Annotated in this window: 59 protein-coding genes, 2 tRNA genes and 1 other RNA gene (2 of these 62 running past the window's edge); 27 read left to right on the plus strand and 35 right to left on the minus strand. The window is 65.9% G+C overall.

Annotated features, from left to right (window positions below; all coding sequences use genetic code 11):
- Window positions 1–1914, minus strand: the 5' portion of a protein-coding gene (locus V6M45_RS08930) for an ATP-dependent helicase (protein ID WP_332655612.1). 426 nt of this gene lie to the left of the window's left edge; only the first 1914 of its 2340 coding nucleotides appear in the window; the start codon lies at window positions 1912–1914; the stop codon falls past the left edge of the window.
- Between the two features lie 121 nt (window positions 1915–2035).
- On the opposite strand from V6M45_RS08930, the gene V6M45_RS08935 reads away from it, so the two are divergent.
- Both V6M45_RS08935 and V6M45_RS08940 read left to right on the plus strand, forming a co-directional pair.
- Window positions 2036–2236: a hypothetical protein gene (locus V6M45_RS08935; protein ID WP_332655614.1), complete on the plus strand. Its 201-nt coding sequence runs from the start codon at window positions 2036–2038 to the stop codon at window positions 2234–2236.
- A 3-nt stretch (window positions 2237–2239) separates the two neighbouring features.
- Window positions 2240–2563 carry a hypothetical protein gene (locus tag V6M45_RS08940; RefSeq protein ID WP_332655616.1) on the plus strand — a complete coding sequence of 108 codons (324 nt, stop codon included), beginning with the start codon at window positions 2240–2242 and terminating at the stop codon, window positions 2561–2563.
- A 4-nt stretch (window positions 2564–2567) separates the two neighbouring features.
- Here the strand turns inward: V6M45_RS08940 and V6M45_RS08945 are convergent, their stop codons facing one another.
- Window positions 2568–3284, minus strand: coding sequence for an SIMPL domain-containing protein (locus V6M45_RS08945; RefSeq protein ID WP_332655618.1), 717 nt, complete (start codon window positions 3282–3284; stop codon window positions 2568–2570).
- A 43-nt stretch (window positions 3285–3327) separates the two neighbouring features.
- Window positions 3328–3564: a ribbon-helix-helix domain-containing protein gene (locus V6M45_RS08950; protein ID WP_332655619.1), complete on the minus strand. Its 237-nt coding sequence runs from the start codon at window positions 3562–3564 to the stop codon at window positions 3328–3330.
- A gap of 113 nt (window positions 3565–3677) precedes the next feature.
- On the opposite strand from V6M45_RS08950, the gene V6M45_RS08955 reads away from it, so the two are divergent.
- Together V6M45_RS08955 and V6M45_RS08960 are read left to right on the plus strand one after the other, a co-directional pair.
- Window positions 3678–4433, plus strand: coding sequence for a Coq4 family protein (locus V6M45_RS08955; RefSeq protein ID WP_332655621.1), 756 nt, complete (start codon window positions 3678–3680; stop codon window positions 4431–4433).
- Between the two features lie 90 nt (window positions 4434–4523).
- The gene (locus V6M45_RS08960; protein ID WP_332655623.1) at window positions 4524–5465 is read left to right on the plus strand and encodes a DMT family transporter; all 942 of its coding nucleotides are present in this window, start codon (window positions 4524–4526) and stop codon (window positions 5463–5465) included.
- Here the strand turns inward: V6M45_RS08960 and V6M45_RS08965 are convergent.
- Both V6M45_RS08965 and V6M45_RS08970 read right to left on the minus strand, forming a co-directional pair.
- The gene (locus tag V6M45_RS08965; protein ID WP_332655625.1) at window positions 5462–5617 is read right to left on the minus strand and encodes a hypothetical protein; all 156 of its coding nucleotides are present in this window, start codon (window positions 5615–5617) and stop codon (window positions 5462–5464) included. The genes V6M45_RS08960 and V6M45_RS08965 overlap by 4 nt on opposite strands.
- 1 nt (window position 5618) lies before the next feature.
- Window positions 5619–5795 (minus strand): DUF4169 family protein, encoded by a 177-nt coding sequence (locus tag V6M45_RS08970; protein ID WP_332655627.1) that lies wholly within the window; start codon window positions 5793–5795, stop codon window positions 5619–5621.
- Window positions 5796–5865: 70 nt separating this feature from the next.
- Between V6M45_RS08970 and V6M45_RS08975 the strand changes: the two genes are divergently transcribed.
- Window positions 5866–6099: a DUF2171 domain-containing protein gene (locus V6M45_RS08975; protein WP_332655629.1), complete on the plus strand. Its 234-nt coding sequence runs from the start codon at window positions 5866–5868 to the stop codon at window positions 6097–6099.
- Between the two features lie 64 nt (window positions 6100–6163).
- Here the strand turns inward: V6M45_RS08975 and fumC are convergent, their stop codons facing one another.
- Entirely contained in the window at window positions 6164–7555 is a 1392-nt protein-coding gene (gene fumC / locus V6M45_RS08980; RefSeq protein ID WP_332655631.1) for a class II fumarate hydratase, read from the minus strand.
- Between the two features lie 84 nt (window positions 7556–7639).
- Between fumC and V6M45_RS08985 the strand changes: the two genes are divergently transcribed.
- The 3 genes from V6M45_RS08985 to V6M45_RS08995 all read left to right on the plus strand — a co-directional run bounded on the left by V6M45_RS08985 (window position 7640) and on the right by V6M45_RS08995 (window position 9752).
- The gene (locus V6M45_RS08985; RefSeq protein ID WP_332655633.1) at window positions 7640–8248 is read left to right on the plus strand and encodes a peptidylprolyl isomerase; all 609 of its coding nucleotides are present in this window, start codon (window positions 7640–7642) and stop codon (window positions 8246–8248) included.
- Complete coding sequence (locus tag V6M45_RS08990) at window positions 8245–8598, plus strand: RusA family crossover junction endodeoxyribonuclease (RefSeq protein WP_332655730.1); 354 nt, start codon at window positions 8245–8247, stop codon at window positions 8596–8598. Before V6M45_RS08985 ends, V6M45_RS08990 begins: the two co-directional genes overlap by 4 nt.
- Before the next feature lie 836 nt (window positions 8599–9434).
- Entirely contained in the window at window positions 9435–9752 is a 318-nt protein-coding gene (locus V6M45_RS08995; RefSeq protein WP_332655635.1) for a hypothetical protein, read from the plus strand.
- A gap of 146 nt (window positions 9753–9898) precedes the next feature.
- Here V6M45_RS08995 and V6M45_RS09000 read toward each other — a convergent pair whose 3' ends face one another.
- From V6M45_RS09000 to miaA, 7 genes are all read right to left on the minus strand, one after another.
- On the minus strand, window positions 9899–10126 hold the full coding sequence (locus V6M45_RS09000) for a hypothetical protein (protein ID WP_332655637.1): 228 nt from the start codon (window positions 10124–10126) through the stop codon (window positions 9899–9901).
- Window positions 10127–10262: 136 nt separating this feature from the next.
- Window positions 10263–10745, minus strand: coding sequence for a GFA family protein (locus V6M45_RS09005; RefSeq protein ID WP_442880572.1), 483 nt, complete (start codon window positions 10743–10745; stop codon window positions 10263–10265).
- Window positions 10742–11500: a C13 family peptidase gene (locus V6M45_RS09010; protein WP_332655641.1), complete on the minus strand. Its 759-nt coding sequence runs from the start codon at window positions 11498–11500 to the stop codon at window positions 10742–10744. The genes V6M45_RS09005 and V6M45_RS09010 overlap by 4 nt, the downstream gene beginning before the upstream one ends.
- Before the next feature lie 60 nt (window positions 11501–11560).
- Complete coding sequence (locus V6M45_RS09015) at window positions 11561–12049, minus strand: SspB family protein (RefSeq protein ID WP_332655643.1); 489 nt, start codon at window positions 12047–12049, stop codon at window positions 11561–11563.
- Window positions 12050–12131: 82 nt separating this feature from the next.
- Window positions 12132–12494, minus strand: a transfer-messenger RNA (tmRNA) gene (gene ssrA, locus V6M45_RS09020).
- Window positions 12495–12514: 20 nt separating this feature from the next.
- Window positions 12515–13051, minus strand: coding sequence for a hypothetical protein (locus tag V6M45_RS09025; RefSeq protein WP_332655645.1), 537 nt, complete (start codon window positions 13049–13051; stop codon window positions 12515–12517).
- Window positions 13048–13932: a tRNA (adenosine(37)-N6)-dimethylallyltransferase MiaA gene (miaA, locus tag V6M45_RS09030; RefSeq protein ID WP_332655647.1), complete on the minus strand. Its 885-nt coding sequence runs from the start codon at window positions 13930–13932 to the stop codon at window positions 13048–13050. Before miaA ends, V6M45_RS09025 begins: the two co-directional genes overlap by 4 nt.
- Before the next feature lie 85 nt (window positions 13933–14017).
- On the opposite strand from miaA, the gene V6M45_RS09035 reads away from it, so the two are divergent.
- From V6M45_RS09035 to V6M45_RS09045, 3 genes are all read left to right on the plus strand, one after another.
- Window positions 14018–15100, plus strand: a complete 1083-nt coding sequence (locus V6M45_RS09035) for an Mrp/NBP35 family ATP-binding protein (protein WP_332655649.1) — start codon at window positions 14018–14020, stop codon at window positions 15098–15100.
- A gap of 106 nt (window positions 15101–15206) precedes the next feature.
- On the plus strand, window positions 15207–16304 hold the full coding sequence (locus tag V6M45_RS09040) for an NADH:flavin oxidoreductase (RefSeq protein ID WP_332655651.1): 1098 nt from the start codon (window positions 15207–15209) through the stop codon (window positions 16302–16304).
- A gap of 77 nt (window positions 16305–16381) precedes the next feature.
- Window positions 16382–17443: a hypothetical protein gene (locus V6M45_RS09045; protein ID WP_332655653.1), complete on the plus strand. Its 1062-nt coding sequence runs from the start codon at window positions 16382–16384 to the stop codon at window positions 17441–17443.
- On the opposite strand, the gene V6M45_RS09050 is transcribed toward V6M45_RS09045, so the two are convergent.
- The 6 genes from V6M45_RS09050 to V6M45_RS09075 all read right to left on the minus strand — a co-directional run bounded on the left by V6M45_RS09050 (window position 17440) and on the right by V6M45_RS09075 (window position 20890).
- On the minus strand, window positions 17440–17760 hold the full coding sequence (locus V6M45_RS09050) for a YbjQ family protein (RefSeq protein ID WP_332655655.1): 321 nt from the start codon (window positions 17758–17760) through the stop codon (window positions 17440–17442). The genes V6M45_RS09045 and V6M45_RS09050 overlap by 4 nt on opposite strands.
- Window positions 17761–17762: 2 nt before the next feature.
- Window positions 17763–18278, minus strand: a complete 516-nt coding sequence (locus tag V6M45_RS09055) for a dihydrofolate reductase (protein WP_332655657.1) — start codon at window positions 18276–18278, stop codon at window positions 17763–17765.
- 4 nt (window positions 18279–18282) lie between these two features.
- Window positions 18283–18687, minus strand: a complete 405-nt coding sequence (locus V6M45_RS09060) for a hypothetical protein (RefSeq protein WP_332655659.1) — start codon at window positions 18685–18687, stop codon at window positions 18283–18285.
- Window positions 18684–18983 (minus strand): phosphoribosyl-ATP pyrophosphohydrolase, encoded by a 300-nt coding sequence (locus V6M45_RS09065; RefSeq protein WP_332655661.1) that lies wholly within the window; start codon window positions 18981–18983, stop codon window positions 18684–18686. The genes V6M45_RS09060 and V6M45_RS09065 overlap by 4 nt, the downstream gene beginning before the upstream one ends.
- Window positions 18984–19025: 42 nt before the next feature.
- Window positions 19026–19883 (minus strand): thymidylate synthase, encoded by an 858-nt coding sequence (locus V6M45_RS09070; RefSeq protein ID WP_332655664.1) that lies wholly within the window; start codon window positions 19881–19883, stop codon window positions 19026–19028.
- 458 nt (window positions 19884–20341) lie between these two features.
- On the minus strand, window positions 20342–20890 hold the full coding sequence (locus V6M45_RS09075; RefSeq protein ID WP_332655666.1) for a DUF924 family protein: 549 nt from the start codon (window positions 20888–20890) through the stop codon (window positions 20342–20344).
- On the opposite strand from V6M45_RS09075, the gene ilvC reads away from it, so the two are divergent.
- A complete protein-coding gene (gene ilvC / locus V6M45_RS09080; RefSeq protein WP_332655668.1) occupies window positions 20889–21905 on the plus strand; it encodes a ketol-acid reductoisomerase in 1017 nt (338 codons plus the stop codon). The two genes, V6M45_RS09075 and ilvC, sit on opposite strands and share 2 nt — an antisense overlap.
- 68 nt (window positions 21906–21973) lie before the next feature.
- Here ilvC and V6M45_RS09085 read toward each other — a convergent pair.
- Window positions 21974–22050, minus strand: a tRNA-Pro gene (locus V6M45_RS09085).
- A gap of 156 nt (window positions 22051–22206) precedes the next feature.
- On the opposite strand from V6M45_RS09085, the gene V6M45_RS09090 reads away from it, so the two are divergent.
- Both V6M45_RS09090 and V6M45_RS09095 read left to right on the plus strand, forming a co-directional pair.
- Window positions 22207–22280: transfer RNA gene (locus tag V6M45_RS09090), tRNA-Gln, on the plus strand.
- Window positions 22281–22362: 82 nt separating this feature from the next.
- A complete protein-coding gene (locus V6M45_RS09095) occupies window positions 22363–24078 on the plus strand; it encodes a site-specific integrase (protein WP_332655670.1) in 1716 nt (571 codons plus the stop codon).
- 5 nt (window positions 24079–24083) lie between these two features.
- Here V6M45_RS09095 and V6M45_RS09100 read toward each other — a convergent pair whose 3' ends face one another.
- Window positions 24084–24386, minus strand: coding sequence for a hypothetical protein (locus tag V6M45_RS09100; RefSeq protein WP_332655672.1), 303 nt, complete (start codon window positions 24384–24386; stop codon window positions 24084–24086).
- 159 nt (window positions 24387–24545) lie between these two features.
- On the opposite strand from V6M45_RS09100, the gene V6M45_RS09105 reads away from it, so the two are divergent.
- Both V6M45_RS09105 and V6M45_RS09110 read left to right on the plus strand, forming a co-directional pair.
- The gene (locus V6M45_RS09105) at window positions 24546–25163 is read left to right on the plus strand and encodes a hypothetical protein (RefSeq protein ID WP_332655673.1); all 618 of its coding nucleotides are present in this window, start codon (window positions 24546–24548) and stop codon (window positions 25161–25163) included.
- Window positions 25164–25475: 312 nt separating this feature from the next.
- A complete protein-coding gene (locus V6M45_RS09110) occupies window positions 25476–26423 on the plus strand; it encodes a hypothetical protein (RefSeq protein ID WP_332655674.1) in 948 nt (315 codons plus the stop codon).
- 26 nt (window positions 26424–26449) lie between these two features.
- Here V6M45_RS09110 and V6M45_RS14320 read toward each other — a convergent pair whose 3' ends face one another.
- Both V6M45_RS14320 and V6M45_RS09115 read right to left on the minus strand, forming a co-directional pair.
- Window positions 26450–26671, minus strand: coding sequence for a ribbon-helix-helix protein, CopG family (locus V6M45_RS14320; RefSeq protein WP_442880573.1), 222 nt, complete (start codon window positions 26669–26671; stop codon window positions 26450–26452).
- Window positions 26671–27372, minus strand: a complete 702-nt coding sequence (locus V6M45_RS09115; RefSeq protein ID WP_332655676.1) for a recombinase family protein — start codon at window positions 27370–27372, stop codon at window positions 26671–26673. Before V6M45_RS09115 ends, V6M45_RS14320 begins: the two co-directional genes overlap by 1 nt.
- Before the next feature lie 78 nt (window positions 27373–27450).
- Here V6M45_RS09115 and V6M45_RS09120 point away from each other — a divergent pair, with 78 nt between their 5' ends.
- The gene (locus tag V6M45_RS09120; protein ID WP_332655678.1) at window positions 27451–28347 is read left to right on the plus strand and encodes a hypothetical protein; all 897 of its coding nucleotides are present in this window, start codon (window positions 27451–27453) and stop codon (window positions 28345–28347) included.
- A 393-nt stretch (window positions 28348–28740) separates the two neighbouring features.
- On the opposite strand, the gene V6M45_RS09125 is transcribed toward V6M45_RS09120, so the two are convergent.
- The 3 genes from V6M45_RS09125 to V6M45_RS09135 form a co-directional block, all read right to left on the minus strand.
- Window positions 28741–29829 (minus strand): hypothetical protein, encoded by a 1089-nt coding sequence (locus V6M45_RS09125; RefSeq protein WP_332655680.1) that lies wholly within the window; start codon window positions 29827–29829, stop codon window positions 28741–28743.
- 239 nt (window positions 29830–30068) lie between these two features.
- A complete protein-coding gene (locus V6M45_RS09130) occupies window positions 30069–34988 on the minus strand; it encodes a DEAD/DEAH box helicase (protein WP_332655681.1) in 4920 nt (1639 codons plus the stop codon).
- 162 nt (window positions 34989–35150) lie between these two features.
- Window positions 35151–35867, minus strand: a complete 717-nt coding sequence (locus tag V6M45_RS09135) for a hypothetical protein (protein WP_332655682.1) — start codon at window positions 35865–35867, stop codon at window positions 35151–35153.
- 361 nt (window positions 35868–36228) lie between these two features.
- On the opposite strand from V6M45_RS09135, the gene V6M45_RS09140 reads away from it, so the two are divergent.
- On the plus strand, window positions 36229–36723 hold the full coding sequence (locus V6M45_RS09140; RefSeq protein ID WP_332655684.1) for a hypothetical protein: 495 nt from the start codon (window positions 36229–36231) through the stop codon (window positions 36721–36723).
- On the opposite strand, the gene V6M45_RS09145 is transcribed toward V6M45_RS09140, so the two are convergent.
- Complete coding sequence (locus V6M45_RS09145) at window positions 36720–37439, minus strand: DUF5677 domain-containing protein (RefSeq protein WP_332655686.1); 720 nt, start codon at window positions 37437–37439, stop codon at window positions 36720–36722. The two genes, V6M45_RS09140 and V6M45_RS09145, sit on opposite strands and share 4 nt — an antisense overlap.
- Window positions 37440–37468: 29 nt before the next feature.
- Between V6M45_RS09145 and V6M45_RS09150 the strand changes: the two genes are divergently transcribed.
- Entirely contained in the window at window positions 37469–38065 is a 597-nt protein-coding gene (locus V6M45_RS09150) for a hypothetical protein (RefSeq protein ID WP_332655688.1), read from the plus strand.
- 23 nt (window positions 38066–38088) lie between these two features.
- Window positions 38089–38955, plus strand: coding sequence for an HNH endonuclease (locus tag V6M45_RS09155; RefSeq protein ID WP_332655690.1), 867 nt, complete (start codon window positions 38089–38091; stop codon window positions 38953–38955).
- A 178-nt stretch (window positions 38956–39133) separates the two neighbouring features.
- Here the strand turns inward: V6M45_RS09155 and V6M45_RS09160 are convergent, their stop codons facing one another.
- Window positions 39134–39736 (minus strand): sensor histidine kinase, encoded by a 603-nt coding sequence (locus tag V6M45_RS09160; protein WP_332655691.1) that lies wholly within the window; start codon window positions 39734–39736, stop codon window positions 39134–39136.
- A 159-nt stretch (window positions 39737–39895) separates the two neighbouring features.
- On the opposite strand from V6M45_RS09160, the gene V6M45_RS09165 reads away from it, so the two are divergent.
- Window positions 39896–40324: a response regulator gene (locus V6M45_RS09165; RefSeq protein WP_332655692.1), complete on the plus strand. Its 429-nt coding sequence runs from the start codon at window positions 39896–39898 to the stop codon at window positions 40322–40324.
- Window positions 40325–40351: 27 nt separating this feature from the next.
- On the opposite strand, the gene V6M45_RS09170 is transcribed toward V6M45_RS09165, so the two are convergent.
- On the minus strand, window positions 40352–41761 hold the full coding sequence (locus tag V6M45_RS09170) for a hypothetical protein (RefSeq protein ID WP_332655693.1): 1410 nt from the start codon (window positions 41759–41761) through the stop codon (window positions 40352–40354).
- A gap of 422 nt (window positions 41762–42183) precedes the next feature.
- Complete coding sequence (locus V6M45_RS09175) at window positions 42184–42741, minus strand: GNAT family N-acetyltransferase (RefSeq protein WP_332655695.1); 558 nt, start codon at window positions 42739–42741, stop codon at window positions 42184–42186.
- Between the two features lie 95 nt (window positions 42742–42836).
- Here V6M45_RS09175 and V6M45_RS09180 point away from each other — a divergent pair, with 95 nt between their 5' ends.
- Window positions 42837–43286, plus strand: a complete 450-nt coding sequence (locus V6M45_RS09180) for a DUF1036 domain-containing protein (RefSeq protein WP_332655697.1) — start codon at window positions 42837–42839, stop codon at window positions 43284–43286.
- 22 nt (window positions 43287–43308) lie between these two features.
- Here the strand turns inward: V6M45_RS09180 and V6M45_RS09185 are convergent, their stop codons facing one another.
- Window positions 43309–45486 (minus strand): S9 family peptidase, encoded by a 2178-nt coding sequence (locus V6M45_RS09185; RefSeq protein ID WP_332655699.1) that lies wholly within the window; start codon window positions 45484–45486, stop codon window positions 43309–43311.
- A 93-nt stretch (window positions 45487–45579) separates the two neighbouring features.
- Here V6M45_RS09185 and V6M45_RS09190 point away from each other — a divergent pair, with 93 nt between their 5' ends.
- Window positions 45580–46395, plus strand: a complete 816-nt coding sequence (locus V6M45_RS09190; RefSeq protein ID WP_332655700.1) for a S1 family peptidase — start codon at window positions 45580–45582, stop codon at window positions 46393–46395.
- Window positions 46396–46744: 349 nt separating this feature from the next.
- Here the strand turns inward: V6M45_RS09190 and V6M45_RS09195 are convergent, their stop codons facing one another.
- Window positions 46745–48529 carry an acyl-CoA dehydrogenase gene (locus V6M45_RS09195; RefSeq protein ID WP_332655702.1) on the minus strand — a complete coding sequence of 595 codons (1785 nt, stop codon included), beginning with the start codon at window positions 48527–48529 and terminating at the stop codon, window positions 46745–46747.
- Window positions 48530–48655: 126 nt separating this feature from the next.
- On the opposite strand from V6M45_RS09195, the gene V6M45_RS09200 reads away from it, so the two are divergent.
- The 4 genes from V6M45_RS09200 (at window position 48656) to V6M45_RS09215 (ending at window position 51804) form a co-directional block, all read left to right on the plus strand.
- Window positions 48656–49207, plus strand: coding sequence for a cytochrome b (locus tag V6M45_RS09200; protein ID WP_332655704.1), 552 nt, complete (start codon window positions 48656–48658; stop codon window positions 49205–49207).
- A complete protein-coding gene (locus V6M45_RS09205) occupies window positions 49204–49758 on the plus strand; it encodes a YceI family protein (protein WP_332655706.1) in 555 nt (184 codons plus the stop codon). The genes V6M45_RS09200 and V6M45_RS09205 overlap by 4 nt, the downstream gene beginning before the upstream one ends.
- On the plus strand, window positions 49695–50687 hold the full coding sequence (locus tag V6M45_RS09210) for an L-threonylcarbamoyladenylate synthase (protein ID WP_332655708.1): 993 nt from the start codon (window positions 49695–49697) through the stop codon (window positions 50685–50687). Before V6M45_RS09205 ends, V6M45_RS09210 begins: the two co-directional genes overlap by 64 nt.
- 112 nt (window positions 50688–50799) lie before the next feature.
- Window positions 50800–51804 (plus strand): hypothetical protein, encoded by a 1005-nt coding sequence (locus V6M45_RS09215; RefSeq protein WP_332655709.1) that lies wholly within the window; start codon window positions 50800–50802, stop codon window positions 51802–51804.
- A gap of 3 nt (window positions 51805–51807) precedes the next feature.
- On the opposite strand, the gene V6M45_RS09220 is transcribed toward V6M45_RS09215, so the two are convergent.
- The 3 genes from V6M45_RS09220 to V6M45_RS09230 form a co-directional block, all read right to left on the minus strand.
- Window positions 51808–52656, minus strand: a complete 849-nt coding sequence (locus V6M45_RS09220) for a 3-hydroxybutyrate dehydrogenase (RefSeq protein WP_332655710.1) — start codon at window positions 52654–52656, stop codon at window positions 51808–51810.
- 65 nt (window positions 52657–52721) lie between these two features.
- A complete protein-coding gene (gene yaaA / locus V6M45_RS09225) occupies window positions 52722–53492 on the minus strand; it encodes a peroxide stress protein YaaA (RefSeq protein WP_332655713.1) in 771 nt (256 codons plus the stop codon).
- 78 nt (window positions 53493–53570) lie between these two features.
- On the minus strand, window positions 53571–53595 hold the end of the coding sequence (locus V6M45_RS09230; protein ID WP_332655715.1) for an NAD(P)H-hydrate dehydratase. The gene runs 803 nt beyond the window's last position; only the last 25 of its 828 coding nucleotides appear in the window; its start codon lies off the right edge, out of view; it ends in the stop codon at window positions 53571–53573.

The raw sequence follows: 53595 nt of genomic DNA on the forward strand, positions 1-53595 counted from the left end.
GTAGACCAGCCGGTTGGCGGCGAAACTGATGCGCGCGTCCTGCTTGGCCCGGGTCACGCCGACGTAGGCCAGGCGCCGCTCCTCCTCGAGGCCCTTTTCGCCCTTCTCGTCGATGCTGCGCTGGCTGGGGAAGACGCCTTCCTCCCAGCCCGGCAGGAAGACCAGCGGGAACTCCAGCCCCTTGGCCCCGTGCAGGGTCATGATCTGCACCGCGTCGTCCGAGCCGCCGCGGTCCAGGTCCATGACCAGCGAGACATGCTCCAGGTAGGCCGGCAGGGTCTCGAACTGTTGCATCGACTGCGTCAGCTCCTTCAGGTTATCGAGCCGCGTCTGCCCCGTCGCCCGGTCGGCCTTCTGCATGTCGGTGTAGCCGCTCTCCTCCAGCACGGCCTCGGTCAGCTCCCAGTGCGTCGTCGTCTGGGCCAGAGCCCGCCAGCGGTCGATGTCGCGCACGAAGTTCGACAGCGCCGTCCGCGTCCGCGCCTGCAGTTCGTCCGAGACGATCAGGTCGCGCACCGCGCTCATCGCCGAGCGGTTCGACAGCCGCGCGATCTGCAGCACCTTCTGCACGCTGGTGTCCCCAATCCCGCGCTTGGGCACATTGACGATCCGCTCGAAGGCCAGGTCGTCGTCTTCCGACAGGATCAGCCGCAGATAGGCGTGGGCGTCGCGGATCTCGGCCCGTTCGAAGAAGCGCGGCCCGCCGATGACCTTGTAGGGTACGGCCAGCAGCACGAACCGCTCCTCGAACGCCCGCATCTGGAACGAGGCCCGGACCAGCACCGCCATGTCGCTGTAGGCCATGCCGGCCCGCCGCGCCGTCTCGATCTCGTCGGCGACCAGCCGGGCCTCGGCCTCGCCGTCCCAGACCCCGCGCACCCGCACCTTGTCGCCGCTCAGATCCTCGGTCCACAGGGTCTTGCCCAGCCGCCCCTTGTTGGCCGCGATCAGGCCCGAGGCGGCGCCGAGGATGTGCTGGGTCGAGCGATAGTTGCGCTCCAGCCGGATCACCTTCGCCCCGGGGAAGTCGCGCTCGAAGCGCAGAATGTTGTCCACCTCGGCCCCGCGCCAACCGTAGATCGACTGGTCGTCGTCGCCGACGCAGCAGACGTTGCCGGTCGAGGAGGTCAGCAGCCGCAGCCACAGATACTGGGCGACGTTGGTGTCCTGGTATTCGTCGACCAGGATGTAGCGGAACCGCCTGCGATATTCCTCCGCGATATCCGCGTGCTGCGACAGGATCGTCAGGTTGTGCAAAAGCAGATCGCCGAAGTCGCAGGCGTTCAGACTGACCAGCCGCGCCTGATAGGCCGCATACAGCGCGTGCCCCTTGCCGTTGGCGAAATCCTCGGTCGACGGCAGTTTCTCGGGGGTCCAGCCGCGGTTCTTCCAGTGGTCGATCAGACCGCTGAGCGAGCGCGGCGTCCACCGTTTGGTGTCGAGATTGGCCGCCTCCAGCAGCTGTTTGCAGACCCGCTCCTGATCGTCCGTGTCCAGGATGGTGAAGGTCGACTTCAGCCCGACCAGCTCCGCGTGCCGCCTCAGGATCTGCGCCGCCACCGAGTGGAAGGTGCCCAGCCAGCGCAACCCCTCGGCCGAGGGCCCGATCAGATGGGTGATCCGCTCGCGCATCTCGCGCGCGGCCTTGTTGGTGAAGGTGACCGCCAGCAGCTCCCACGGCCGCGCCCGCCCCGTCGCCAGGATGTGCGCCAGCCGCGTGGTCAGCACCCGCGTCTTGCCGGTCCCGGCGCCGGCCAGCACCAGCACCGGCCCGTCCACCGTCTCCACCGCCTCGCGCTGCTCGGGATTCAATCCGGCCAGATAGTCGGGCCGGTCGGACGGCTCGACGCCCCCGGGGCCGCGCGAGCGGGCGAGATCGGAGATACGCGGGGCAGGGGTGTCAGGCAGACTCATCGGGAGAACATAAGGGGCACGCCGCCCGATGTCAGCGTCCGTCTCATCGGGACCCCCGGGAACCGTCAAGCCTGACTGTCGTTCCGGTTGCCGACACAGGGTTCACAGGGAAGGGATGCCTATGGCTGACAACATCAACAACACGGGCGGCGGGAGCGGCAACACCGGTCTGGCCTTCATCGTCGGCGCGGTCGTGGTCGTGCTGGCCGTGGTGGCCTGGTTCGTCTTCGCCCGCGGCGGCGCGCCGGAGACCAAACAGGTCGACGTCGACGTCAACCTGCCGGAGGTCTCGGCCCCCGCGGTTCCCGGCACGGGAGGCTGATCGATGACCGATCCGAACCTTCCTCCGCCCCGCGACGACCGTCCGGAGGTCGTCCATCACACCACGATCAACAACCCGCCGGCCGACCGGGGCGGCGGCGCCGGCTGGATCGGCTTCCTCGTCGGCGGCATCGTCGTGGTGTTGATCATCATCGCCGTGGTGATGTTCTCGAACGGCGGCCTGAACGCCGCCAAGGACACCAATGTCGATGTCGACGTGGACCTGCCGACGCCGACGCTTCCCGCGCCCGAAATGCCCGACCTTCCGGAATTGCCGCCGGTCGAGCCGCCCAGCGTGCCCAGCCCGGAACCGGCCCCGGCGAACTGACCGCCTACTTCAGGCGGTAGCTGATCGTGGTCACGACCCGGACCCGCTGCTCGGGGGCCTGGCTGGCGTCGCCATAGCCCTCGCGCGGCAGGATCTCGAACGACCCCTGGGTCGCCTGCCGGATCGGCCCCAGCGGCGCGCCCGAGTCCTTGGCGAACTGCGCGGCCCCGGTCCGGGCCGACGCGGTCGCCTCGGCGATCATCGCCGGCCTGACATCGTTGAGCTTGGTGAAGATATAGGTCGGGCCGTTGAAGTCCTGCAGCACCACCCCCTGCCGAACCAGGTCGTTCAGCGCCCGCGTCGTCGCCTGCACCCGCGCCACGTCGGTGGTCCGCACCACTACGGTCTGGGCGAGGATGAAGCGCGGCCCGCCGTCCTGCTGGGCGTATTCGCGCGAGCGGCGGTCGGCCACCTCCAGCCGACCCAGGCTGACCGTGTCGGCAGGGTAGCCCTGCGCGGTCAGAAACCGGCGCACCACGGCCAGATCCGCGTCGATCCGCGCCTGCACCTCCGACAGGACCTCCCCGGAAGACGTGAAGCGCAGCGGCAGAACCGCCAGGTCCGCCTGCACGTCGCGCTCCGCCAGACCGCGCACGGTGACCGAGCGGTCGCCGACGCGGGCGTTGACGACGCCCTGTCCGATCAGTCCGCCGGCCCCGATCAGGCCGATGGCCAGCAGGCCGCCCACGACGGCGGCGGGGATCAGTCTGTTGTCGGCCATGATGCGCTCTCCGCAACGGAGGATGCGCCAACCCCGGCGGCTGTCAATCGGCAGAGTCCTGTTCTGCGAACGACCGGTCGCCGCCCGCCCAGGCCAGCGCCAGCAGCCGGCAGGCCGAGGCCAGCGGCGTGCGCCCGCGCCGCTCGTCGATCCGCTTCATCAGTCCGGCGTGGTTCAGCCCCAACTCCGCCGCCACCCCGTCCAGCACGGCCCAGAATTGCGGCTCCAGCGCCACCGAGGTGGCGTGGCCGGACAGGGAGACGGAGCGTTTCCTGAGCATGGCGTCAGCCTAGCCGAGCCGCCGCCCTCCGGCGAGCCGCGGCGGTTCATGATCGGCGTTCACCTTCTCCCCGGATCGCGCTATGTTCGGGCCGCTTCAGGCAGGACCGCCGCATGACCGTCACCGCCGATTTCGACCTTTCCGATCGCTTCCGGCCCCAGCGGCTTGAGCCGCTGACCGCCCTGCGGGCCTTCCGCCGGCTGGTTCGCGACAAGGAGGACACCGCCCAGGTGTTCGAGATCATGCGGGCCCTGTCGGGCCGCTCCATCGCCCGCGGCTACAACCGCCTGCTCGGCACCATGGAGGGCGGCCGCCAGGCCTTCCTGCGCGAGGAGCTGGCGCACAAGCTTGATGATCCGGCCTGGCTGGCGCGCTTCGAACCGGGCGCCGTCGGCGCCGCCTACCGCGATTTCCGCGAGGCGCGCGGCTTCACCGCCGAGGGCCTGGCGCAGGAGGCGCGCAAGGTCGCGCCCATGGCCGACGCACCGCACCCGGTCATCTGGTACTCGCGCCGCCTGCGCGACGTGCACGACATCTGGCACGTTCTCACCGGTTACCAGACCGACGCCCTCGGCGAGGCCTGTGTCGTCGCCTTCTCCTACGCCCAGACTGGCAACCTCGGCTTCGCCTTCATCGGCTGGGGCGCCGCGCGCGAGATCCAGCGCGAGAACCTCTCCATCCCGGCCCGGCGCGCCGTGCTCCAGGCCTGGCGGCATGGCCGCGCGGCGCGCTGGCTGCCCGCCCTCGACTACGAGGCCTTGCTGGCCGAGCCCCTCGAGGCCGCCCGCGCCCGGCTGAACATCCGCCCGCCGTCGGTCTATGAAGCGGTGCCCGCGGAGGCCCGCGCGGCGCTCAGGCTGCGGGGCTGAGGGCGTTTTCCGGACGCCATAAGCGCGGCTTGTGGCGGAGGGCGGATTCCTCGGCTTGCGTCTGACCTCCGGCTCATCCACTTGCCGGACATGACCGCGCCCTCCGAGTCTCTCGCCCCGCCGCCGACTGGCCTGTCGCGCGCCACCCTGTGGGCGATCGGCGGCGTGGCCCTGTGCGCCGCGATCTGGGGCACGACCTGGTACGCCATTACCCTCCAGCTCGGTCAGGTGGCGCCGCTGGCCTCCATCGTATGGCGCTTCGGCCTCGCCGCCGTCCTGCTGTTCGCCGGCTGTCTTGTGACGGGCCGCTCGCTGAAGCTGTCGCCGACCCAGCATTTGGCGGCGGCGGGGCAGGGGGTGTTCGCCTTCTCGATCAGCTACAGCTTCACCTACGCCGCCGAGGGCCGGATCGCTTCGGCCGTCGTGGCCGTGATCTTCGCCTCCCTGGCCTTCCTCAACCTGATCCTGTTCCGGATCGCCGCCCGCCAGCGGGCCGCGCTCGCTTCATGGGGCGGGGCGGCGCTCGGCGTGGTCGGGGTGGCGGTGCTGTCGGGCTCGGAAGTGCTCGGCGCGGGGCTCGACGCGGCCAGCGCGGCGGGCGTCGGCTTCGCCTTCATCGCGGTCGCCGCCTCGGCCTTCGGCAACTATTTCGCCTGGCGCGGCCAGACCGCCGGCTCGGCGGTGATCCCCTCGACGGCCTGGGCCATGGCCTGGGGGACCGGCCTGCTGGCCCTCTACGGCCTCGCCACCGGCGTCGAATGGTCGATCGAGCCCAGCCTCACCTATCTCGGCTCGCTGCTCTATCTGTCGGTGTTCGGCTCGGTGATCGCCTTCGTGGTCTATTTCACCATCGCCCGCAGCCACGGCTACGCCCTGGCCAGCTACATCTCGGCCCTGACCCCGCCCATCGCCATGCTGGTCTCGGTGCTGTTCGAGGGGGCCCGCTTCGGCTGGCTCGCGCTCGCCGGTCTGGCCCTGGTCCTCGCCGGGCAGGTGCTGCTGATCCGCGCGCCCAAGGTGTCGGCAGTCTAGCCGAACCAGCCGCGCTTCTTCTTCTCCGGCTTCCCGGCTGCCGCCGCCGCCAGGGCCTGCGCCTCGGCCGCGCGCTTCTTGCGCTCGCCGGCGACGCGGATCGCCACCAGCATCGGGATCAGCCCGTGGCGGTTGTGCGGCATGTCGCCCATCTCAGTCCTCCCGCTTGGCGCCGTCCAGCAGCCGGTCGGCCCGGGCCTTCTCCGCCTCCGCCTTCGTCCGCTCCGCCTTCGGGCGGCCGTGGGCGGCGCGGTTGGCGGCGGCGGCGGCCTTCGCCCCGGCCTTCGCCCTGTCCTTGCGGACCCGGTTCAGGTTCACGACCTCGCCCATGACGCCTCCACGATGCAACCGGCCTGCGGCCGGAGGGGTTTCCCGACGATCGAAACCGTCAGGAGTTCCCATGGTAGACTTGTCCCTGCTTCGCGAAAGCCTTGAAGTGCTCGGATCCGACGGCGGCCACGTCGGGCGCGTCGACCACGTCCACGGCGACCAGATCGAACTGGCCAAGCTGGACTTCGGCTCCGGCTTCAAACACCACATGATCCCGGTCAGCTGGATCCACCACGTCGACGCCCACGTCCACCTCAACGTGACGAAGGACGAGGCCAAGGCCCGCTGGACCGAGAAACACTAGCGGCCCTGAAACACAAAAGGCCCCGCCGGCGCCGGCGAGGCCTTTTGCTGATCGCGACGGAGGATCACCCCGGCGAGATCATCTTCTCCGGCCGCACCCATTCGTCGAACTCCTCGTTCGTCAGATAGCCGCCGCCGACGGCCTCCTCGCGCAAGGTGGTGCCGTTTTTATGCGCCGTCTTGGCGATCTTGGCGCAGGCGTCGTAGCCCAGCTTGCCGTTCAGCGCCGTCACCAGCATCAGGCTGTTCTCCAGCCCGCGCTTGATGTTGTCCTCGCGCGGCTCGATCCCGACCACGCAGTTGTCGGTGAAGCTCACCGCCGCATCGGCCATCAGCCGCACCGACTGCAGGAAGTTGTAGGCCATCACCGGGTTGAACACGTTCAGCTCGAAATGCCCCTGCGAGCCGGCGAAGGTCACCGCCGCATGGTTGCCGAACACCTGCACACAGACCTGCGTCAGCGCCTCGCACTGGGTCGGATTGACCTTGCCCGGCATGATCGAGCTGCCCGGCTCGTTTTCCGGCAGCGCCAATTCGCCCAGCCCCGAACGCGGGCCCGAGCCGAGGAAGCGGATGTCGTTGGCTATCTTGAACAGCGAGGCGGCGACCGTGTTGATGGCCCCGTGGCTGAACACCATGGCGTCATGCGCCGCCAGCGCCTCGAACTTGTTCGGCGCCGTGGTGAAGGGCAGGCCGGTGATGCCGGCGATCTGCTCGGCGACCTTCTCGGCGAAGCCGACCGGCGCGTTCAGCCCCGTGCCCACCGCCGTGCCGCCCTGTGCCAGCTCCATCAGCTTGGGCAGGGTCTGTTCGATCCGCTCGATGCCGTTGGCGACCTGCTGGGCATAGCCGCCGAACTCCTGACCGAGCGTCAGCGGGGTGGCGTCCTGGGTATGCGTCCGGCCGATCTTGATGATGGCCTGCCAGGCGTCCGACTTGGCCTTCAGCGCCGCGTGCAGATGCTTCAGCGCCGGGATCAACGTCTTCACGACCTGCTCGGCGCAGGCCACGTGCATGGCCGTCGGGTAGGTGTCGTTCGACGACTGGCTCATGTTGACGTGGTCGTTGGGGTGGACCGGCTTCTTGGAGCCCATTTCGCCGCCCAGCATCTCGATGGCCCGGTTCGAGATCACCTCATTGGCGTTCATGTTCGACTGGGTGCCCGAGCCGGTCTGCCAGACCACCAGCGGGAAATGGTCGTTCAGCTTGCCCTCGATGACCTCGTTCGCCGCCTTGACGATGGTCTCGCCGAGGGCCGGGTCCAGCTTGCCCAGCGCCATGTTCGTCTCGGCCGCGGCCCGCTTGACGATGCCCAGCGCCCGCACGATCGGCAGCGGCTGCGTCTCCTCGCCGATCCTGAAATTCCCCAGCGACCGCTGCGCCTGGGCCCCCCAGTAACGGTCGGCGGCGACTTCGATCGGGCCGAAGGTGTCGGTTTCTGTACGGGCGTTGCTCATGTCGGCGAGGCTCTTCAGGCGTGACGGGAGGATGCGCGGCGGTGTAGCACGGAGAGGCGAGGGGACAAGGCGGAGGAGCCGGCGATGCGGACCATGATGATGACGGCGGCGCTGGCGCTTTCGGCCTGCGCCTCCACCGCCAACGGCGCCGACAAGCCGCGCGTGGCGCTCGAGACCGACGCGGGGCGCATGGTTCTCGAACTGGATCTGGAGCGCGCGCCCCTGACCGTCTGCAACTTCCTCAGCTATGTCACCGACGGCGACTATGCGGGCGGGACCTTCTTTCGCACCGTGGTCAGCGCCACCAACGACAATCCCAACCCCATCGACGTCATCCAGGCCGCCACCCCGCGCGGCTCCGACGACGACCTGCGCCCGCCGATCCCGCTGGAGCGCACCCGCGACACCGGCCTCGGCCACACGGCCGGGGCGATCTCCATGGCCCGCGACGGCCCGGACACCGCCACCTCCAGCTTCTTCATCGTCACTCACGACACGCCCAGCCTCGACTTCGGCGGCCGCCGCAATCCCGATGGTCAGGGCTTCGCCGCCTTCGGCCGTCTGGTCGAGGGGCTGGACGTGGCCCGCCGCATCCAGATGTCGCCCGCCGACGCCGAAGAGCAGCTGACGCCCCCGATCACCATCCGCTCGGCGACCCTGATCGGCGAGGTCCCCCCCGGGTGCCGCCCTTGACGGCGGGCTGGATCGGCACGGGCAAGGTCCGCCTGCGCGAGGTGGGCGACGCCGTCGAGATCACCATCGACGGCCTCACCACCCAGGCCAAATACTACAAGCCGCTGGTCTACGAATTCATGCGCAAGGAGTGGGCCTCGCGCCCCTCCTGGGGCGATTTCGTCGTCGAGATCCGCATGGAGCACATCGGCGATCCGCCGCACATCGACCTCGACAACCTCGCCAAGGCCCTGCTCGACGCCATCAAGGGCTATTTGTTCCACGACGACGCCCAGGTCGCCCGCCTGCTGGTCGAGCGCCACGAGGGCGAGCGCGAGCGGATCACGATAAGGGTGTTTCCCCTTCGCTAGGTGTGCCGACGGTAGCGGGCTCACGCGCACGGCGGCGTCAGACGTCGTCCTTGCGCGACCCGAAGGGCGGCGCGTAGCCGCCAAAGGGTAGGGGCGCCTGTCCCGGGGGCGGCTTCGCCGCTCCGACCCGCCGCCTCTCATACGACTGGGTTGCGCCCCCGCCACCGTCTCGCATTGGGAGAAGGATCAGGAGATCAGGTCCCCGGTTCTGCACTGACGGGCCGAAAGCGGACGCTGGGAAGGTCTGCTAAGGGTGGGAAGCGGACGTTGATAGCTAGGAGGAGTTGTGGCCATCATCGGCCATGAGCAAATGGGCCGAGCCGTTCTGGACTGCCGCTATTGTCGGCAGCCTCTTGTGTCTGAGCGGTCCTGTCGGGGCGGAGCCGCATGAATGTCGGGCAACCGGTATGCGGCGAAGCGAGCCCGTCGTTCGGCTCGCAGACACTGCCAAGTCCATTTTCCTCGCGGTCGAGGACGACTTCTTTCCTGAAGCAGACAAAACTACCTTTCCCGACGTTGTCGTCCGGGATGAAGGTGAATGGTGGTCTGTCTTCCGCTGGCGCGCACCGGAGGGAAGCCTAGCCGACGGAACTTTCCGACACACGATAGGTGGCGGTCAGCTATCCCTTCGGATCGATAAATGCGACGGCTCGATCTCAGAAATCTGGCTTACTCGGTAAGGTCCGCAACGGGTCGCGTCCCGTCATTGGCCTGTTGCCAGAAATCGGACATTCGGAAGACGCGTCGGAAGCGGACATCTTCGCGGGCGGTTCGGGGTGGTCAGCGGACATGGTCGAGCGTTTGCTGCCGACTCCTAGAGCGGATATAGCCGGGATATGGACGTCGGCCTGATATTCCTGCTCACAATCAGCTTCGGAGTGGCCTCGACCGCCCTGACCTTTGTGGCTGTGTCGCGCGCCAGTCGGTGGGCGGAGGGGCGTTACGTCAGGAACCTGGAGAAAAACCGGGCGGCGATGCGCCTCATCCCGAAGGCGCAACTAATCGCGTTCTACCTCGCGATCGCGGTCGTCCTTTTTGCCTTCTTCGCTTGGGGGTGGTCTGCCGGGTCGGTGAAATCTGCTAGCTCCATCATCGGTCCAATCGCGCTGGTCTATATCGGCTGGTTCTCGATCCGGTGGCGACATCTACGATGAGCCCCACTCGGTTGAGACCCCGCTCATAGCAACGGCTGACGTCCGCTCAGGGTCGGGAGCCGATCCTCGGGAACGGGCGGAAAGTGGACGTTGAGCGAGTCAGGCTCCCGCAGGAATAACGTGGCCTGAGATGACCGCCCAGAAGGTCACAGGCTCGCCAGAGGCGTAGACGGTCCAAGTGCTGCTGCTGTCACAAACCGTGCGAGGTGCGGAAGTATCTCATCCAACGACTGTTCCCACGCATCGCCATAGGGATCGGACCAATTCGGATCGTGACCGAACACGTCCAACTTCCATCCTGCGCCACCTTCCCGACCAAACAGCACCTCGCGCACGTCAGGTCGAAAGGAACTGCCGGAGTAGATAGTGCTCATCCAATATCGCTCCTTCGGGGCGACCATTGCAGTGCGCCAGAAGGTCCGCAACGGGTCGGAAGCGGACACACCCTCCGACCCTGGCGCCGTCTGCACCCCATGCAGCGTTCTTCGCCCCGGATGTGCCTGTCGAGTTTCAGTCGCCTTTCAGCCGCTCGTACCGCAGCACCCCGACCACCCCGCCGCCGCCGTCGCTGGGGTGGTTCACCCCGTCGTTGACCAGAACCTCGGCGAAGTGGAACGGGCTGACCCCCTCCAGACAGGCGGCGTTGACCCCGTATTCGTTCGGATTCGAGCGCCGCTGGTGGTGCGTATAGATTCCGCATTTCGAGCAGAAGAAATGCCGCGCCACGCCGGTGTTGAACCGGTACTCCGTCAGCGCCTCCGCTCCTTCCAGCACCTCGACTCCGCCCAATCCGGCCGTCACCGCCACCGCCCCGCGCATCCGGCACAGCGAACAGTCGCAGCGCCGCGCGCTGGCCAGCCCCTCGCTCAGCCGCACCCGAAACCGCACCGTCCCGCAATGGCAGGCGGCGGACGACCAGCCGTCCGCATCAACGGTTAACCCGGCCGCGTCGGGTCGGGAGGTCCCGGGGGGCCGACGATCGCGGCCCCTCAAGGATCGCTCCGCCGAAAGCGGAGCGTCGGCAGGCGCAACTGCATCTCCGCCCCGACGAACAGCTGCGGCTCGGAGGGGACCGTGATCCCCGCCGCCTGCTCCTTGCGCGCCACGCAGGCCCGCGCGCCCGCGGCCAGCGCCAGGAAGTCGGTCGCGTCCGGCAGGGCTTCGATCACGCAGCCGTCGAACCATGGATAGGTCTCCTCCGCCCCGCATCCGAACGAGGTCCGCTCGCGGCTGGCGGCGGTCAGGATCATCCGGTTCGGGGCGGCCAGCGCATTGACGAAGACGCCGGAGTAGCAGGCCGAGACGATCACCACCGTTGGCCGGGTTCCGCACCACTGCCGCACCTGATTGGCCATGGCCGCCGGGGTGACCGTCCCGTCGGGCCCGAACACAATGCCCTCCGGCGAGCCGTGCGAGGTGAAATACAGCAGGCAGCCGCGGGTCGCCCGGCGGGTCGCCTCGGCGACGCCGTCCAGCGCCTCCGCCACCGTGACCGGATCCGGCGCGTCCGGCCGCAACGAATACTCGACCAGGCTCTCGCGCGGCAGCCCCGCCGCCAGCAGGCCCCGGGTCACGTCGCGCCGCGCATTGTCGAAGGCCGCGATCGGCCGCCCGCCGCCGTCGCGCCAGTCGGCCGCGATCACCGCCGCGGCCCAGCCGTCGAAGCGGCCGCCCGGGCTCTGCCCGCACGCCGGCCCGGCGCCCGCGAGCAGCGCCGTCAGGATCAGCAGCAGGAAACCTCGAGCCATGCCAAACCCTCGCCAAGCCTCGGTCGAGGTTAGCGCAAGCGGCGGCGGGGGAAAGGGGGCCTACTTCTTCCGGAACTGGTCCAGAGACACGACCTTGGGTCCGTCGTCACCGGTCGGGGGTGGCGGAGCCGAAGCCTCGACCTCGGGGGCCTCGTCCGCGATCTCCTCGGCCATGGCCGGAGACTCGAACTGCAGCAGGAACTGCACCGACGGATCGTAGAACCGCGTCACCGCCGTATAGGGCATCGACAGCACCTTCGGCATGCCGCCGAATTTCAGCATCACCGAGAAGCGGTCGGCCTCGACCTTCAGATCCCAGTACTGGTGCTGCAGCACCACCGTCATCTCTTCGGGATATTTGGCCAGCACGTCCGGCGGCACGCTCACGCCCGGCGCGCGGGTCTTGAACGTCACATAGAAATGGTGCGCGCCGGGAATGCCCTCCGGCAGGGCCGCGCGCTCGAGGGCCGAACGGATGACGCCGCGCAGGGCGTCCTGCGCCAGCTGCTCGTAGTGCATCTCGTCGACTGGCGGGGTCTCGTCGGCCATCGGGTCCCTCGGCGTTGCAGTCGAGGGTTTAGCCGCGCGGCGACGCCGGCGGAAGATGGCGAGACGGTAAACTGGAAGGGAAAGTGCCGGGATTCTGTTGGCAGGCTCCCGGCGGCCCCGCCTGGGGAACTGATCCCCCAGGACTTAAGTGTTCGAAATCAACCGAACCGCATTACGCGGCGAGGCGGACTTCTCCAGCGAAGTTATCGTTCGCAGTTAGAAAATGGCCCGATACGGTGGGCCAGGACGAGCGAAAGCAGTCCTCTTTACACGTCCGTCGATGCTAGTCGGCCCCGCACCGCCCGCCGATACACGGGAGGGAATGGTGGAGCCGCCGGGAATCGCACCCGGGTCCGGTCCGCTTATTACAGGCGCGTTTATCGCCATAGTCCGGGCGAACCCGGACAGGACCAATATAGGGGTTCCGGCCGCGGTCTCCAAGGGCTGATGCGGGCCCCCGGGGACTCAGTAGATCCGTGTCCGCAGGTCCACGGTGCGGATGTCGGTCGCGGCGGTGAACAGTTCGGGCCGGGGCCGCGCCGTCGAAACCGCCAGCACCGTGTGCTCCGCGTAGAAATAACTGCCGTCAGAGCCGCCGGCCGAGCTCATGAACCGCCCGTTCCAGATGATCCGCGCCACCCGTTCCGGCCCGACCGACAGCAGGGGGGAGGGGAGGACGGCCGGCCAGGCCGTCCGCAGCATCGATCCCCATGGCCGCGTGGCCGAGAGTGCGACGCCGCCATCCGGACTCTCGCGCCAGACGATATTGGCCGGGTGCATCGGCTCGGCGTGGGCCCAGTCGTCGGGCGTCGACCAGCCGGCCGTCTCGCGCGTCTCGAAACCCTCCCGCTCCAGCCGGCGAAGATCATGCAGCCAGCACCGTCCCGCCCCCTCGTCCCACGGCTCCGGCAAGGGCGCGGCGTCCGGCAGGCGCGGCCGCCCGGCCGCCGCAGCCCGGGACGCCTTGGTCCAGTGCGACCACAGGTGCTGAACGACGATCATCCGGTTCGTCTCCAGTCCGCCGTCTGGTTCCGGAACCACGTCAGCTGCCGCTTGGCGTAGTTGCGCGTCGCCTGCCGCGTCGCCTCGACCGCCGCCGCCAGCGTCGTCTCTCCGGCCAGATGCGCCGCGAACTCGCGCACCCCGACCGCCTTCATCGCCGGCAGGTTCGGGTCCAGCCCACGCGCCGTCAGCGCCCGCACCTCCTCCAGCGCCCCGGCCTCGACCATCCGCGCCACCCGCAGGTCGCAGCTGGCGTACAGCGCCGCCCGGTCCGGCTCGATCACCCAGCCGGTCCACGACCCCGGCGCCAGCAGCGGAGTGGTCTCCGCCGTCCAGTCGCTCAGCGCCCGGCCGGTGTGCGCCGCCACCGCCCAGGCCCGGGTCAACCGCTGCCGGTCGCCCGCCTCGATCCGCGCTTCCGCCGCCGCATCGACCCCGCCCAGACGCGCCCGGAACGCGGCCTCGCCGCCCGTGTCATACAGCGCCCCCGCCGCTTCCCGCACCTCCAGCGGCACGTCCGGAATATCCGCCAACCCCTTGGTCAAGGCTGTGAAATAAAGCCCGGTCCCGCCCACGATCAGCGCCGGTCGCCCCGCCGCGGCCAATTCCTCCAGCACCGGTGCTGCCGCCCGGCTCCAGCGTCCGACCGACCAGGCGTCCGCCGCATCGGCCACGCCGTACAGCCTGTGCTCCGCCCGCGCTTCTTCCTCGACCGACGGCCGCGCGCTCAGCACCCGCAGGTCGGCGTACAGCTGCTGGCTGTCGGCGTTGATGATCACTGCCCCGGTCCGCTCCGCCAGCTCCAGCGCCAGCCGCGACTTGCCCGAGGCGGTCGGGCCGGCCAGCAGGGTCACCGGCGTGCTGATCAGGGGTGCGGTCAATTACGGGCTCGCGGGGCAGGGCTGTTCGGCGATAGAACGCGGGCCCCGCCGCCGCAACCCGCTCGCCCGTTCCGGAAAGTCCGCCTTGCCTGACAAAGCCGCCGTCATCGCCGCCCTCGACGCCATCCGCGACCCGAAGAGCGGGCAGGGGCTGGTCGCCGCCGGGCTCGCCCAGGGTCTGACCGTGGCCCCCACCCCCGAGGGCCTCCGCGCCGGCTTCGTCATGGAGGTCGCGCCCCGCGACACCGCCCTCTACGCCCCTGTCCGCGACGCCGCCGAGGCCGCGCTGAAGGCCATCCCCGGCATGGCCCGCGTCTCCGTCGTCCTGACCGCCGAGACCGCCCCCGCGACCCGGCCGGCCCGCACCGCCTCCCTCTCGCCCCAGGCCGTCGAACAGACGCGGGCCAAGGCCCCCGTGCCCACCGACCGCCCGGCCCACGTCCGCCGCGTCCTCGCCGTCGCCAGCGGCAAGGGCGGGGTCGGCAAGTCCACCGTCGCGGTCAACCTCGCCGCCGCCCTCGCGGCCCGCGGCCTGTCGGTCGGCCTGCTGGACGCCGACGTCTATGGCCCCTCGCTGCCGACCATGCTCGGCGTCTCCGGCAAGCCGGAATACCGCGACGACAGGATGGAGCCGCACCAGGCCCACGGCCTCAAGGTCATGTCCGTCGGCCTGCTGACCGGCGCCAACGACGCCATGGTCTGGCGCGGCCCGATGGCCTCCCAGGCCCTGACCCAGATGCTGACCCAGACCCGCTGGGGCACGGAGGAACAGCCGCTCGACGTCCTCGTCGTCGACCTGCCGCCGGGCACCGGCGACGTCCAGCTGACCCTGATCCAGAAGACCCCGCTTGACGGCGCGGTCATCGTCTCGACCCCGCAGGAGGTGGCCCTGGCCGACGCCCGCCGCGCCCACACCCTGTTCCAGAAGGTCAGGGTCCCGACTCTCGGCCTGATCGAGAACATGTCCGGCGACGTCTTCGGCCGCGGCGGGGCCGAGGCCGAGGCCGGTCGTCTCGGCGTCCCCTATCTCGGCGATCTGCCGCTGGACGCCGCCCTGCGTCAGGCGGGCGACGCCGGCCGCCCCCTGGTCAGCGCCGAGCCGGACGGCCCGGTCGCACAGCGCTTCGCCTTGATCGCCGCCCGGCTCGCCGACGTCCTGGGCGTCTAGCCCGACACCCGCCCCGCGCGGATCGCGAAAAAGCCGCCCTCAAGGGTTTCAAATCAAAACCCTAATCGCCACATCGTCGGTTCCAGTCGTTTTTCGCGAGCCGCCCATGTCCGTCGACGCCCTGTTCCGCCCGTTCCAGGTCAAGTCCCTGAAGATGCCCAACCGCATCGTCATGGCCCCCATGACCCGGTCCTTCTCCCCGGGTGGAATCCCGACCAGCGACGTCGCCGGCTATTATCGCCGTCGCGCCGAGGGCGGGGTCGGGCTGATCGTCACCGAGGGCACGGTCGTCGAACGCCCCGCCGCGCGCAACGACCCGAAGGTGCCGGTCTTCCACGGCGCAGCCCTGCCGGAATGGAAGAAGGTGGTGGAAGAGGTCCACGCCGCCGGCGGCCTGATCGCGCCCCAGCTCTGGCACGTCGGCTCGGCCCGAGGGCAGGGCGAGGACTGGACCCCGCTCGGCAAGGTCGACAGCCCGTCCGGCATGACCAGCCCGGGCAAGCGCAAACTGGAGCCGATGACCGACGAGGACATCGCCGACACCATCGCCGCCTTCGGCCGCTCGGCCCGCGCCACCCGCGAGCTCGGCTTCGACGCCGTCGAGATCCACGGGGCCCACGGCTATCTGATCGACCAGTTCTTCTGGTCCGGCCTCAACGACCGCGCCGACAAATGGGGCGGCGGGACCATCGCCGACCGCGCACGCTTCGGGGCCGAGGTGGTCAAGGCCGTGCGCGAGGGCGTCGGCCCGGACATGGCCCTGATCCTGCGCCTGTCGCAGTGGAAGTCGCACGATTTCGCGGCGAAGAACGCCCACGATCCCGCCGAGCTGGAACAGTGGCTCGCCCCCTTGGTCGAGGCCGGGGTCGACGTCTTCCACTGCTCGCAGCGCCGCTTCTGGGAGCCCGAGTTCGAGGGTTCGGACCTCAATTTCGCCGGCTGGACGAAGAAGGTCACCGGCCTGCCGACCATCACCGTCGGCTCGGTCGGTCTCGACGGCGAGTTCATCGCGGCCTTCGGCGGCGCCGGCTCCAAACCCGCCTCGCTGGACGGCCTGATCCAACGGCTGGAGGCCGACGAATTCGACCTCGTCGCCGTCGGCCGCGCCCTGCTGGCCGACCCGCACTGGGTCGAGAAGATCCGCGACGGCCGTCTCGAGGAGCTGAAGGACTTCGAACGCTCGGCGATGATGACTCTGAGCTAGGCCGCGCCGGCCTCGCGTAGCCGGTTGAAACCTGACGAGCGCTTGTTCGGCGATGCCGAGCCTCTAGGCTGCGTATCATGCTTCATTCGACCCGCCGCCTGCTGACCGAAGACCTCCACCCGGTCGAGCGCTCCGCTCTGATCGGGATCGTCGCCACGCGCGGCGGCCCCGCGGACGCCGAGGCTCTGTCGCCGCGGCTGTTGGGGGACGCCGCGCCGCAGTGGGACGTGCTGGATGCCGTCGTACGCTGTGGGGGGCGGGTGATGGCGGAGCGCCTGCACGCGCGCTTTGTCGCCGATGGTCGCCTCATCAAAGACGCCGATCCCCAACTGCTGTGGGCCTTCGGCTGGGCCGGCCTGGAGCACGCCCGGTCCATGCTGTTTCACTACGCCCGGGAGAGAGAGTGGGATCATGAGGCCCCTGAGAGGGACTGGGAGATGGCGCCGGCCGCCATAGACGGCCTGGTTCACCTGTCGCCAGCGGGACTGGAGGACGAGGTCCGCGCCGCTGTCGAGCCTTGCGTGGGCCGCAGCGTCTTCCCGGAACACCTCCCCGCCCTGGCCGGCTGGATCGGCGATGTCGACCTCGTCGACCGCTTCCTGGTTCGCGACCACACCTCGCCGTCGACAGACTGTATGGGCGGGGTTCTCCTCGCCGTCGGACTGCTGGGTCCGGCCGGGCGTCGGCGGCTGCACGAACTGTTCTGGACCGACCAATACCCGATGATCTGGAACGACGCGCCCCGGGAAACGGGCGTCGCCCTGCGCATGACCGGCCTCGGCGTCGCCGACCTGATCGCTGAGTTGAGAAGCCGGATCGCCACGGTGGAGGGCATGCTGCCGTTCTGGTGGTTTGTAATCGTACGCTGCATGGTCGCGCACGAGATCGCCGCCCGCGACGCGCCGCCCCGCTGGCGCTTCCTGCCGGCGCCCGAATCCCTGCTCGATCTGCACCGGGCCCTGGCCGGCCCGAACGGCGCCTGGGATGAGGGCATCAATCACCACGCCTTCCATCGCCTGGGCCCCGACGGCGAGTGGCTGGCGGGCGAACTCCACGACCTGGAGCGGCCCCTCGAACAGCTGATCCGGCGGGATGCGCTGATCGCGGAACTCTGCGGGCCGGGCGGCGGCGGGGTCTAGTCCGCCTCCACCACCACCGCCGTGCCATAGGCCAGCACCTCGGTGACGCCTTCCATGATCTCATTGGCCTCATAGCGCATGCCGATCACCGCGTTGGCGCCCATGGCCTGCGCGTGGTCGACCAGTTCCTGCAGCGCCTCGGCCCGCGACGCCTCGGCCAGCTTTACATAGGCGCCGACCCGGCCGCCCAGCATCGACTGCAGCCCGCCGACCATGTCGCTGAGGGCGTTGCGCGAGCGCACGGTGATGCCCCGCACCAGCCCCAGGGTCTTCACCACCCGATAGCCGGGCGCGTCATTGGTGGTCACGATCAGCATGGTCATTTCCTTTCGAGCACCCGGAAGACGAACCCGTGGTCGTCCTTCTCGCCCGCCGGATGGGCCTCCGACGATACCTCTTTCCACGCCCCCTCGTCGAACGCCGGGAACAGCGCGTCCCCCTCCGGCTCGGCCTCGACCTCGGTCAGATACAGCCGTTTCGCCCGCGGCAGGGCCGCCGCGAACAGCGCCGTCCCGCCGATGACGCAGACCTCGTCGACGCCGTCGTCCATCGCCGTCTCGCGCGCGATCTCGATCGCCTCGTCCAGCGTCGTACAGATCACCGCCCCTCGGGCCTCGAACGATTCGTCGCGCGACAGCACCAGGTTCAGCCGCCCCGGCAGCGGCTTCAGCGGCAGGCTCTCCCAGGTCTTGCGGCCCATGATGCACGGCTTGCCGATCGTCACCGCCTTGAACCGCTGCAGATCGCTGCGCAGCCGCCACGGCAGGTCGCCGTCCCGCCCGATCACTCCATTGCGGGCCCGGGCGACGACGAGGGCGATGTGGGGCAGGGACACGGCCTCAGTCTCCGCCGTGAATTTCGAGGGTCACAGTCCCGACCTGACCCTCAGCCGGTTCGATCAGAAGAAGCGACCCCGCAATCCGATGTTCGTACTCGGACCAACGCATCGGCCCGGATTCGTTGACGACGAGCTCGCGACGACGCACGGGATACCAGCCCTGCGCCGCCGGAGCCAATGCCTCCTCCACGGCCCGCACCAGTGCGCCTTCGTCGCCGCGTACGGGCTGGACGAACAGCCCGCAACCCGATGGACCGCGGCGGACCTGGAGGCTGTGGCCGTCTCCTGTCGCCCAGCTCCCCGATCCGCTTCCGGGTCGAGCGCACCAGTCGCGCAGCGCCGGGATCGCCGCCGGTAGATCGGCCGGCGTCTGCAGCACCAGGGCGGCGATTGCGGTCAGGATCATGCGGTCTTCTCCAGCCAGTGCAGCCATTTCCGCTGCATGGCCTGTTCGATATCGATCCCCGCCCGGTCGCAATAGATCAGCAGCATACCCAGCACATCCGCCGCCTCGTCGCCCAGCTTGCCGGCGTCGGCCGCGCCGCGCGCCCGCCCGCTCATCCTCAGATGCTCGGCCGTCAGCTCGCCCAGCTCCTCCTGCACCTTCAGCAGGGCCCAGTCGCCGGACCGCTCGATGTCATGCTCGGCGGCGTAGATGTCGGAGATACGCAGGACGTCGGCCTGCAGGTCGGAGAGGTTCATGGCCGCTGTCCTACAGCCTGGGCGGCGGACTTGTCCCGTCCTTCAAACCGCCACCGGCGCCTTGATGTGCGGCCACGGCGCGTAGCCTTCCAGCACGAAGTCCTCCAGCCGGTAGGCGAACAGGTCGTCCTTCGGCGCGATGGTCATCACCGGCAGCGGCAGCGGCTCGCGCGCCAGCTGGGTCTCCGCCTGCTCGACATGGTTCAGATACAGGTGAGCGTCGCCGAAGGTGTGCACGAACTCGCCGGGCTCCAGCCCCACGACCTGCGCCACCATCATGGTCAGCAGCGCATAGGACGCGATGTTGAACGGCACCCCGAGGAACACGTCCGCCGACCGCTGGTACAGCTGGCAGCTCAGCTTGCCGTCGGCGACGAAGAACTGGAACAGGCAGTGGCAGGGCGGCAGGGCCATGTCGTCGACGTCGGCCGGGTTCCAGGCGCTGACGATGTGCCGGCGCCCGTTGGGATTGGTCTTCAGACCCTCGACGACCTTCTCGATCTGGTCGATGACCCGCCCGTCCGGCGCCGCCCACGAGCGCCACTGCTTGCCATAGACCGGCCCCAGCTCGCCCTCGGCGTCGGCCCATTCGTTCCAGATGCTGACGCCGTTGTCCTTCAGCCAGCCGATATTGGTCTCGCCGCGCAGGAACCACAGCAGCTCGACGATGATCGAGCGCAGATGCAGCTTCTTGGTCGTCAGAACCGGAAAGCCCTTCGACAGGTCGAAGCGCATCTGCCGCCCGAACACCCCCAGCGTCCCGGTGCCGGTCCGGTCATCGCGCCGCGCGCCGTTGTCGAGGATGTCGCGCAGCAGGTTCAGATACTGCCATTCCGGATGGTCGGCCGCGACCGAGCCGGTGCGGGCCTGCAGATCGGCGAGGGTGGCGACGGCGTTCATGGAAACAGGATGCCGCTGATTCGAGCCCGGCGGCAGCCACCTGATTCGCTTGCCCACAGAAACCCCGGGGACCCTCTCCCCTTGCGGGAGAGGGAGACCGCACACGGCGGCGCAGCCGTCGTTCTTGTGCGATCGGGTGAGGGGTCGCACCGCCCGCCGGAGAGACCCCTCATCCGACCTCGCTCCGCTCGGCCACCTTCAGCCGCACGGGGAGAAGAACTTCCACCGGCCAATTTGCTGCGCTGCAAATCCCCGCCCAGCCCCCGTAATCTCGGCGACCAACCCGCTGTTTTCCTTCCTCATCCTTTCCGCGCCAGCGTCATGAACCCGCCTGAGGAAGCGGCGGCCGTATCATGAGCGGCTCACGTTCGGATCTTTGACAATTGAACTTCGACTGCCGCCTCAACCGGACGGTCTGGACGATTCGGACGGTGTTTCAGGATTTGACCCGGGTAAAATTACCCCCGGAACCCGTCCTCATCCAGGAACGCCCGCTCCTCCGCCGTCGTGTCCCGGCCGAGCGCCCGGTTGCGGTGGGGGAAGCGGCCGAAGCGTTCGATGACGGCGTGATGATGCTCGGCCCAGCGGTCGTCGGCCGACCGCTCCATGGTCTGGAACAGGGCCAGCTGACGGTCCTGCAGGGCCTGATCCTCGGCATGCTGCAGCGGCAGGTAGAAGAAGCGCCGCAGGTCGTTCTCCACCGCCCGGTCGAAGCCGGCGTCCAGCGCCTTCACCGCGAACATCCGCGCCAGCGGATCAGTGGCGAAGGCGTGCCCCGTGCCGCGGAAGGCGTTCCTCGGAAACTGGTCCAGCAGGATCAGCAAGGCCAGCACCCCCTCCGGACTGTCCGCCCAGCCGTCCAGCTCGCGTCGCGCCGCCGCGAAATGGGCCGCCTCGAACCGATGCCGGAAGTCCACGTCGAAGGCCTCATCCTTGGCGAACCACTTTTTCGGGCCCGCCTCTTTCCAGAAGGCGACGACGGCGGAAGGCGTTATGTCTGTGCTCATGACCGATAACCTAGGCGCCCCGCTCCCCGTCTTCCATGACCGCGACTGCGATCTGTCGATCATCCGCGGCAAGCGCGTCGCCGTCATCGGCTACGGCAGCCAGGGCCGCACCCACGCCCTGAACCTGCGGGACTCCGGCGTCGCCGACATCGTCATCGGCCTCAAGGCGACCTCCGCCACCCGCGCGAAGGCGGAAGCCGACGGCTTCCCGGTCCTGACCGCCGGCGAGGCCGCTGCCTCGGCCGACGTCGTCGCCGTCATGGTCTCGGACGAGGCCCACCGCGACCTCTGGCGCGACGAGCTGGAGCCGGCCATCCGGCCCGGCGCCGCCCTGATCTTCGCCCACGGCCTGTCGGTCCGCTTCGGCCTCGTCCAGCCGCGCCCCGACCTCGACGTCATCCTCGCCTCGCCCAAGGGCATCGGCCCGCGCATCCGCGACCTCTATGTCGAAGGGGAGGGGGTCTTCGCCCTGTTCGGCGTGCATCAGGACGCCAGCGGCGGCGCCCACGCCCTGGGCCTGTCCTACGCCGCCGCGCTCGGCTGCGGCCGCAAGGGCATCCTCGAGACCACCTTCGCCGCCGAATGCGAAAGCGACCTGTTCGGCGAGCAGGTGGTGCTGTGCGGCGGGGTCGGCCAGCTGATCGACGCGGCCTTCACCAAGCTCGTCGAGGCCGGCTATCCGCCCGAGGTGGCCTGGTTCGAGTGCTTCTATGAGGTCAAGCTGGTCACCGACCTGATGTTCTCCATGGGCATCGCCGGCGCCTTCGCCCGCATCTCCAACACCGCCGAATACGGGGCCTATCTGACCGGTCCCCGCGTCATCGGCGAGGCCTCGAAGGCCGCCATGGACCAGGTCCTCGAGGAAGTCCGCTCCGGCGCGTTCGTGAGGACTCTGATGGCCGACTACGACGCCGGCTCCCCCGACCTTCTGGCCCGCCGCAAGGCTCTGGGCCAACGCCCCATAGAGGATGTCGGGCGCCATCTCGGCGTGGTGGCGTCAAAAGCGAAGGGCTGAAACGAAAAGAGCGCCCGACAGGCGCTCATTCGCTTGTTTCCAGGGGCTTCGGGAACCCCTTGGAAGAATGGTCGGAGTGAGAGGATTCGAACCTCCGACCCCTGCGTCCCGAACGCAGTGCTCTACCAGGCTGAGCCACACTCCGACTTGAGGAGGGGGCTTATAGCGAGGGGGTTTGCCCCCCGCAAGCCGGGAAATGGCCCGCTGCGAAATAGTCTGGAATCCGCGTCTTGCATCCCCCGCGGCCTTGTCGTATCTCGCACGCCTTCCGGCGCTTCCGCCCCGGAAACGCCGGACCTGCTGGGGAATGGTGTAATGGTAACACTCCGGTTTTTGGTACCGTCATTCTAGGTTCGAGTCCTAGTTCCCCAGCCATCCGCCCTCCTATTCAATAAAGCCCGCCCCTACGGGGTTTGACCGTATCCCTGATACAAAACGGTGATACAAAATGCGGGTTATGAAGGGCCTCCACAAAAGGGATGGAATCTGGCGTGTGCGGGTCGCAATTCCCGCCGACTTGCAGGTCCGATGGGGCAAGCGCGAAGAGATCGTCAGCCTCAGCACCACGGACGAAAACGAGGCAATCCGCCTGGGTGCGCCCAAGATCGCGGACATCAAGCAGCGCATCAAGGACATGCGGAAACCTGCCGCTGCGCCTGTCCCAGCCGCACCACCCGCCGTGGCCCGGCTGACAATCCCGCAGACTTTCGAAGCCATCCGACAATGGCGTCATTATGCCATTGATGACGCCTACCTCGACGCCTTCAATGGAACCTCCACGCCCCATGACCCGGTCGCGGCGTCGTCCGTCCGCTACGCCCTCCAGCATCACTCGACCATCGGCCAGATCACTGACTTTGATGCCCGGTTGGCCGAGGTCCTCTCTATCCCGGTCGATCACCCGGTGATCCAGCGCGCCAACGTCCGCGAGTGGTTCCGGCAAGCATGGAGCGACGTCGAAGGGTTCCGGGATCGCTTCCAACGCGACGACTTCAATGGTTGGCCGGAAGAACGCGACGCGCCCCTGGTCGCGGCGGCGACGCCCTCGGAATCCATGCCGGTGCGCGACGAATCGCGACTTACCCCCCTTGAACTCTATGACCGCTGGTCCCCCGTCGCCTCGATCAAGCTGGAGGGGCGCAACCGGGGCTACGTCCAACGCCTCGACGAATTCCTCGTAGCGAAGGCCATCGGCCAGATCGAGCCCCACGATTTGGCGCGGTTCCGCGTCGAAGCACTTCGCTTCCCCAATACGAAGAACCCAGCCGTCCTGGCCCGATCGTTCAGCGACATCATCGCCTGGGGTGAGGGGGAAGGTGCGGCAACACCCCGCCTCGACCAAGCAACCATTTGGAAGTGGCTCAACACGATCAAGGGGATGTTCGCTTACGCGCACAAGAACCGCTGGATCGACATTAATCCGGCCGAAGACACGATGGCCAAACCGCCGCGCAAGCGTAAAGCCCGTGTCGCCTTTGACGCCGCCGACATCGCTGAGATTTTCAGCAAGCCCGCCTTCACCGGTTTCTCCGGCCGCGTGAACGATGGCTATCGCGATACGCCGGGGGAGCAGGTGGTTCGCGACGCCAAATTCTGGATGCCGATCGTCGCCCTCTATACTGGCGCGCGCATGGAAGAGATCGGCTCAACCCTCGTGAACGAGATACGCCAGATCGAAGGCATCTGGGTCATAGACCTCCTCGACCGTGCTGATGAGGAGAACGACGAGCGTGATCGCTCGCTCAAGAACGAGCAGAGCCGCCGCATCGTGCCTCTGCATGACCGCCTGATCGACTTGGGCTTCCTCGACTACGTGAAGAGGCAAAAGAGCGACGGCTACCTCTTCCCTGACCTCGTCCCTTCTATGACACCGCGCGGACAGCGTCGGACGGTCAATTTTTCAAAGTGGTGGGGCCTGTTCTGCAAGGCAAACGCCACGGTCAAAGGCGAGGGGATGGACGCGAAGAAGAAGCCCTTCCATTCGTTCCGGCACACGGCGATCCGCGCGCTGCGCCATCCCAAGGCGAACCCCGTCTTGGCTCGCCTTCTGGTGGGGCATGAAGAGGGAGAGTTCGACGAGATCAACGACAGATATGGCGAGGGAGCCGACATCAAGAAGTTGAAGGAGACGATAGACCTGATCGACTATCCGACCTTCAGGCTGGCTCGCTAGGGGCCTTAGTATTGCTCGACGCGCGCCGCCCTGCCCGTGTCTGCTTGATGCACGGGTCGCTCGTGAAATGTATTGTCGGGCATGAGATAGAACCGCCGCAGAACGCGATAACGATTGTTCGGCAAGGCTTCGCAGAGATCGACAAGCGTCGGCTTCAGGCGGGCCTCGCGTTCCCCACGGAAGCGCGCATCCAGGACGATCTTCGCCTGATTGGCAGCAGCTTCCTCGTCAGCTTCGAGGATTGCCATGCTGTCGATGAAGTTGGTCTCTTCGTTCCGGTAGAGGCGGGCTACGTAGACTGGCGGCATGGCTTGGTCTCCTTCGGCCCAAAGATACGCCGCGCCAGCGGAGGGTCAACAAACCCATAAGCCTGTCCTTATGTCGGCGATGGCCAGGACGGCCGTCAACCCGAACTCGCAAGCCGCCCTGCGCCCTTGACTCGATAGTTGGGTGACACACCATGCAGCATGCCCGCCAGCCAGCACCTCACGAAATTGACCTATCTGTTTGAGGTTGCGGCGGACGAACATGCACCTGTCGAGTTGAAGAATGACATCCTCGATTATCTACACAGCGACGACGGGCTAAGCCGCGTGATGGTCGCGCTAGTGCCACTCGACAAGGGCGACGACGTCACCTTCGAAACCCTCGCTCAGCGGGCTCGCCCGCTTGCTCAAGCGAACCGAGTTCACGACATTCTGTCTGCATTCGCCGAAGAGCTTCCCTCCAACGCCACCCTCAAACAGGCATTGGTCTTCGCCCGCGTCGCGCAAGGTCACTATCTAAACCGGACTGGCCAGGGCGAATTAGCACAGCGCAAGACGCTCATGGCCGATGCACGCCTTCCGAAAGACCTTGGGCACACGCTCCACAACGCGCTGGCCGTGTTCTTCGAACCCATCGACCCTGAAACGCTTCCCGATGAGCGCAACAAGCCGGTCAAGCTATCGGCTGAGGGCGTCGCGTTACTGCGACGCGTCCTCCATCGGATGCACGAGTCACAGCGTGAGCGTGATGGCCTCGCCGCCAATGTCGGGGACGACCCCATTCAAAGTATCACGGATCATATCCGCCGGGGCCGATAGAGAGACCGGCCTCTGCAATCCCCCCAACCCCGCGTTCACGGGGTAAGTTCTCCCTGTCTTGGCCAAGACCCTTCGTTCCGACGAAGGCCCGTGAGCGGATTCCGGTCCGCTCAAGGACAACCTTGCTGAACTGGCGTCCAAGCGTCTTTTCAGCACCCAAAAACAACCGACCCACACTGTCACTCCGGTGACAGACGCGTCCCCTCACAGGGACAGATGCGTGGCGCGCGCCATCCCTTCTCACCTTTCCGACCTACCTGCCCCCGCACCCCTCCCAAGTGAAACGAGAAAAAAATGCAACACCGGACGACCATGCTTGAATGGTTGGAAGTCAGAGATTCCAACCCCATCGCGGAGGCCATGCATATGGTCGAAAAGCTCTGCCAAAGCGTCGTGCTGGGGCAGCGGGCCGCCGCGTATTTCTCTGGTCCCCCTGGAATCGGAAAGAGCTACAACATTTCGCGTGTGACCAAGAAGCGGTTCCTCGCTTGTAACCCGACCAACTACCTGTCGCTCCTCAAGAGCATCGAACAAGCCCAGGACGAGGGCAAAGCTCTCTTCCTCGACGAAGCGGATGTCATCTTCCGCTCTGAGCGCATGGCGAACGTCTTGAAGACGGCAACAGGCGCGCGTGATCTTCGCTATTGGGACGGCGAATGTGTTGACGTGCCGGGAGGAATCTTCGTGGCGACCAATCAAAACCTCCTCGATAGATCGTGGATGGAACGCTCCGCTGCGGGCCATTGCTCGGCCTTGTTTAGCCGCGCCAACCCGATCACCATTCCCGATGACATTCTCCAACTCTGGGAATACTCGATCGCGCTGGCCCAAACTGGAGGACTACTGCGCGATGACTACTGCGGAATGCCGATCAATCTCGATACGGTAAACCGCGCTTTCGATTGGTTCACTGTCAACGTCTACCGCCTCGACACGGTCTCGCCGCGCACCCTGCATCAGATCGCATCGGACATGAACCAACACCGCTTGGGGCGCATGGATGCCGATCTCGAAAACTTCTACCTCAGGAGCCGATTGACTCGCCAAAGCAATCAGAGCCCGCCGCCGACGCCATTCAAGATCACGCCGAGCGCGGTTAGCCCGGCCAGCACGCGGTTTCGAAAGGCGGCCCGGCGTCCCGTTCCTGCGCCGGTTGAAACGCCCAAACCCAGCCGTGAAGGTGTCGCTGCTGAAATCGGGGTCCCGGCCTCGAACGTCGTGCAGTTCATGAAACGCTGGGAGGAAACTATGGCTGACTGAGGAAAGGAGCAGAAACTCGCGAACCCTCACGCGACCGTTGGGGACCTCGCTTCGAGTTCGGCCATGCGCCGCTCCAACTTCTCAACCCGTGTCTCAAGTGATCGTGGTTGGGGGACGAGCCATGCCTCGATCGCTTCTCTGATGCACTCGCTGCGGTCCCGGTTGAGGACCTTGGCGCGTTCATCGAGTTGTTGAAGAAGGCCACTAGGAACTCTCAGGTTCAGCGGGACCATGGGCTCTCTGGCCATCAGTTGATCGTTTCCTGCATCTTCAAGAGGTTGGACACCGACTGGGGTCTCCAAGTGGAGCGACGGGGCGTGAGCACGCCCTTTTCGTTGAGTCCCGACGCGAGTTGGGAAAGGCTGTTGCAGCCCTCCGACCGCAAGGCTTCCACGATGGGCAGGAGATCGCGCGCGCGCTTTTGAGCGGCTTGGCCTCGCACAGTCGCGCTCTTTGCGGCCGCCTTTGCCGACGACTCGCCAATGCGAGGGTTGTTTCCCCCCAAGGGCAGGCCGCGATCACGTCGCGCCTGGAGGGCTGCACGGGTCCGTTCCGATACCAACCGAGTCTCTTCTTCGGCCAAGAGGGCCATCAGTCGGACGGTGAGGCGGTTAGCGTTCGGGAGATCGACGGCGACGAAGTCCACGCCCGCTCGGTCAAGCTCCATCAACAGGAGCGGATCACGGCTCAGCCGACAAAGACGAGCGATGACCAGGACTGCATTGTGGACACGGCAAAGGCTGAGTGCACGATCAAGGCCATGCCTCTGCCCCGGCCGCCCGGATGCGATCTCGGTTACTTCGTCCAGGAGAACCGCGTCATCCCCAATGAACCGACGCACGGCGTCCTGCTGCGCCTCCAGACCCAGCCCCGACCGTCCTTGCCGGGTAGTGCTGACCCGGTAGAGGGCCACGTAGCGAGGCATCAAATGAGCATGAACGTTCGTCATGGCTGACTTGATAGTCGAAACGCATTGCATTCGCAATACAGTTGAAATGCGCCTCTTGGCTCTCCGACTAAATATCGGATGTCCAGCTATTTCACTAAAATCAGGATCGAAGCCCAAAGTGCGACCCGAGAGCTGATTGCCGCACTCGCGACAGGTCCCTCGTCACCTCTTCGCTCGCGCCTACGGAAATGCGGCACGAGCACGGAATATAAGAACTCTGTGGCGTGCGGTGCTGTCGCGTGCGCCAAGTGCAGGGAGACTTATGTCCGGAAACAGGTCGCCGCCGTTCAGGCCGCGTTGGCTGGAGCGAACAACGACGACTTGGTCATGGTCAGCATCGTTCTGGAGCTTGTGGGCTCGGTCACCGAAATCGGCCCGAGTTTCGCATCGGCCAAGCGGAAGCTCCGAAACATTATCGAGCAGAACCGCCGGTCGAGAGCCAGTTGGTGTGATCTCCAGGTGGTGGGCTGGATGGAAGTGGATGCCTTTGAACCGGAGAGGTTCGTTGATCTGCTGCCGCATAAGAAGGCGCAGTTCGAAGCGATGGGCGTCCCTTACGCTGGAGAGGGACCGGTATGGGTCACCACTCTGCACGGGATCGTCAGCCTAGCTGGCGTGGATCGTCACGCTTTAGCCCGCGAGCTTGAGCGGGGCTGGTCGATCGCTACCCAAGTTCACGCCCAGCCGTTTGACGGTGCACGGAGCGTTTCGGACAACATCAACAGCGTAGTTCGCTATTCGCTGAAACACAGAAGCGTCTCAAACGCCCACGTGACCGGTCCTGAACCTTGGACCGTCGTGTGGAGGAAAGCCTATTACGAATATTTGAACCAATGGTCCCGTTCATTTCAAAGCGTTAGGGTATGGATTAGGCCACGTAGTTACTTAGCTAACATAGACGAATTTGAACAACAGGAAATGAGTGGTAACGAAACTGTAGAACGGTATCTCGAACCTATGCCGATGCTGTTCTAACGAACTGATTTATCACTTTTGATAGCCTATATATACAGTGGGTTCAGCAAAATCGCAGCTTGAAATGGACAGCATCGACCGCAGATACAAACCCGAAGCCCCACTTGTCGCGAAGCGGTGTGGTCCAGCGACAGGACGGAGCCGTTGTTTCACTGAGGAGCCAATCGAACATTTCAAAAAGGCGCAGCCGGTCCGATGGGTTATCGCAGCCGATCGCGATTACGACGTGATGCTCGGCGGTAGCTTGTGAGGTGGTGACCGGTCGAGAGAGGCGAGACAAATCAAGAGGAGGGCGCATCCTCTATTTAGGTGGGCGGGAAGGACAAGGGCTTGGCCGGGAAAGCTCCCACCAAGTTTGCCTGCACGGTCGCTGCGTAGAAAGGCGTTGGTCCGTCAGCCGCCCATTCCAGGCAGGTCGAAATCGAGATCGTCCATCGTGTGATACACGCCTTCGAGTTCGCGCGGCGGCTTGCAAGGGAGAAAGCAGAGAACACCTTGGCTACTCACTCGCTCCTTCACGCGTCGAGCAGTTTCCCCTGAAACGGCCATGTTGGCGCGGCCATGAATGCCAGTGAGCAGCCAACCGCCATCGGTCTGAGTCAGGATGATAATTACGCTGAGGTCGCCGATCGCGAGATAAGCCGTGGCTCCAAGAGCGATAGCGTTCACGTGGCCAGCAAGACAGTTCTGCCACTCTCTCCCCATGGCCCGAGCGATGGAGGGAACGATGCGCCGAACCCCCGGATCATGATCCAATCCAATTCCCAGAGGAGGGAGCGTGTCCGCTTTGGCAAACCAACCCCGCACCCAGTTGCTTGCACGAAAATGAGGAGCATCCTCGATTGATTGCCGGAGCGCGGCGTCGGTCGCCGTCGAACATACCTGCCGGAGCATCGGCAGCCGCGCGTTCAGCTTGTGAGCCTCCGTCGCCGTCCTGACCGCCATCGCGGTCTTGGGCGACAAGATGCCGATGTCCAAAATCTCTACCGTCTGGAGGAGTTCGTCGTCGAGCCGCGCATCGACGCCCTCAAGCACTCGCCGCCGCGCCCGATGCTCGGGCTCCGGGGACGTCAAGAGCGCATACAGCCGACCGTAGGCGTCAGACGTGTTGAGGAGGCTGCTCCCGATCTTCTTGAGGATGGCAGGGAGGCTAGGCGGGACATCGGGATAAGCGGCTTCGAGGATATGCGTCGGCTTCATCGCGACGAAGGCGTCGGCGATCTGAATGATCGTGTCCGTATCGGTGACTTCGCCATTGGCTCGGAGAAGGAAGCCCTCGGGAGAACTGAGGACCCCGGAAGAGAGGGCTGCTGCCACAGCGTTGCGCCAGCTAGGTGAACCCCGCATTGCCGTAGCCAGAACACCCGGCCGAAGTTCCTCCAGCCGCATCATTTCTACCAGAAACCAGCCGCTCAGCGGATGGAACCAGTCAACGCCTGGGCGTGCCTGTCCGGCACCGTAGCGTTCGAGAAAGGGGGTCATACTCGCCTTTTGATCGAGAGAAAGGCGAGAGCACTGCGCTCAGCCGCCTGGAAATCTCTCGGGTAAGGGCTGTGTGACCATGTGCTTAGATTCGCACACGGGGGCTGCTGAACTCAAGAACTTTCGACCACGTCGCGCCCGGCGCGGGAAGCGATCGCCATTGGCCAGGGAGTTAGACCGCTACGGCCCAAACGGCGGCGGCGGTCGTCGCTCGGACAAGCGGCCTCTAGAACGACCTGTCAGTGAGTGGCTGAGGCTGCCGCGTCGGGTTCAGGCATGATGTCGAGCGCAGGAAGACTGCGGACGATCTTCATAGTCTCAAGGCTGACAGTGATGACCCGCTGGAAGAGTTCGAGAGGGTAGGCCGGGTTGCCGACCGTCTCGATGGCGTAGCGGTTGGCGTCGTTGACGAGGCCGCTGGCGGGATCGGTCTTAATAACCTGACGCTCCATAACCCATTCAAGAGCAGGCTTGCCGTTGACCACGTAGTCGTAGGCTTCGAGCGGGATGTTGGTCATCGTGATACGCGGATTGTAGATCACGATGCTCTTGTCGAGGTTCGGACGTTTGCCGCCGAACTTCATCTTCTCGACCCGATAGAAGGATTCGGCATCCTCGATGACGGCGAGCGACAAATCGCCTTGCTTTAGCGGCACCTTATACGGCACGACCTCGGCAAACTTCACGTGAAGTTCGCCAAGCGTTCTTCCGGCCTCCACGAATGCGCGGAACCCACTTAGGGTCGCCATAAGCGGGATGCGGGGAAGTTCTTTCAGTAGGTTATCCGCGAAAACTTCTCGATATTCTTCCGAGTGCAGCATCCCGTAGGTGTAGTCGAAAAGGTCGTCCTTCGATATTTCGACGCTGCCATACGCCGCGCGAACCTTCGCCAAGCTCTCGTCGGTGACGGCATCGACCCTTCTGAACGTGGTGTCTCCTTGGCCATTTTGCCTCGCGAACATTCCGGTGGGTTCAGCTTCTCCGATATAAAGGTATCTCGGGAAGCCAACGCCCTTCTCCAAGGTGTCATAGTTGAACATTGAATCCACCATGAGCGCGGAGAAGCTCTGCGACCCTGGTCCGGAGACTAAAATCACCCTATTGGCCGAGTCGTTCGTCGGGAAGAGTCGGGGAAGCTGATAGACGCAGTTGTTGAATTGCCGGTCGAAGTAGCTCCATTCTTTTGAGAAGGGTCGATACACGCCATCGCGTAAACCACGCTCATCAAACGCCCCTTTCCGTCCCGCCGCCGCAGAACTGAACAGTTCCCTCGTCCACTTGATGCGTTGGGGGTTCTTATCAACGAATTCTTCAACCGGAAGGTCGGTGTCCTTAGCGTGAACCGCTGCTATATACCTGTCGGACTCAGCATTATACGCAGACACCATGCTCGACATGTTGTGGGACAGGGCAGCATTAGACGGGTTGTAACACCAGGGGTCCCTGTTAGTTTTCAGACCGCTCGAACTAAGCGCGAAGATGTCATCAGGCGACTTGTCCTTCTTGCTCCCTAACGGCAGGAATGTGCCGAGATTAGCTGACCTTTGGCGCAGCCAGTCCCCATGCTCATCAGGAACGATGGACGTCCACCCAGCGGCTTCACTGATGCCGCCAACGCTTCCTGCGTCCGAGATGGCAGCCAGCTTCTCTTCGCCGGATAGATAGTCTCCGATGTCTTTGAAGAAGATTTGCGCCTCCTCGGCAGTCGTAGGCTGACCTTTGACCATCACGGTGATAGCGATCGGGGACCGACTTCCCGCCCCAAAGACGTTACCCTTTTCCTTCTGCCGCTGGAGCCCTTTGGTTCGGGCATTGCCGCGCAGATGGAAGACGAAAATCTTCGAGCACTCCTCCGCGAGACAACGACGCAAGCCATCAAATGAGTTACCGCTCACCCAGCCTGCGCCGCTAACAAAGGCAACGACGCCGCGTTCGCCAACCCGATCAGACGCCCAGCGGATCGCCCGGATGTAGCTATTGAAAAGGCTATTCTGAAGGCCAGCGTCAGACCGCGCGCCAAAGGTGTCCCGAATGCGCTGGTCGAGGTGAGCGTATTCGATATTTGCGGCGTCGTCGTTCCCACTTTCTTGGCCTTCTGAGTAAGGCGGGTTGGCTATAACCACTCTGATGCCAAGCTCCTTTTGGCGCGCGCGCCTTGAGGAATTATCGCTGAGAAGTCCTGAGACAAGATCGTCCTTTTCGTAAAGCTGGAACGTGTCGGTCAGGCAAATGCCGCCGAATGGCTCGTATTCGCCATCAGTGAGCGTGCTGTAGACAGCCTCGATGTTGATCGCCGCAATGTAGTAGGCGAGCAGCACGATCTCGTTTGCGTGAATTTCGTCTCGGTATTTCCGGCGCAGGTCTTCGGGAGCAATCAGGCCGGATTGCAGGAGGCGGGTTATGAATGTGCCGGTCCCGGTGAAGGGGTCGATGATGTGGACACCCTCGCTGCCCAGGTTCTGGCCAAACTCCGCACGGAGCACCTCGTCCACTGAGCGGATGATGAAATCGACAATCTCGACGGGCGTGTAGACGATGCCGAGCTTCTCCGTCATGCGCGGGAACGCCTTACGGAAGAACTTGTCGTAAAGCTCGACGATGATCCGCTGCTTGGCCTCGGCTGAGTCTATCCCGGCAGCCCGGCGGCGCACGCTGTCGTAGAAGTTCTGGAGGGCCTCGGCTTCCTTCTCCAAGTTCTGCTCCTGGAGAACGTCCAGGACGGATTGCATCGCCACCGAGACGGGATTGTTCCGCGCGAAACTGTGGTCCTCGAACAGGGCCTCGAACACCGGCTTGGTGATGATGTGCTGGGCCAGCATCTCGATGGCCTCAGGCTCTGATATGGAATCGTTCAGGTCGTCCCTGATCTCGGCCAGGAAGCTCCCGAACGCTTCGCGCTCCTTCGAACCTTCTTTGGCCACCGTGGTCGTGATGCGGGTGATGTGGGTCTGGGCGATCTTGGCAATGTCCGTCGCCCAATCCTCCCAGTAGTCCCGCTTTCCGCATTTCTTGACGATCTTGGCCATGATCGCCTTGGCGAATTCGTCGTCGAAGATGAACTCGGCCTGAGTGTCCGAGACCTCTCGCAGCGGCGTGTCGCCGTCGTCGTCACCATCGGCCGCGCTGCCCTGGCCGATGTTCGACTTGCCCTTTGTGGCCCCCGCCTTGGTCGGGAGCTTGTTCGTGACGGCGACGACCTCGATGTGGTCGCTCACATCCACGCCCAGTCCCATCTTGTTAATGGTCGAGTCGAACCGCTCATCGTGCGAACGAAGGGCGTTCAGGATATCCCACACGACCCGGTAGCGTTCGTTATCCTTGAGGGCCTCTTCCGGCGTCATTCCAGCGGGAACGCCGATGGGCAGGATGATGTAGCCCATCCGCTTGCCCTCGGCCCGACGCATCACCCGGCCGACCGACTGAACAACGTCGATCTGGGACTTGCGCGGATGCATGAACAAGATGGCGTCGAGGGCAGGGACGTCCACGCCTTCTGAGAGGCAGCGCGCGTTCGTCAGGATACGGCAGACCTCGCCGCCCGTGTCCTGCTTGAGCCAATCGAGGGCGCGGGTCCGTTCCTTGGCGTTATAGGTGCCATCCACATGCTGGAGTTCACAGCCGAGCGGCGAACGTCCAGCTTCGGTCTCCTGGCCTTCTTCCGAGGCAAGGTAGTCTCTGATGACGGCCGCGAACTCATCCTTGATGAGCTTCGAACTGGCGATGTCCTTGCAGAAGGCCAGAGCCCGCTGCATCGGCTCCGGGTCGGCGGCCACGTCGGCACTGAGACCGTTCTTCGTCAGGGCCTTGTAACAGCCGATGATCTTGGTCGCGTCGTCGAGCTTCAACTCGCTCGATCCGTCAGCGAGCCGACGCTGCATACTGGAACTGACCATGGCCTCATCGACGGCCAGGACGATCACCTTGTAGTCAGTCAGAAGCTGGTTCTCGACCGCCCAGCCGAAGCCGCGCGCAAAAAGGGTCGGGCCGAACATCGACTCGTCGTCCATCGAGCAAAGCTCGACGCTGGCGTCGGCCGCCTTGCCCTTCACGCTGTCGCCAAACACCCGAGGCGTCGCGGTCATATAGACGCGCTTCATCCCCTGGATGAAGGACTGGTCGTGCACCTTGATGAAGTTGCTGTCCTCCTGGCCAGGGAAGCTCGCGCCGGTCGTCCGGTGCGCTTCATCGCAGATGATGAGGTCGAACTCGGCCATCCCGTGCTGGGACTGCGCGGCGGCGACGACAGGCAGCGACTGGTAGGTGGCGAACACCGCCGTCATGCGATCAGGCACGGCTTTGGCGACCTTCGCAGCCAGCTTCGCTGGGTTGGTCGTAGCGGGGTAGTCGAGGTCGTGTGCCTCGACCTCGGCGACGTCATCCATGCTCTTGCGACGCTTGCCGACCTGGACGTCCGAGCAGACAGCAAATGACGCCAGCGGCGTCTCCGAGTCGATCGTCCATTCGCGGATCGTCTGGGACATCAACGACAGCGACGGGACAAGGAAGAGAACCGATTTCCCCTTGCCGACCATCGCCTCGGCGATTTTCAGGCCGGTAAAGGTCTTCCCGGTTCCGCAAGCCATAATGAGCTTGCCGCGATCCACCTCAGCCAACCCGTCGCGAACGCAGTTGAGAGCCTCCTGCTGGTGGGGTCGAAGCTGCTTCTTGGGCGCGACCTCGATCTTCTCCTCATGGAGGTAAGCCGCCCAGTTGATGGGGCTGTCGGACAGGCGGTCGAGGCCGATCCGGGTCGTGGGAATCTGCTGGCCGTCGAGGGCGTCCTCCGCGTGGTTGCTCCAAGGCACATCCGTCGTGTCGATAATCAAGCGACGGACGAACGGCTGCTTGCCTGAGGCGGTGAAGAAGCTGTCGATGTCCGCCTTGGCGATCCGGTGACCTTCTCGATAGAATTTACACTGGATCGCGCAGTAGCCGCCGTCATCCCGGAGCTTGGCCACAGCGTCGATGCCGGTGTCGCGTCCGTCCACACCGTTGGTTTTCGCCCAGTCTGAGAACAGCCACGCGTCCTCGTATTCCTGGTTCATGCCGGGGTCGTTCTTGATGAAATCGACCGCGATCCGTTCGAAATAGTTGCCCTTCTCGCGCTCGCTCTTGGCGGCGTCGCGGAAGGATTTCAGGAGCGTGCGGAAGTCGGACATTCGGTCACCGGATCGTAAGCGGCAGGAACGGCTATCGCCGTGCGGAGACGCTCTCACGATGAGTGTGGACGGCCCCCGGCTACCGTGGCGTGCGTTGGCAAAAATGGGAAGGCAGTAGACTCACTGCCCGAGCGCGGGTGGTGTCGTGGGGTAGTCAGCGGCTTACCCATCTCCGACGTGGAGGGTCCGATAGAGTGACGCCAGCCGCCGCGTCTCGTCCAGTGCATCCCTGAGTTCGAGGGAGGGCGAAGCTCGGCAATCGTCGAGACGCTTGGCTGCTGCATATAGCTGTTCCCGAAGGGCGACCCGGTCGGATGCTGGGATTCCACAGCCCGCCATCATCTTTTCAGATGCGAGATTGTTGAGGGCTGATGAATAGCCTCCTTCTGCTGCAAGGCACATCCAGTGCATTCCGCCGCGCCAGTTCGCTCGGGAAAATTGGGATGGGGAGCTTACAAAACTCCGCGCGCGCCCGAATGACTGGAGCCAGCCCACCATGTTCTGATCTGAATGCGAGCCCCGTAACGCGGCCACCCAAGTTTGAACGTCGGCGAGTTCACTACAATCAAGATAGGCATCCACCTCGATCGGCTCCAGGTCGGAGAGCGTGGTGAAGTCCACAATGCCGATCCGCTCGGGTTTCGGCCGAACGAAGGCCGGTAAACCTGCATGAGCGATCACTGCGCTGGGGATGCCGAGACGGATCGCGGACGGTTGGCCATCTGGCCTGCCGACAACGATCGTGCGCCCCTCTTCGCATTCCACCGTCCAAATCTCGAATGCGACCCAGCTATCGCTGGATTCTGATCGAGGGGTGACGGGCGGGGAGGCGACAATCGCGGTCTTTGCGCGTCCACCCCTGGAACGGGCTTGATCCATGCAAGGGTGTTTCGGCCAAGGCCAACCTAAGGAATCGAAATAGACCGCGCCGCCGTTCTCGGACCGGAAAAAAAAGACGCTTTCGCCACACGCAGGACAGCGAGCGTTCGGGTTGGCGAAACTTATCCGCTGCTCAGACACAGTCCCCTGTGGGGTCGGCAGCCCGTAGGAAACTCCACCCCAGCCGCAGTTGCAGCGGGACGAGTGGTTCCAAGCGTTGCAAGCCAAACGCGCCTCCCCAGTCCGGCTACCAGTGAACGGTGTCTCGGACGGTCGCGCAACTAACAAGATTGCATCAACTGGACGCGGGCGGCCCGGCCCGCTCTATTGAGGTTGATGCCAGCCACAGTCGGGAGGCCAAATGCCTGTTACGGTTATGTCGAGTGCGGGCGACTACTTCGCGGAAATCGTTGAGCCTACGGTCCACGAGTTTCAGACCACCCCAAGCACGTTCAGAACGGCGTTCGCGACCGCGACCGCCCTGTTTCACGCCCACGAATGGCTGTGGGCACATAACCGCGCGGACCTAGAGGCCCACTATGGTCAAACGTTCGACACGGCAGGCAAGTTCTGGTCCTTTGTCGAGACCCAAGTTCCACAAGCTGGATACATGCGCGACGTGGCGAATGCTTCGAAGCACGTCAAAATCGACAGGCGGCCCTCGACGGGGATGTCCCACATCGCGAACACTCATATTCAATCGACCGGATACGGGATGGGGACATATGGCGCGGGCCGGTATGGGGGGCAAAATCTCGCCATGGACGACAGCGGAAGGACGATCAGTTTCGACGCATGCGTGAACGACCTCATCGGGTTTTGGCGACCCTTAGTGCAGCGGCTGTATCCGACCTAAATGCCAGCGGCTTCCAGACGGTCGTTCAATCGTTTGGCCAGGGCGATTGAGGTCTCGGCGTGGTTCGTCTCATCGAGCAAGAGCGCGTGAAGTAGGCTTCCTTGCAGGGTCGCCGCGATTTGCCACAGATGATGCGACTTGCTGGTCAACTCCGTCCAGGCGTCCTGCATGTCGAGGTTCTGGTCTGTCACCACCCCTCGCATGACGGACAGACCGGTGACGTGTGACGAGGTTCCCGAGAGCCCTCGGTAAAAGCGATAAAGCATGTCCACCTCGCCCAGCTTGGCCAGAGCCTGCATGCTGAGCTTCGCGGCCCTTAGACCGGGTGGCAGTCGTTCAGCAAGCCAACGTCGAGTCGCTTCCGCCTCCCGTTCCATCTCTTTGTCGCCCATATCCCGAAATTGGTTGATCTGACCGTTAAGGGTCAGAAGCGCGTCCTGTTGAAGCTGGGTCCATAGGCCATCAGGCGACTTGTAGTTTGCCGCGATACAGATTGCTGCTTCGATCGAGGATCGCAGGATGGTGTCGGATTCGACCGGCAGCCCACCATTGTAGAGCAGGGCGTATCCGCGATGGTGGCTCCACAGCCGCTTGAACAGCATGCAGGAAACCATCTTTGGATCGTTGTTCAATCCTACGGTCGCCAGCGTTCTCTGCCACAGGGCGGCCCCCAAGCGGTTCGTTTCGTTGAAGAGGAGCGCATCCTCAGCAATCATGGGTTCGCACCCTTAAAGGATGGCTTTTGATGGGTCTCAGCGATCGCAAACTCCTGGTGCCGCATGAATGGCGTGCTCACGTTAACCCGTGGGTCAAGGATGATGAACTCGCAGACCTCCTCATTCTCCGAGGCGCGATAGTCTGGTCGTATGCCCACATCGAACAGGTCATCACAGAGATCACCATCCGTGCGACTTATCTCGATGCGTATCGCGGCCTGCGGTCCCAGCCGCCGTTCTCGATGTCGGCACGACTCACCCATCTTCGCAAAATCCTAAACATGGATGGCCCGCTGGCTCGCTACCGTCGCTACGGGCTGGCCATGATTGTGCGTTACGAGCGTGCTCGCGAGGTCAGAAACCAGATGGCTCACTCCGACATGTTCCCCATCAGTTTGTCAGGCCGCGAGTTCAGAGAGATTGTGATCGCGGATGGGACCATCACATCGAAAAGAGCCCCGTATTGGCCGGGAGAGTTGGAGCGCGTAGCAGAGAGTGCAGCGCGGTTCAGCCAACGCTGCCAAGCGGTGCTCTACGGTCTCAACGCTCGGAAGCTGCTACCGACTTTCGACGAAGGTGCGGCTTTGGTTTTGGCTGAGCGGGGCGATCCAACCTTGGCCGACTGAAGATCATAGGCGGCGAGACCCAATTGAGCAGTGAATACCTCTCGCTAAACCTGGATGCGAACGAGCGCATCACATACCCGTCGCCGGGTCGGTGCATCTACTGCGGCGCGACCGACGCCGAGTTGACTGACGAACACGTCGTCCCCTTCGCTTTAACGGGCAACGCCGTAATCTTCGAAAAGGCTTCTTGTAGGCCCTGCGCGAAAGCGATCAGTCCCTACGAACAGTTTGTCCTCCGACAGACTTACGGAAATCTGCGGGTCCAGATCGACGCACCCACGAGACGCCCGAAGGACCGCCAAACCCGCATCGACCATCCCTTCCTGCTGCTGGATGAGCACGGCCGAACGATGAGGAAATGGACCGTCCAGACGGACTGGAACCAATGCCCCGTCCTGTGCCCAAGCTGGCTCGCGCCATGGCCAACGATCATCGACGACAAGCCACCCTCAGCGGTCATCCACGGCCAGAAGTGGCATTATCAAGATCAGCGGCTCACCGCCTTTATCGACAAGACTCGCCGGTTCTTCGGAAGCCCCGGCGTCGCCTATGAGGTGGGAAAGATCGACGGTGCGGGATTCCTGAGATTCATAGCAAAAATGGCCCACGGCTACGCAGTAGCGACGCGCGGCTATGATGCTTTCGATTGGCTCACTCCAGGCGTGATCCTCGGCTCTGATCCATACGTGTCTCACCTAGTGGGCGGATCAGGCTACGTAGAGCCAGCGGACCTAGAGACGGGTTCGGCCATTAAGTTCGACTTTGGAGACCCGACTCCCGAAATCCCATTCTTCCTTGTGCGAATTCGCCTGTTCGAATTCCTCGGGACGCCCGATCAAGTAGTGGTCGTGGGCCGCCCCAAAGGCACACCAGATTTGCCGGGAGGCTAAGGCAAGTCAGTCTCTTGTCTCACCGACCGCAATGATACAAAACGTCGATACAAGCGGTCCCCCACCGTTTTGACGGGTGTTGATTTTGAGGGGTTTTTTGGGTGGGCGACGTCTCCTAGTTCCCCAGCCATCCGCTTCCTCTGATCCTCGCGCAGCCTCCGTGCCCGGCCCTGCGGGCTCAGTGGCCCTTCAGGGTCTCCAGCGGAAGGCGGATGCGCACGCCGACCCCGGCCCCCGGCGCGGTCTCGATGCTCATTGATCCGCCCAGGTGTTCGACCAGCCCCCGCACCAGCGCCAGACCCTCGCCCGACTCCAGAGTCTCGGCCCCCACGCCCGAATCGCGCACCACCAGGCTGACGCCGCCCACGGCCCGCGAGAACGCCACGGCGACGGATCCGCGCCGGTTGCCCGGAAAGGCGTGGCGGCGGGCGTTGGAGATCAGCTCGTGGGTTATGATCGCCAGCGGCAGCAGGTGGCTGTCGGGCAGCAGCGCCGACTGCCCGCGCACGTCAAGCCGTACGGGTCGCTCCTCGCAGGCGCGGGCCCAGAAGGCCGCGACATCCTCAAGATAGCCGGCGAAGTCCAACGGCCCGCCGACGCTCATCCGCCGGCTGATCAGTTCGAGGGCCGCGGCGATGTCGCTGAGCCACGTCAGATGTCGCACGCTCTCCGGGTCGGTGACGGTGCGCAGCCGAATCCCGACGAGCGTCTGCAACAGCTGGTATCCGCCCGGCTTTTCGCGCTGGGGCTCGACGGTTCCCTCTCTGGCGGCGGTGGCCATCGTTCCCCCAACGATTGAAAGGCTGCGAATTATTACTCCACGCCGAACCAAATAGCCAACCAGGCGTTCGTCAGTCCGCTATCGGACACAACAGTGGTAAACAGGTTCAGTTAGCGTTTTTGGGGGACCGCTGTGTCCAAACCGCCCGACCTTCGGGTCATGATCGTCGAAGACCAGGCCCTCCTCGCCATGGAGCTGGAACTCGTGCTGGGCGAATCCGGCTGCGATGTCGTCGGCTGCGCCATGGATCAGGCCAGCGCCTTCACTATCGCCGATCGTGAACACCCCGACCTGGCCCTGATCGACGTCAATCTGCTCGACGGAATGACCGGGCCCCGGATCGCTCAGGGGTTGGTCAGCCGCCATGGCGCGGCGGTGGTCTTCCTGACCGCCAATCCGGAACAGATACCGGAGGGTTTCGCCGGGGCGCTGGGAGCCGTGTCCAAGCCGTTCGACGAAGACACGATCCGCGCTGTCGTCGATTTCGCCCGCCAGTTCATCCAGCACCGCACGGTGGCCGACCCCCCGCGCCGTTTCCGGCTGGCGCCTTGGCTCATGACGCCGCCGGACGACATCGCGCCGCACTGACCGAAGCCGGCGCGGCGCGACATTCGGTCAGTCAATCTTCAGCCGCACGAACACCATGCCGCCATCGGGGTCGCCTCCGTAGGCGGGCTCCAGAGCCTCGGGGACGCGGTTCAGACTGTAGAGCGCTCCCATCCCGAACCGGACGTTCTCAGCCAGGCGCCAGTCATGCACCGCGCCGAACGACGCCTTGGCCACGGTATGCAGGTCGCCGTGCCCGCCGCCCGGTCCCGGGAGCAGTTCGTCCGTCTCGATCCGTTCCGCCCGCGCGAACAGGGTCCAGCGGTCGTCGGGGCTGATCGCCGTCTCGAGCAGCCACGCGTCCTTGGACTCGTCGTGGTCGTTGGTCTTTCGGCCCCAGGCGAGGGTCGATGACCACCAGCCGTCGGTCCCGAGGCGGCGTGCGTGGATCGCGCTGGCCGACCATTTGGTTTCGTCCTCGTCGGGCTCCAGCTGCTCCGGCCCCGTGACGTCGGCGTAGGACGCCTGTAGCGACCATTCCGGCGTCGGATTCCACGACCCCCGAACCGACCAGCTGTCTAATTCCGGCCTCTCGATGTCGTAGCGATCCTCGTCTGGCTCCCGACCGCGGAAGGACGACGCCTCGAGCTTGAAGCCGTCGTGCACCCAGCCCAACGTCGCGACACCGAAGACGATATGCGTCGAGTCGAGCCAGTGGTGGGAAATCGGCGCCTCCGGACTGTCCATGGCGCTCATGCGGTGCATGAAGGCGGGCGGACCGAAGGCCGGTTCGCCCGGCAGGCCGATGTAGGCGTAGACGCTGTCCTTGTCGGTCAGGCGCCGCGCGTAGCTGGCCGACAGTTCCATCACCAGTTCGTGCGGGTGTTGCCGGTCGATGAGCGGGGTGACCCCGTCCGCCGTCTCGCCCGCCGCCAGCAGCAGCGGGAAGCCTTCCTTGCCCATGAATGGGTCCGGGCTGAGCATGGCCCGCAAATTCAGGGTCGAGCCGTCGGCGAAGTCGCGCCGGGCCGAGCCCATAATCATGCCGCTGACAAAGGTCTTGTCGTCCCCGCGCGGGCCGTTCTGCCAGTCGTGGGTCAGGTTCAGCAGGACATGGCTCATGAACGACCAGTCGCCGCGGGTGACGTGAACACCGCCGTGCTCAGACAGGTCAGGCTGCCAGCTGGTGCCGGAGGCGTCGCGGGTCATCGGCCAGGAGCCGAGCGGGCTCGTCATGGCATGTCCCGCGTGAGCATCCTCGCCGGCCATCTCATGGGTCTGGTGGCCCCGGGGATGATCCTGGTGAGTAGAGCTCTGGCCAGCCATGTCGTGGTCCGGCATGTCGTGGCCTGCATGGGCGTCGGCCGGCGGAGTCTGCACCGGCGGCGTGGGGTGATGGGAATGATCCTGCGCCGCCGCCGGCAGGGCGAGGGCGAGCAGGGATGCGCCTGCGAGGGGCGCGAGAATACGATCAGCCATAAGGCCTCCTGGAATGAACATGGGCGCGCGGCCGGTCGCCGCGCCGCGGACGTGATCAGTCGGTGAGGAGTCGGGGCGGATGAGGCTCGGGAGCGGGCCGCCCCCCGACCGGCAAGGCCATCGGCGGAGCCGCGACCGCGGGGGGCGGGGCCGCCACGCGGGCGCGCGTGGGCGGCCTGGGCACGGGCGCGGCCACACAGGCCACGCAACAGTCCATGGCTTTCAGGCTCTTGCTGGATCGGGATGCAGGCGTCTCGGCCCCGGCTTGATGCGTCGCCGTCTCGTGACACGGCGCCGGGGATGCGCCGGCCCAAGCGCTCGGCGGAGCGGCGCCGGTCATCAGCACCGCGAGGGCGCCGAGCAGCAACATCATGGCGTGGAGCGCGCGCATCACGCCCAACTAGGCGCTGCGGCCGCCGGCTTCAAGCAAGGCCGCCACCCAGATCCAGCCCCGGAGCCGTCGGCGGGGCGCTATCCGGATCCAGGTCCAACTGCATCAGCGTCACATCCAGCCAGCGATCGCACTTCCAGCCGACCTGCCGATAGACCCCCGCGTCACGGAAGCCGAGGGCCCGGTGCAGGGCGACCGAGGCGGCGCTGGTGTCGCTGTCACTGATTGCGCCGATGATGTGCCGCAGGCCCATGGCTCTCACCCGGGCGATAAGGCCTTCCAGCAGGGCCCGGCCCACCCCGTGGCCGCGCGCCGCCTCCTCGACATAGATCGACCCCTCGACGCCGAAGCGATAGGCCGGACGCGGCCGAAATGGCGAGGCGTAGGCGTAGCCGGCGAAGACGCCGTTCATCTCGGCCACAAGCCACGGCAGGTTGTGTCGCCGCACGGCCTCGAACCGTCGCGCCATCTCGTCCCGCGACGGCGGTTCCAGTTCGAACGTGGCCGTTCCGGTCAGCACCTCGCGGCCGTACAGCGCGGCGATAGCGTGCAGATCCGCCAAGCTCGCATCACGGATCGTGGGGATCATCTGCTCAACCCTTGCTTGCCGGACCATCAGCAACCGTCACTGGATTCGGCGTTTGCCTCTGATAGACTGCGCCTCTTATCGAGGGGGACCAGACCGTGAAAGCCATTCTGACAGCGGCGGTGGCCGCCAGCCTGATCGTCGTCGCGCCGACATCCGCGGTGGCCCAGACTAAGCCCAACAAGTCCTTGACGCCGACCGTCGATCTCAAGGTCTGCAACGAAAGCGGCCGCAACGCGACGGTGGCGGTGTCCTATGTGGAAGTGGGTTCCGGCCGCTTCATCAATCGCGGCTGGTTCGACGTCTACACAGGCGCCTGCATCGATCTTGTCAGCACTGACAACGCCAATTTCTACATGTACGGCGACGCCACGGACGGCTCGGGCCGTTCGTGGTCGGGCGACCATACGCTCTGCGTCCAGTATCCCGGTCCCTACACCTTCTGGTCCGACGGCAGCGACACCTGCCCAAGCGGCTATGAGACCCGGAACTTCGTTTCTATGCACGCCGATGACGTCGGCCCCTACACCTGGACCCTTGAACCCTGACAAGGCCCACCCTGGGAGGGGGTCAGACCCGTTCCCAGCCCTTGTCGATCGCCCAGACCGCAAAGGCGTAGTCGTGGGCGACCTCTTTCAGGTAATCGAACCGGCCCGAGGCTCCGCCGTGGCCGGCCTCCATATTGATCTTCAGGAGCACCGGCTTGCCCGAGGTTGTCGCCGGCCGCAGCTTCGCGACCCACTTCTCCGGCTCCCAATAGGTCACGCGGGGATCTGACAGGCCGCCGGTGGCCAGCACGGCCGGATAGGCCTTCGGTCCCACCTGGTCGTAGGGGCTGTAGCTCATCATGTAGTCGTAGGCCTCGGGATCCTCGATCGGATTGCCCCACTCCGGCCACTCCGGCGGCGTCAGCGGCAGGCTGGTGTCGCTCATGGTGTTGATCACATCGACGAACGGCACCTGGCCGATCACTCCGGCCCACAGGTCCGGCCGCATGTTGTTGACCGCCCCCATCAGCAGCCCGCCGGCCGAGCCGCCCTGGGCCACGATGTTTCCGGCCCTGGCGTGGCCGCTTGAGATCAGGTGCTCGGCAGCGGCGATGAAGTCGGTGAATGTGTTCTTCTTGGTGAAGCGGCGGGCGCTCAGGAACCAGTTCCAGCCCTTGTCCGAGCCGCCGCGGATGTGAGCGATGGCGTAGATCCATCCGCGGTCCACCAACGACAACCGGTTGGTCGAGAAGCTGGCCGGCATCGGTATGCCGTATGAGCCGTAGCCGTACAGCAGAAGCGGGGCCGATCCGTCGACCGGGGTCGACTTCCGGCGCAGCACCGTCACCGGCACCAGCTCGCCATCCGGCGCGGGGGCGTTAAGCCGCTCGACCACATAGTCGGCCGGGTCGTGGCCCGACGGCACTTCCTGCACCTTGCGCAAGGTCCGCTCGCGGGTCTTCAGGTCGTAGTCATAGGTCGAGGTCGGCGTCGACGGCGAGTTGTAGCCGTAGCGCATGACCGTGGTGTCGAACTCCGACGCCCCGCCCAGAGACAAGGAATAGGCCGGCTCGTCGACCGCGATCTCGTGCTCGGCCCCGGCCCGGTCGCGGATGATGATGCGGGTGTTGGCGTCGGCGCGCTCCTGGCGGCCGATGAAGTCCTTCACCAGCGCCACGCCCTCAATGTAGCGGCCCGGCGTATGCGGAACGAGGTCCTTCCAGTGAGTCTTGCCCGGCGTGGCGGTCGGGGCCTCGACGATCTTGAAGTCGATCGAGTCATCGGCGTTGGTGCGGATCACCCAGCGATCGCCCCAGTGGTCGGCGTCGTACAGTCGGGCCACTTCGCGGGGCTCCAGAACTGCTGGCGCAGCAGTCGGCGTCGCAGCGGGAATGATCCGGGCTTCGGACGTCTCCTGGTTGGCGATCGAGATGACCACGAAGGCGTCGTCGGCGGTGCGGCCGACGCTGATGAACATGCCGTCGTCAGTTTCCTCGTAGACCAGCGAAGTCTCGCCGCCGCGGGCGGGGCGGCGGAAGATCTTGTCGGGTCGGCCATTGTCGTCGCGGTTGGTCCAGAAGATCCACTGGCTGTCCGGCGAGAAGGTGAAGTTACCCGTCGCCGAGCCGATGGGGTCGGGCAGGACCTCGCCGGTCGCAAGGTCCTTGACGAAGATCTGGTGCACCTCCGACCCCTGGGCGTCCTCGGCATAGGCGAACAGGGCGTGGTCGGGGCTGTGTTCGGCGGAGCTGACCTCGGAGTAGGCCTTGCCCGCGGCGAGCACGTTTGCGTCAAGCAGCAACTGCGGATCGCCGGCGCCGGTGCGAGGCTTGCGCATGAAGCGCGGATGCTGATCCCCGGTCTTGAACTCAGTGTAGTACTCCCACGGCCCGTCCGGCGACGGCACGGAGCTGTCGTCCTCCTTGATCCGCCCCTTCATCTCCTCGAACATCTGGGCCTGCAGCGGCAGCGTCGAGGCCATCATCGCCTCGCGATAGGCGTTCTCGGCGGTCAGGTGTTCCTTGACGTCGGCCTTGATCAGGGTCGGGTCGCGCAGCACCGCCTGCCAGTTGTCGTCCTTCATCCACTGATAGTCGTCGACCCGGACGCGGCCCAGCTGTTCGATGCGGACCGAAATCTTCTTCGCGACGGGCGGGACGGGCGTGGTCTGGGGCATCGAGGCTCCGGTGCGGGCGTGGGCGGGCAGGGCGGTAGCGGCCAGCGCGGCGGCTGAGGTGGCGAGCAGGTCGCGGCGGTTCATGGTTCGGGCCCCGATGGAGAACAGGACGCGGACCTTGTGCGAGCGACCGCGCCGCCGTCAAATGAACAAACGACCGCGGCGTGATCCGTTCTCATGTTCGATCTCCAGCTTACCCCCGATTCCGAACCCGATCCGCCCGCCGCGGCCGTGGCGCCGCCGGCATGGGATCTGACCGTCGGCCTGATCTCCGCCACGGTGCAGCTTGACCAGCGCAATGGCGACGCGGCGACGCGGCGGGTCGGGACCGGCTTCCTGATCGACGCGCCGCGACCGGATGGACAGCCGCGCACGGTGCTCGTCACGGCCCATCATGTGCTGGACGGAATGCCGGCGCCGGACGCGCGGATCGGCTGGCGGGTCGAGAGACTCGAGGGCGGCTGGCGATTCGCGCCCGAGCCATTGCGCATCCGTGAGGAGGACGGCGATCCGGTCTGGACCCGCCATCCCGAGCGGGACATCGCGGTGATGGAGGTCTCGGCCCCGCCAGCCTTCGCCCGGGCCGCCATTCCTCTGGGATGGCTGGCCGACGCCAATACGCTCGACGCCTGGCAGGTGGGGCCTGGCGACGAACTGCTGACCCTTGGATTCCCGCGTGGCTATTCGTCGAACACGGCGGGTTTTCCGATCCTGAGGACCGGGCGGGTGGCGTCATGGCCGCTGACGCCCATCGACGCCTTTCCGGTCTTCCTGCTCGACTTCCCGGTCTTCCCCGGCAATTCCGGCGGCCCGGTGTTCTGGACGCCGGCGGCGCGGAAGCTGCCCGGTTCGGTCCAGCCGGAGCACCCCTTCATCGCCGGCGTGCTGGTGTCCGAAGTGCGTCCGGGCGACGAACCCCTCGGCCTCGGCATCGTCGCCCACGCCGTCTATGTCCGGGAGGCCATCGCCCTGCTGGATGCGGCCTCGCCGTAGATGTCCGGGCGGGACGACGGCGCGCGAGCGGGGGTATTCCACCCGGGCGCAAATCAAAAAGACGGGGTGGCGAAGTCGGCAGGGTCGGCAAAGTCCCGGCCGCGAGGACAGAAAAACGGGGGGCGGAGTCGGCAGAGTCTACAGGACGGCAGCTTCGAGCCGGCGCGGCGGCGGATTCGATTGTCAAAGACCCGGGCCCGATGAAGGACACGCGGATCAGTATACGCCCGCTGTTTTCTCAGGCGGGCAGTTTGCCGCGAGAGTCTGGCAAGCCGTTGATCGGAAGCGATTTCATTCGCGGAATTGTGCTGGCAATCCCCGAATAGCCAGCATTGCGGTCGGTGCGGACCTAGCCAGCCAGCACGTCCGCGCTCATCCGCTCCAGCAGGTCCCCGCCCTGACCGATGGCGGCCAGCCGGCTCGAGACATGGCCCAGCACATTGGCGGCGTAGACCTCGTACAGGGCGATCCGTCCTTCCAGCCACGCCGGATCGCCTTCGCCGGCGTCGAGGATGGCCCGCGCCGCCAGGGCGCCCTTGGCCAGCATCCAGCCGCCGACCACATCGCCGACCAGCTTCAGATAGGCGTCGGCGCCCGCCAGCACGTCGGCGGCCCGCCCGGCGTCGGCCTTGGCGTCCAGCAACCACAAGGTCGCGTCCTCGACCGCCTCGATGGCGTTGGCCAGTCGTTCCACCGGCTTGCCTGAATACAGGCGCGGCAAGATGGTCAGGGTCGCCTTCATGTCGGCGATCAGCTCGCGCGCCGACTGGCCGCCGTCCTGGCCCAGCTTGCGCCCGACCAGATCCATGGCCTGGATGCCGTTGGTGCCTTCGTAGATCGGGGCGATCCGGGCGTCGCGATAGTACTGGGCCGCGCCGGTCTCCTCGATGAAGCCCATGCCGCCGTGCACCTGCACCCCCATGGAGGCGACCTCGACGCCGACGTCGGTCGACCAGGCCTTGGCGATCGGCGTGAACAGATCCTCGCGGCCCTTCCAGCGGCGCCGATCGTCTTCGGTCGCCGCGTGCTTCGCCAGATCGGCGGCGACGCCGGTCGAGAGGCAGAGAGCCCGGGCGGCGGCGATCTTCGCCTTCATCACCGACAGGGTGCGGCGCACGTCGGGATGGTCGATGATCGGGGCGTTGGCCTCGCCGCTCCAGACGGATCGGCCCTGACGCCGCTCCCGCGCATACTCCAGCGCCTGCTGGTACGCCCGTTCGGCGACGCCCACGCCCTCGACGCCGACGGCCAGCCGGGCCGCGTTCATCATGACGAACATATGGGCCAGGCCCTGATTGGGCTGGCCGACCAGCTCGGCGGTCGCGCCCTCATAGGCCATGACACAGGTGGGGGAGGCGTGGATGCCCAGCTTGTGCTCGACCCCGACCGGGCGGAAAGCGTTGCGCTCGCCCAGCGAGCCGTCCGGCTTCACCAGATATTTCGAAGCCAGGAACAGACTGATGCCCTTGGGGCCCGGAGGCGCGTCGGGCAGGCGGGCCAGCACCATGTGGACGATGTTGTCGGTGGCGTCGTGGTCGCCCCAGGTGATGAAGATCTTCTGGCCGGTCAGGCAGTAAGTCCCGTCGCCGTTCGGAACCGCCGTCGCCGTCAGCGACCCGAGGTCCGATCCGGCCTGTGGCTCGGTCAGCACCATGGCCCCGGTCCATTCGCCCGACACCAGCTTCGTCAGATAGGTGGCCTTCTGCGCCTCCGTGCCGACCGCCTCCAGCGCCTCGATCGCCGCCAGAGACAGCATCGGGCAGAGGCCGAACGCCATGTTCGCGGCGTGCACCGTCTCATAGGCCGCCAGTTCCAGCGCCTTGGGCAGTTGCTGGCCGCCGGCGTGGGCGGGGGCGGACAGTCCGGTCCAGCCGCCCTCGGCGAACTGGCGGTAGGCGTCGGCGAAGCCGGGCGCCGCCGTCACCGCGCCGTTGGCGTAGAGCGAGCCCTTCTGGTCGCCGATCCGGTTCAACGGCGCCAGCACCCCTTCCGAGAACTGGCCGGCCGCCTCCAGCACCGCGCCCATCACCTCGGCGTCGTAGTCGGGGAAGGCGCCCGTCGCCGCGACGGCGTCGAGGCCGGCCACCTCGGTGAGGGTGAAGATCAGGTCGCGGACGGGCGCGCGGTAGGTCATCGGTCTGCTCTCGAAACTGCGAGGCTGTTCTGCCCCGTTGTCGTCGCGTCAGGCAAGGCGCGGCTTGGCGAACTCCGTCGTCTGGGCCAAGCTGACGGTTCGACGCATCGGAGAGAGAGGCAGATCGTGGCCGAACCGCGCAATCGCTATTCGACCGTATCGCTGGTCCTGCACTGGCTGATCGCCGCACTGGTGGTGACCCAGGTCGCGCTGATCGCCTCCCACGAGGCGACCGAGGGCCCGCTCTCGCGGGAGTTCGTCAATCTCCACAAGTCCGTCGGCCTGAGCATTCTGGTCCTGACCCTGGCCCGCCTGGGCTGGCGGATCGCCAACCCTGCCATTCCCCTTCCCGACTCCACACCGCGCTGGCAGAGGCTGGTCGCGCGGGGGACCCACGTCCTGTTCTATGTCTTTCTGATCGCCATGCCGCTGGTCGGCTGGGCGGCGTCCTCGGCGGCGGGCCGCGACATCCTCTGGTTTGGCCTGTTCGAATGGCCCGCCCTGCCGATCGGCGGCGGCCGCAAGACCGCCGGCGACCTGATGGATCTGCACGAACTGGCCGCGAAGGGTCTCTACGTCCTCATCTTCCTGCACATCGCCGGGGCCCTGAAACATCACTTCCTCGACCGGGATAACGTCCTTCACCGGATGATCCCGGTGATCCCCCGCCGGCCATGAGGCGGCGCGCTGCCCTGCTCGGGGCGATCGCGGCCCTCGGGCTCGCCGCCGCCGCGCCGACCCCCTGGGTGGTGGAGCGCGAGGCCTCCAGCATCGATATGACGGTAAGGGCCTTTGGCGGCTCCTATCGCGGACGCTTCGAGACATGGCGGGGGGATATCGCCTTCGACCCCGCGGCGCCCCGGCAGACCCGCGCGACGGTCGTGGTCCAGTCGCGATCCCTGAGGATGACGCCGGCGGCCGTGACGGGTCGGGCGGTGGGGCCGGGCTTTCTCGATGCAGCCCGTCATCCGGTCATCCAGTTCGAGCTCCAGTCGCTGGATCCCATCGGCGGCGACCGTTATTCCGCCCGCGCCGGGGTGACGATGAAGGGTCGGACCCGTCCGGTCACCTTCCCGGTGGACTTGCGCGTGACCGGCGACCGGGCGCATCTGACGGGCGCGTTCACCCTCGATCGCACGGAATTCGGAATAGGAACCACAGGCGCGTGGAACAGGATGGTCGGCCGCGAGGTGACGGTGCGGGTCGCGCTTCAGGCGCGTCGCCTGTAGCCGCGCCTCCTCCAGGCGCCACCGACGCCCAGGCCGCCGAGGCCCTGGCCGCGGGCGGGCTCGTCATCCTGCCGACCGAAACCGTCTATGGTCTGGCCGCCGACGCGGGGAACCCCGCCGCCGTCGCCGCCATCTTCGAAGCCAAGGGCCGGCCGCGCTTCAATCCGCTGATCGCCCATGTCGCCGACGCGGTGGAGGCCGAGACGATCGCCGTCTTCGACGCCCGCGCCCGCGCCCTGGCCGAGGCCTTCTGGCCGGGCCCCTTGACCCTCGTGGCGCCGGTGCGGGACCGCGACCGGGTCTGCGATCTGGCCCGCGCCGGGCTCGACAGCGTCGCCGTCCGCGTCCCGGGTCACGTGCGCGCCCGCGGCGTCATCGCGGCCTTCGGCGGACCGGTCGTGGCGCCGTCGGCCAACCGCTCCGGCCGTCCCAGCCCCACGACCTTCGAGGACGCGCTGGAAGAGACCGGCTTCGCCGCCGCCGACGCCGTCGACGGCGGTCCCTGCGCCGTCGGGGTCGAGAGCACGGTCGTCTCCGTGCTGGACGGCCGCATCGCCCTGCTGCGCCCCGGCTCGGTCACCCGCGAGGAGATCGAGGCCGTGGTCGGGCCGCTCGAGCGGGACGGGGAGGGGCATCGCTCTCCCGGCCGGACGGCCCTGCACTACGCGCCCGACGCGCCTGTCCGCATCGACGCGCTCGAGGCGCGGCCCGGGGAGATTCTCCTCGGCTTCGGCCCCGGTGTCGGCGATCCCCGCTGGAGCCTCAGCCCCGTCGGCGACCTTCGCGAGGCTGCCGCCAACCTGTTCCGGCGGCTGAGAGAGGCGGACCGCCAGAAGCCCGGGGGCATCGCCGTGTCGCCGATCCCCACGCAGGGCCTCGGCGAGGCGATCAACGATCGGCTCAAGCGCGCGGCCGGGTTCGTGGGGTAGGGGAAGCACGAACCCAAGGCCCTGTAGCCCTATTGTGCTCCAGGGTTGTTGAGCGACAAACTGCGCCCTTCGGACGCGGCCGCGACGGCGACGTCAGAGAGAGGCCGCCCCCATGATCCGTCCTCGACGAGCCTTTGTCGGCTTCAGTTCGCCTGTCGGCTACAGCTACGCCTATCCCGCTTCGAAGACCCGGTCTGACAGCAGGAGCTCGCCCAATCCCGTGCTGATGGGCGCCATGGGGCTGTTCGTCCTGTACGATGAGATCTGGTTCGCCTGCGAGAGCCTTTGCCCCGAATCCATGCGGCGCCTGCCGTATGTGCGCTTCCTCGACGTCAGGCGACCGAAGCTGTTTCTTAAGAGCGACGTCTCCCTGGAAAGCCTGGACGATGCCCAATTCCCGGGTGACGCGGATCTCAACGATCTCTTTCCTGGCGGCTACGAGGAGATGCCGAACTTCTTCGGCCCGGACGGCAGCGTCGACAATCACACCCACGAGCTGGATCTTCGCACGGCGACCTTCAATGGAAATCCCGGGCGGCGTCAGCTCGCCTTCGACGCATGGCTGCTCGCACAAGCCAGCGACCTCGGTTTGGAGCTGGTCCTCAACCCCATTACCGCGAAAATCGCCTTCGGAGGCCAGAGCGGCCAACAACCGATACCACCCGACAGCTATGAGGAGTTGCGGCTCGCCGAGGCCATCGTGTCCTTGCGCAATCTGTACGACCTCACCGGCCCTTCAGGGCCCCATCACGATTGCGTCGAGAGAATACGAACGGATGGCCTGGTGCGGGACTTCCGCGGATGGCTCGCGGGCGAGCGGAACAGGCTGAGCAACCAGCAACTGTCTGAATTGCAGGCCGACGTTGACGCCAGGGTGCTCGATCTTCAGATCGAGGCCTTCGGCACCCACGCTGATCGCTATTCATTCAAGAACGTCGCGGTCGATCTGGTGAAAAACACCCTCGGCGGGATGGGCGCGCCCTGGGCCGTGATTGAGGCCGCCGGCCGGCTGCCGGAGCGGTCCGAAGTCCGGGCCTTCTCGTTCATCGGGAGGACGCACACACGGCAACACCAGGCCTTTGGTGTCCATCCACGCGGCCCCAACTATCTGAGATAGGCGCTACTGCGCCGTCCAGCCGCCGTCGATCGAGAAGCTGGCGCCGTTCGCTGACGCACCCAGATCACTGACGAGATACAGCATCATCCCGGTCAGCTCGTCGGTGGTGACGAACCGCTTGGTCGGCTGCGAGCCGAGGATCACGTCCCTGAGCACCTGCTCCTTCGACATGCCGCGAGTGCGAGCCTGGTCGGCGATCTGCTTCTCGACGATCGGCGTCTCGACAAAACCGGGGCACAGGGCGTTGCAGGTGATGTTGTCCTGCGCCAGTTCCAGCGCCACCGTCTTGGTGAAGCCGATGACCCCGTGCTTGGCGGCGACATAGGCCGACTTGAACGGGCTGGCGACGAGGCCGTGAGCCGAGGCGACGTTGATGATCCGCCCGCGCCCCTGGGCCTTCATGATCGGGATCGCCGCCCGCGTCGCATAGAAGGTCGACGACAGGTTGATGGCGATGATCTGCTCCCACTTGTCAGCGGGGAATTTCTCGACCGCCTCGACATGCTGGACGCCGGCGTTGTTGATCAGGATGTCGACCCGGCCCAGCTGGTGCTTGCCGTAGGCGACCATGTCCGCGACCTCGTCGCCGCGCAGCATGTTGGCGGCGTGATACCGCACCCGCACGCCGCAGCTGGCCTCCAGCTCGGCCCGGGTGCGCTCGATCTCGGAGGGATCGCCCAGACCGTTCAGCACCACCTCGCCGCCGCGCGAGGCGATGGCGCGGGCGAAGGCGAGGCCGATTCCCGAGGTCGAGCCCGAGATCACCGCCACCTGACCCTTCAGATCGCCGATGTCGCGGAAGGGCGCGCTTTCAGCTTCCGTGCCGTCACCGCGTTTAGGCCATTGGAACATGGGGTCTCGTCCGTCTGTGTCTTGAAGTCAGCCTAGCCGCTCGCGTCTGCGAAGGCGACAGGGCCTCACGAATTTCCTGACCTGATGAATATCCAGTCCGTCGCGGTCGAGGCCGCCTTGTCGAACCGGTAGCCGTCGCGGTCGAAGGCCTTCAGGTCCGCGGCCCGCTCGATCCGCTCGTCGATGGCGAACCGGGCCATGCCGCCCCGCGCCCTCTTGGCGAAGAAGGAGATGATGCGGCTCTCGCCGTCGCGCGATTCGCGGAAATGCGGCGTCACCACCGGCAGCTTCAGCGCGCGGGCGTCGACGGCGCCGAAATATTCCTGACTGGCCAGGTTCACCAGCGTCGGATCCGCCTGTCCCTCTGCGTCGGCGTTCAGGCATTTCGAGAGCCGGTCGCCCCAGAAGTCATAGAGGCTGTTCCCGCGGCGGGTCTTCAGACGGGTTCCCATCTCGAGCCGGTACGGCTGGATCCGGTCCAGCGGCCGCAGCAGGCCGTACAGGCCGGACAGGATGCGGATGTGATCCTGGGCCCAGCCCAGCGCCGCGGCGTCCAGGTCGCGCGCCTTCAGGCCCTCATAGACGTCGCCGGCGAAGGCGAAGGCCGCCTGGACCCCCTCGGTCGATTCGGCGTCGAAGGCCTGGAACCGGGCCCGGTTCAGCCGGGCGAGGTCGTCGGACAGGCTCATCAGCCGGCGCAGTTCGGCGACCGTCCGTCCCCGCGCGGTCCGGGCGAGGGACGCCGTGTCCTCACGGAAGCGCCTTTCGGACGCAGGCAGGGCGGGATCGGCTTCGGTGAAATCCAGCCGCTTGGCCGGGGACAGGACGATCAGCAACTCTCAACTCCGGCGGCGAGGACGCCCCGAATAGGCCGCTTCGGTGAGGAATTGAACCGGGCGGCCGTCGCGGGCCGGTCAGCTCCCCTGTTCGTGGAGCGCT

Origin of the sequence: Brevundimonas sp. (assembly GCF_036676055.1) — a bacterium.
Taxonomy (GTDB): Bacteria; Pseudomonadota; Alphaproteobacteria; order Caulobacterales; family Caulobacteraceae; genus Brevundimonas.

What these genes read in the sequence shown, in the direction of transcription:
- V6M45_RS08955 (WP_332655621.1), top strand. Translation starts at nt 3,678, where the DNA reads ATGACCGTCACCGCCGATTTCGACCTTTCCGATCGCTTCCGGCCCCAG.
- V6M45_RS08960 (WP_332655623.1), top strand. Translation starts at nt 4,524, where the DNA reads ATGACCGCGCCCTCCGAGTCTCTCGCCCCGCCGCCGACTGGCCTGTCG.
- V6M45_RS09095 (WP_332655670.1), top strand. Translation starts at nt 22,363, where the DNA reads ATGAAGGGCCTCCACAAAAGGGATGGAATCTGGCGTGTGCGGGTCGCA.
- V6M45_RS09000 (WP_332655637.1), bottom strand. Translation starts at nt 10,126, where the DNA reads ATGAGCACTATCTACTCCGGCAGTTCCTTTCGACCTGACGTGCGCGAG.
- V6M45_RS09205 (WP_332655706.1), top strand. Translation starts at nt 49,204, where the DNA reads ATGAGGCGGCGCGCTGCCCTGCTCGGGGCGATCGCGGCCCTCGGGCTC.
- V6M45_RS09125 (WP_332655680.1), bottom strand. Translation starts at nt 29,829, where the DNA reads ATGACCCCCTTTCTCGAACGCTACGGTGCCGGACAGGCACGCCCAGGC.
- V6M45_RS08940 (WP_332655616.1), top strand. Translation starts at nt 2,240, where the DNA reads ATGACCGATCCGAACCTTCCTCCGCCCCGCGACGACCGTCCGGAGGTC.
- fumC (WP_332655631.1), bottom strand. Translation starts at nt 7,555, where the DNA reads ATGAGCAACGCCCGTACAGAAACCGACACCTTCGGCCCGATCGAAGTC.
- V6M45_RS09065 (WP_332655661.1), bottom strand. Translation starts at nt 18,983, where the DNA reads ATGAACCTCTCCGACCTGCAGGCCGACGTCCTGCGTATCTCCGACATC.
- V6M45_RS09100 (WP_332655672.1), bottom strand. Translation starts at nt 24,386, where the DNA reads ATGCCGCCAGTCTACGTAGCCCGCCTCTACCGGAACGAAGAGACCAAC.
- V6M45_RS08965 (WP_332655625.1), bottom strand. Translation starts at nt 5,617, where the DNA reads ATGGGCGACATGCCGCACAACCGCCACGGGCTGATCCCGATGCTGGTG.
- V6M45_RS08995 (WP_332655635.1), top strand. Translation starts at nt 9,435, where the DNA reads ATGGACGTCGGCCTGATATTCCTGCTCACAATCAGCTTCGGAGTGGCC.
- V6M45_RS09220 (WP_332655710.1), bottom strand. Translation starts at nt 52,656, where the DNA reads ATGTTCCAATGGCCTAAACGCGGTGACGGCACGGAAGCTGAAAGCGCG.
- V6M45_RS09130 (WP_332655681.1), bottom strand. Translation starts at nt 34,988, where the DNA reads ATGTCCGACTTCCGCACGCTCCTGAAATCCTTCCGCGACGCCGCCAAG.
- V6M45_RS09150 (WP_332655688.1), top strand. Translation starts at nt 37,469, where the DNA reads ATGGGTCTCAGCGATCGCAAACTCCTGGTGCCGCATGAATGGCGTGCT.
- V6M45_RS08985 (WP_332655633.1), top strand. Translation starts at nt 7,640, where the DNA reads ATGCGGACCATGATGATGACGGCGGCGCTGGCGCTTTCGGCCTGCGCC.
- V6M45_RS09075 (WP_332655666.1), bottom strand. Translation starts at nt 20,890, where the DNA reads ATGAGCACAGACATAACGCCTTCCGCCGTCGTCGCCTTCTGGAAAGAG.
- V6M45_RS09070 (WP_332655664.1), bottom strand. Translation starts at nt 19,883, where the DNA reads ATGAACGCCGTCGCCACCCTCGCCGATCTGCAGGCCCGCACCGGCTCG.
- V6M45_RS09060 (WP_332655659.1), bottom strand. Translation starts at nt 18,687, where the DNA reads ATGATCCTGACCGCAATCGCCGCCCTGGTGCTGCAGACGCCGGCCGAT.
- V6M45_RS09170 (WP_332655693.1), bottom strand. Translation starts at nt 41,761, where the DNA reads ATGGCTGATCGTATTCTCGCGCCCCTCGCAGGCGCATCCCTGCTCGCC.
- V6M45_RS09105 (WP_332655673.1), top strand. Translation starts at nt 24,546, where the DNA reads ATGCCCGCCAGCCAGCACCTCACGAAATTGACCTATCTGTTTGAGGTT.
- V6M45_RS09115 (WP_332655676.1), bottom strand. Translation starts at nt 27,372, where the DNA reads ATGACGAACGTTCATGCTCATTTGATGCCTCGCTACGTGGCCCTCTAC.
- V6M45_RS09050 (WP_332655655.1), bottom strand. Translation starts at nt 17,760, where the DNA reads ATGCTGATCGTGACCACCAATGACGCGCCCGGCTATCGGGTGGTGAAG.
- V6M45_RS09110 (WP_332655674.1), top strand. Translation starts at nt 25,476, where the DNA reads ATGCTTGAATGGTTGGAAGTCAGAGATTCCAACCCCATCGCGGAGGCC.
- V6M45_RS09140 (WP_332655684.1), top strand. Translation starts at nt 36,229, where the DNA reads ATGCCTGTTACGGTTATGTCGAGTGCGGGCGACTACTTCGCGGAAATC.
- V6M45_RS09040 (WP_332655651.1), top strand. Translation starts at nt 15,207, where the DNA reads ATGTCCGTCGACGCCCTGTTCCGCCCGTTCCAGGTCAAGTCCCTGAAG.
- V6M45_RS09015 (WP_332655643.1), bottom strand. Translation starts at nt 12,049, where the DNA reads ATGGCCGACGAGACCCCGCCAGTCGACGAGATGCACTACGAGCAGCTG.
- V6M45_RS08945 (WP_332655618.1), bottom strand. Translation starts at nt 3,284, where the DNA reads ATGGCCGACAACAGACTGATCCCCGCCGCCGTCGTGGGCGGCCTGCTG.
- V6M45_RS09185 (WP_332655699.1), bottom strand. Translation starts at nt 45,486, where the DNA reads ATGAACCGCCGCGACCTGCTCGCCACCTCAGCCGCCGCGCTGGCCGCT.
- V6M45_RS09195 (WP_332655702.1), bottom strand. Translation starts at nt 48,529, where the DNA reads ATGACCTACCGCGCGCCCGTCCGCGACCTGATCTTCACCCTCACCGAG.
- V6M45_RS08975 (WP_332655629.1), top strand. Translation starts at nt 5,866, where the DNA reads ATGGTAGACTTGTCCCTGCTTCGCGAAAGCCTTGAAGTGCTCGGATCC.
- V6M45_RS08970 (WP_332655627.1), bottom strand. Translation starts at nt 5,795, where the DNA reads ATGGGCGAGGTCGTGAACCTGAACCGGGTCCGCAAGGACAGGGCGAAG.
- V6M45_RS09165 (WP_332655692.1), top strand. Translation starts at nt 39,896, where the DNA reads ATGATCGTCGAAGACCAGGCCCTCCTCGCCATGGAGCTGGAACTCGTG.
- V6M45_RS09175 (WP_332655695.1), bottom strand. Translation starts at nt 42,741, where the DNA reads ATGATCCCCACGATCCGTGATGCGAGCTTGGCGGATCTGCACGCTATC.
- V6M45_RS09160 (WP_332655691.1), bottom strand. Translation starts at nt 39,736, where the DNA reads ATGGCCACCGCCGCCAGAGAGGGAACCGTCGAGCCCCAGCGCGAAAAG.
- V6M45_RS09190 (WP_332655700.1), top strand. Translation starts at nt 45,580, where the DNA reads ATGTTCGATCTCCAGCTTACCCCCGATTCCGAACCCGATCCGCCCGCC.
- V6M45_RS09145 (WP_332655686.1), bottom strand. Translation starts at nt 37,439, where the DNA reads ATGATTGCTGAGGATGCGCTCCTCTTCAACGAAACGAACCGCTTGGGG.
- ilvC (WP_332655668.1), top strand. Translation starts at nt 20,889, where the DNA reads ATGACCGATAACCTAGGCGCCCCGCTCCCCGTCTTCCATGACCGCGAC.
- V6M45_RS09025 (WP_332655645.1), bottom strand. Translation starts at nt 13,051, where the DNA reads ATGATCGTCGTTCAGCACCTGTGGTCGCACTGGACCAAGGCGTCCCGG.
- V6M45_RS09010 (WP_332655641.1), bottom strand. Translation starts at nt 11,500, where the DNA reads ATGGCTCGAGGTTTCCTGCTGCTGATCCTGACGGCGCTGCTCGCGGGC.
- V6M45_RS14320 (WP_442880573.1), bottom strand. Translation starts at nt 26,671, where the DNA reads ATGGCCAGAGAGCCCATGGTCCCGCTGAACCTGAGAGTTCCTAGTGGC.
- V6M45_RS09135 (WP_332655682.1), bottom strand. Translation starts at nt 35,867, where the DNA reads ATGGATCAAGCCCGTTCCAGGGGTGGACGCGCAAAGACCGCGATTGTC.
- V6M45_RS09045 (WP_332655653.1), top strand. Translation starts at nt 16,382, where the DNA reads ATGCTTCATTCGACCCGCCGCCTGCTGACCGAAGACCTCCACCCGGTC.
- V6M45_RS09120 (WP_332655678.1), top strand. Translation starts at nt 27,451, where the DNA reads ATGTCCAGCTATTTCACTAAAATCAGGATCGAAGCCCAAAGTGCGACC.
- V6M45_RS08950 (WP_332655619.1), bottom strand. Translation starts at nt 3,564, where the DNA reads ATGCTCAGGAAACGCTCCGTCTCCCTGTCCGGCCACGCCACCTCGGTG.
- V6M45_RS09215 (WP_332655709.1), top strand. Translation starts at nt 50,800, where the DNA reads ATGATCCGTCCTCGACGAGCCTTTGTCGGCTTCAGTTCGCCTGTCGGC.
- V6M45_RS08935 (WP_332655614.1), top strand. Translation starts at nt 2,036, where the DNA reads ATGGCTGACAACATCAACAACACGGGCGGCGGGAGCGGCAACACCGGT.